Genomic DNA, 55,160 nt, shown 5'->3' with positions numbered 1-55,160 from the left:
ACCTCAATAAGGCCGACTTTTCGTTGCTATGGCGGGGCAAACCCCGGATATAAGACCCACCATTTGTCTATTAACCCCAAAAGGGGCTGTGGACGGGGCTGCGGACCGTCTATTAGCCCTTTTAATATCCTCCGTGAATTCAGGGGTTTCGACGGTTAACAGCGAAACTATCGAGAGGATCTCCCGTAATAAGCGCCGCGGCATCCTTAACCATTTCTTCAATCTGATCAAGGCAGCGCGTCTGCGTGCCGTATTCCTTTCCGTTAAGGGTAAATTCGGCGACCCACCAATTTCCGTCACGGGTGACCGTGGTATCTAGTGTTGTCACTTCTTGCTCCTTTCGAGAATCTTACGAGCGAGCCTTTCGGAAATTTCACGATGGCGGGGACGGTCGGTGTCAAGTAGTTGTTAAAAATATGGCTATTATAACATGTAGAGATATAATGGTCAACTTTTCGTCGCTATGACAGGGCAAACCCCAGATATAAGACCCACTTTTGTCTATTACCCGAATTCCCCGTTACGAAAGCCGCGGCTTCCTTGACCATTCCTTCGACCGGACCATGTTGGCGAACCTGGGTCCTGTATACCCTCCCGTTAAGAAGGTGGGTTCTGGTAGAATTTCTGCAACAAGCGCCCGGGAAAGGGGTGATAGTGGTGCTCCACTACTTCAAAGTGGCCAATTGGGGTTGCTTCCGTGACGAAGTGGTTTTGGATATGCAAGCCACGAATGAACGCGGGCATAAAGAAACACTCACTCATTACCGTAAAAATAACTGGCTTCCGCTCGCACTCATCTTTGGCGCCAACGGCTCGGGTAAAACAACCCTCGTGCGCGCTTTCGATGCGCTGAAAACGCTCGTTGCCTACCCGGAAAAACGGGTGCGCCATACGCCCCATGAATATGCGGATACTTCTGGGGCTGCAAGCCTCTTTGAGGTGGAATTTTCCACTCCGGTAGGCGGGGTGATGAAGACTTTCCGCTATTACCTTGAGTGGGACGGTTCGGTGATTGTGGCCGAGCAGCTCGATCTCATCTTGACTAACGGAGAAGAAAGATCGCAATTCGTGCGGTCGCCCCAGTCAGGGGTGGCTATTCACGTTCATGCAAATGACAAGATTGTGCTGGCGCACTCCACCGTTATCGCCGATGGGAAGGCCTTGCTTGGTGAATTGGGTGGCGATAAGCGCGCGCCGGAAGTTTTTCGAGCCGCGTATGCGTGGTTCGCGCAGTCATTGCAGATCATCACTCCCGAGACGTGGTACGTCCCGCTCCTAGAACATATCGATACCGATGAGCTGCTCCGTGAAGCTATGTCTGCGCAGCTTGCAACCGCAGATACGGGCATTGAGGAGCTTTACCTAGAAGAAGTTTCACCCGAGCGCCTTCCCTTCTCTGAAATAGATCTTGTTGAGGTTGAAGATAAGGTGCGGGATGGTGAGCGCATCCTTGCCATGTCGGATCGCGACCGTTACCTCTTCACCTGGGAAGATGGACGTATGGTTGGCAAACGCCTGTGTGCTCAACACGGTGGCGGCGTGACATTCTCTATTGCCGACGAATCTGATGGCACCCGGCGTTTCCTTGAGCTTCTTCCCATGCTCTTCGATCTTAGTACTCGCGATGAGTCGCGGGTTTATGTTGTGGACGAAGTGGAACACTCCATGCATCCCTCTCTCACGAAGGCGATTATTCGGGCCTATCTGGAAGAGCGACCGCAGGATTCCCGGAGCCAACTCATCGCCACCACCCATGAGACAGAACTTCTCGACGAGCGGCTAGTGAGACGCGACGAACTATGGTTCACCGAGAAAAAGGATCCACAGGGGCGTGAGTCGGAACTGGTGAGCTTCTCGGAGTTCGCCCCCAAAGACCTGCGCAAAGGTAAATCTCTGCGCAAGGTGTACCTGGATGGCCGGCTGGGAGGCATCCCGTGCGTCGGGTAGGTCAACACTCCCGCCGCCCCGTAAAGAAGCGGGTTTTGGTCGCGTGTGAAGGGAAGACGGAGTTCGACTATATCGAGAAAGTTCTCGCGAAAGCCCAAGACGAATATACGTTTACCAGGATTTCGGTTCGCAATCAAAGCGCGCTGCCAAACCTTATCGAGGACGCAAAAAGGGAAGAGAAATACGAGTCGCTTCTGACAGGGGACATTGTTGTCATCGTGACCGACCGGGATTCGAATAAGGAGGCCGACCTGGAGGCGCTCGCCGCCTGGGCGGCGCAAACACGCGGAAAGCACAAGCGCATTATCGCGTTTTCCAATCCTTGTTTCGAATTCTGGCTATGCCTCCATTTCGCTGATAATCCGCCTCACTCTTCCCCGAAGCACTGCATAAAAGAACTGGAAAGACACGTCGGCAGATACAAGAAAGGGAATATACAGGCCAAGTACTTTGACCCGGAGATAGCCGTGAAAAGAGCCAGGTTTCATGCCATCGACCATAGCGGGCTACAAAAATGGTTTGATCAGTCGGGAACAACATCAATGGGCGAGTTCGTCAAGCTAATCTTGGGCTTGCAAGAACCGTAGTTTCCGGGCGTCCTTCACTGGGCCGGGTGTTTTTCCGGGGTGTGCTGCGGATGTCGTACATGCGAAGTACAGCTCCGACAACACATGCCCCCTCGCCAGGTGCTGGTGTGACTGTTGAGGTTCGCGATGGCCGATAGCTGCGCCGTCGTACCAAACCGTAAGGAAACGGGCCCGGAAGGCACGCGAACGCGGGCGGCCGGAACCCTGGACAGGGCCCAGCCACCCGCGTTCGCGTTAAATCTAAGTATGAAACGTGGAGACTAGTGGGCGCGGCGCTGCAAGCGACCAATCTCCAGGAGCAGCACGGCGCGACCTTCGAGCCGAATCCACCCGCGGGAAACAAAATCAGCCAGAGACTTATTGACCGTTTCACGCGAAGCGCCCACGAGGTGCGCGAGCTCTTCCTGCGTGAGGTCGTGCGCCACGTACACGCCTTCGGGGGTGCGCTCGCCGAAACGATTGGCCAGGTCGAGCAGCGCCTTCGCCACGCGGCCGGGAACGTCCGAGAACACCAGGTCAGCAAGATTCTCATTGGTATTGCGCAGGCGACGTGCCATTTCACGGAGCATCGACATGGCCAGCGCGGGGTGCTCCTCGATGAAATTCTTCATATCGCGATGCGCGAGGGAAAGTAGATGCGTCGGCGCAATGGCAGTGACGGTGGAGGAGCGAGCCCCCAGGTCAAAGAGCGAAAGTTCGCCGATGATTTCCCCGGGTCCGAGAACGGCGAGCAGATTTTCGCGCCCGTCGTCGGACGTGTGACTGAGCTTCACCTTGCCGTCGGTGACGATGTAAAGGCGATCACCCTGGTCGCCTTCGTGGAAAAGCGATTCGCCCCGCTTGAGGGACGTATCGCTCATCATCGCGCCGAGAGCGGCGAGACTTTCCTCATCCATGTCCTTGAAAAGGGGCACGGTTCGTAAAACGCTGGTATCCATCTCTAGCCTTCCTCCGATGTACTCAGAATATTCCTGAAGTAGTCTCATGTCACATTTTGCCATTATTCACGGAAAATGTCTCATACCCGGGCCGAGCGCTCGAGTTGAGAAAGGAAATCCAGCACGATATTAGTGAATTCGCGCGGAGATTCTTCCGGGATGAAATGCCCGGCGCCCGGCACGGCAATGAGCCGGTAGGAGCCGGTAGCGAAAGAACGATCATCAGCCCAGGCCCGCTCATTAATCATGCGATCGGCCAGGCCGCGCACCGCCCACACCGGCACATCCACGGGAGTGGAGAGGATATCGCGCCAGGCTTTTCCGGAGGGGCGGCGCCTCCATGTTGCGGTCCAGCGCAGTTGTTCGACGGCGCTCGCCGCCGCTTCCGGGAGGCGCATGGCAGCGGCGTACTGTTCGGCTTCGTCCGCGGCGCCGTGGCTGTGCGGGGCAGACCATTCCAGGAGCAGCCGGCGCATATTCCGGGCGTCCCCGAGCGCGCGCGGGGAACGATTCCCCAGCCGCGAGGTGAGTAAACCGAGCAGGCCGCGCGGGCGAATACCGCGTCCGAAATGCCGTAGCCCGAGCGGATGCGGGCTGGCTACCGTCACGAGCCCGGTAATAATATCGGGGGCCATGGCCGCCGCCGCCCACCCGAGCGCCGCATTGGAGCCGGCCGCCACAATCACCGCGGAGCTCGCCCCCAGGGATTCGGTGAGCGAAATAAGGTCCTGGGCCAGTTCGGGCCCCGATTGCACCGACGGCGTTTTATCGCTGCCTCCCACGCCCCGCAGATCCACGGCCGCAACTTCGTACCCGGCCTGCGCCACCGGCTCGATTTGGTGGCGCCAGGCGTACCAGTACTCCGGGTAGCTGTGCACGAATAGCACCAGTGGCGTGCGGGTCGAGTGGCTCCCGGCATAGGCCAGGTGGAATTGCGCACCGTTGGCCGTCACGAGGCGATGTTCCCACGGACCGGGGATCCATACGCAGGAATTATCGGCGGGAAGTGAGCTCATACGGTACCTTGTTACGCTCGGGCTGGGTAGGCTTTGGGTTCTCTAAGCGCGGGTTTTCTGCGCGCGGGTTTTTGCGCGGACTTTTCGTCGCCCCGGCTTTTTACGCTTCGTCTTCGGAGAGGCGGTATTCGCGCACCGTGAAAGCGCGGGCGCGCCGCGAACCGCGAGAGCGCGCCCAGTGCGCCGCGACTCCGATGGCCACCAGCACCGCGCCCAGTAGCATAAACCCACCGAACGCAAGGTCGTAGGCGAAGTGGTGCACGATATTATCCGTGATCGGCTTGAATCCTCCGATAAGCGAATCAAGCCAGTGCACCCCGCGCAGCGCATAACCGGGAAGCACAAGCCCCGCGAGACCGGCAACAGCCAAGATTGATCCCCACAGCAGCGCGCCTAGGGAGGACAGCTGCGCGAGCAGCGCAATAACCACGAGCAGCGCGATGCCGCCGACCATTTCGATGAGCGCCGCCACATTAACCGGGGCGGTTTCCAGGGCGATGGGACGAGCCAGGTGCAGGCGCGCCACCGCGTCCGAGATGAGATACCAGGTCAGCGGGAGCAGCAGCAGCGTCACCGCCGCGACCCAGATATGGGTCCACACCCGGCCCTTGGGGGCATCTGGAATCGGCTCCACTTCGGCGATATCCGCCCAGGTGCGCTGGTCTTCCAAGCTTTCCTCGCGCACGGCCGGGAAGACCGGGGCATCGAAGCCCACGGCGTGGGCGGCGGTGGAGGCTGCCGGTTCTGCGCCGGGTTCGCCGAACTCACCGGCCGGCGGGTAGAGCGCGGTTGCGGTCGCTTCCCCGGAGGCGTACGGGTCCGTGTTTGCGGTGGCGTACGGAGCTGAGCCTGCGGGGGCGTAGGGATCGGCGGTCGCGGGGTTCGCGGTGGCACCGGTTTCCGAGCCGGCGGACGCTGCGGGAACGGTTGCGGTCACCCCGGCTGCCTGCGCGAGGTTCGCGTATTCGCGGTCCGGGGCGGCGCTTTCCGCCTGGTAGCCATCATCGAAAGCTCCGGCTGCCAGTGATTCAGATACGGAACGACGCCGCGGCGCGGCTGGCTCCGGGGTTGATCCCTCCGGTGCGAGTGCTGCTGGCGTGGTGGGTTCGGCGGGGGTGGCTTCAGCAGGAAGTGTCGCTTCGGTGGGCTCTTCGCTGGTTGCCTGCGCGGCCTCGGCTTCTTCCGGAGTGAGCTGAGCCGAGGCGGCCTGCTCTGTTTCGGTGGTGGCGCCCTCGGGCTGGCTCGCGGTTTCGGGTTGGCCCGCGGTTTCGCCTTCGGGTTCCTTCATAGCGGCGCTCACGGGCGCGGAATCATTCAAAGAGGAGGGCTCGCTGGTGGCTTCCGCAGCGGGGTGAGCTGGCGGGAACGGAGCGGCGTCGTCGTTCGAAAAAACGGGGGCGGGAGCAGGAGGTTGAGTGGTGGGGAGGTAGGCGGTTTCTTGATCTGCGAGATGGTCCTCGGCAATGGGCTCGAGAATATCGTCATCATCCAGTGGCCGGCGCGACGCGGTAGTGTACGGGTCATTTGGCGTAGACATGGGTCCTCCCTTGATAGTTCTTTCTCAAAGATATGCCAGAAATCACGCGGATGTGGAGAATTTCGGCGGTGTGCCATAAAGCGGGCGGTGTGACGTGAGCCGGGCGTGCGTATCCACAGAACCGTTCGTGTAGGGGGTTATCCACAGCGGCGCACAACCAGGCTGCGGAGGTGTGCTGGGCACGGCAAGCTCGGGGTATGACTTCTTCTCGTGTTTTATCTCCTGGTGTTTCGGCTGCTGGTGCTATCTCCGGTGCCGCTGCCGGAAAGTCGTCCGGTGCCGCTGCCGGAAAGTCGTCCGGTGCCGCTGCTTCGGGCGGTGCTTCGCTCGCGCCCCTTATCTCCGCGGTCCCGCGTGAGCTCGTCTCCCTCGTCTGCGAGCATGAGGAGGTTTTGCGGGAGGTGGAGGCGGTCACGGAACTGGCCGGAATACAGGTGGCGCGCGGCTCACCGGAGGTAGCTGCCCCGCCGGCCGTGCTCGAATTGGAGGAACTCCCGACGGCCCTGCCCACGGTCCGCGCGCGCTTCCACCCGGTGCTGGCCAGCTATTTTCCGCGCGGATCGGTGGTGCTGGAACTCCCGCGCCAAGCCGAAGATCTCCTCGAACTTGTGCTGGCGGCCGGGCAAACTCGGCGCGGGCGCATTATCGGGCTTGCCGGGGTGCGCGGCGGACTCGGGGTATCGATGATCACGGCCTGGCTCGCCTCGCTGAGTATCACGCGTACCGCCGTGGTGGATGCGGATCCGCTTTCGGCCGGGCTCGAAATCCTCATGGGATTCCGGGACAAACGCGGGGTGCGCTGGGCTGATATTGCCCAAGCCGAAGGCACGCTGATCCCGCAGCGGCTTCGGGCGGCCCTGCCCTCGCGCGGGCAGCTGAGCCTGCTGAGCGCGGACGTTCGCGGCGGAGCGCCACCGAACGGCGAGGCGGTGCCGCACGCCATTGACGCGCTCTCCCAAGCGAACGACACCACCTATGTGGATCTCCCGCGCAGCTCCTTGCTGCCGGGCACCGGGCCGGCCAGCTGGCGGGCCTGGTGCGATGCGGTGGTCCTCGTGACCGGGGTAACCGACCGCGATGCCCAAGCCATACCTAGAATTCTGCGGGACCTGGGGGAGAACACGCCCGTGGTCATCGCGGCGCGATGCTCCCACAAAGTGGAGGCGCAGGCCTTCGGTCTGGATATTGGTCAGGAGGTGCTTCCGGTGCGGTGTCTGCGCGGAATGGATGAAGACCTCTCCCACGGAGTTGCGGTAGGTGAACAGCGCCGCTCTGTTGCGGCGCGTGATATCACGCAGCTCGCCGCACATCTCGATGCGGTACTGGTAGGCGGATAAGGGGTGAAAAGATGGGTAGCCTGCGCGAACTACGCGAACTAGGTGTGGTTTCGGCCCGCTCGGAGTTAGCCGGTGCCCGCGGAAAGCTGGCCGGTGCCCGCGCGGATGAGATCCGCAACCACGGGGGTGTGGGCGGTGCTCGCGGTGATCTGGCCCGTACCCGCCGGGAATTAGCCCGCGGCATCAGCGTGCCCAAGGTGCTCTCCGCGGTGGCACCCCACGCGATAGAAATCAAACATGTGCTGGGAGCGGCCCGCGATATTAACGCGGTGGCCCGCGGCTGGGGCCCGCACCTGCGGCGCGTGATTGAAGACCCCACAGTCACCGATATTTTAATCAACGGCGGCACCGGGGTATGGCTGGATCGCGGAACCGGACTGGAACGCGACGAACCCTTGAGCGCCCTGCTGTCCGACGCGGGGGAGGTGCGCGCACTCGCGGTGCGTTTAGCTGCCAGCGCCGGCCAACGTTTGGACGACGCCGCTCCTATCGCCGACGGCACCTTCTCCAATGGAACGCGCCTGCACGCGGTCCTCGCCCCACTGGCCGCAGAAGGCGCCGCTATCTCACTGCGTACCCAACGGGCCCGCACCTTCACGCTCGCCGAACTCGAGGCTGCCGGCACGTTTCCTGCTGCCCTCACCCCGGTATTGACAGCCCTGGTGGAGCGACGCGCCAACGTTATGGTGGCGGGCGCTACCGGCTCGGGGAAAACCACATTATTGGCCTCCCTGCTCAGCTGTGTGCCAGCCACCGAACGGCTCATCATTATCGAGGAAGCCGCGGAATTACGCCCCGCGCACCCGCATGTGCTGCACCTGCAAATCCGGCGCCCCAATGTGGAAGGCCACGGCGAAATCACCATGACCCAATTGGTGCGGGCCGCTTTGCGGATGCGCCCGGATCGGATTGTGGTGGGGGAATGCCGCGGTGAAGAAGTGCGCGAGGTCCTCACCGCACTTAATACCGGGCATGAAGGAGGATGGGCCACTATTCACGCCAATTCGGCACGCGATGTTCCCGCCCGGCTCGTGGCCCTCGGTGCGTTGGCCGGAATGTCCGCAGCGGTGGTTGCCGCCCAAGCGGTCGCGGCCCTCGACGCCATTATTTCCATTGAGCGCCACGGGCCAACCCGGCGCATTACCCACGTGGCGACCCTCCGCAGCCACCACGGCGATCTTGAGGCTCCGGATGCTTTGACTATCGGCGCTGACGGCACCATCCGTGCCGGCCCCGGGTGGGCCACCCTGGGCCCGCGTTTAGGGCTGGAGGGAACATGGTAATTCTGGTTATTTTCGGAATCCTGCTGAGCGTATACGCGTATGCGGGCCGGTCGGGGAACCGAACCCATGCGGGCCGGTCGCGGGGTCAAGCACATGCGGGTCCGCCCGGGCGCCGAGCTCATGCAAGCCGGCCACGGAGTCATGCCCACGGTACGCCACGCCGCTCAATGCGCTTGCCGGGCAGCACACCACTCGGCCGCGGGGTGCTCCGCAGAAAAACGCGCGCTTCCCCGCCTAGTTTCGACGCCGGTCTGCTCGCGGTGGAAGTAGCGGCCCGCATTGATTCCGGCGCCGATCACCGCCGCGCCTGGCTCGCCGCCCTCTCCCGTTTCCAGCCGCATAGAGAAATCGCGGCAGTCGAGCGCGCGGGCGGAGGCGCCGTCGTCGGCGTGAGTGATCCTAGGAACGGACCCGAGCGCGATCCCCGCGGCGACCCCGCTGGCCAGATCGACGACGTGGGAGTCCCCGTACTCCTGCGAGAACTATGGGAGCGGGCCCCCCGCAATCCGCGCCGCGCCCGAGGCCTCCTCGGTATCCCCGCACTCATCGCGGTATGCCGCCTGACCCACCACACCGGCGCCTCGGCCGCCCGCATCCTCGAGAGCTGCGCGGCAGCGCTCTCCGAATCCAGCGATGCGCTCGGCGAGCGCCGCATCGCCCTAGCCGGACCGCGTTCGGCCGTGAAAATGCTGGCCGCCATGCCGCTATTCGGCATGCTCCTCGGCTCATTTTTCGGAGGTAATCCCGTGACATTCCTATTCGGAACCCTCATCGGGCGGTGCTGCCTCGCCCTCGCGCTCATCTGCGAAGTGGCCGGGATCCTCTGGATGCGCCGCCTCGTACGGAAAGCTGAACAATGGGGCTAGCCCTGTGCCTCCTGGTTCTTCTGCTCGCCTGGGCATGGAGGCCCGCCACCGGGCGAAGTACACGCCGGCAGTCGGGCCCTTATCCGCTGGGCGCAGCGCATCGAGCAGAGCGACGCCTACCTCCCTCCGACCCGGCGTTCCTCGCCGACCTCGCCCGGGTGGCGCTCTCCTCCGGGGCTTCCCTGCCCGCCGCACTGGAAGCGGTATCTTTCGCCGTCGCCGAAGAACATGCCCACCTCGATATAGGTACGACGGCGCAGCTCCTCCTGCTGGGCGCGCCTTGGGCCGAAGCATGGGAGGGAATACATCCACGCGCCCACCTGCTGCGCGAAGCCCTCCAGCCAGCCTGGGAAAACGGGGTAGCCCCGCTAACCCTGCTTGGCACAGCTGCCCGCAGCTACCGGCGTCGTCGTTCCAGAGAAGCACGCCGGGCGGCGGCCGAGCTCGGCAATAGCCTCGTTGTGCCTTTAGGGGTGTGCTTCCTACCGGCATTTATCCTCGTGGGAATTGTTCCGACGGTAGCTGGCGCCGCCACCGGTCTTTTCCACTAAATCCGGGCCGTTCTGGCGCATCCCGCCGCACTCTGCGTTATCCACTTTTATCCCCAGGAAAGCGGAACGGGATGGTTATCCACAGATACCGAGGGGCCGGATGCGTGAGGGTGCGCGGCGCGGGAGACTGACCGAGCCGGACCGAGCACGTTCCGAGCAGCTCGCAACCCAGACCCTGGGCGGCGGGTAGCGAGGTCCGGCACCACCCACCAATAACCACAACACAGTTTGTTACAGATAAGAAAGGAAGCATCATGACCACAGCACTCAGCCCCGTTCGATCCGCTCTTCCCGCCCACCCGGGCGGCACTTTCCTCGGGGGCCAATGCCACCCGGAAGCGGGGATGACCACCACCGAATACGCCGTCGGAACCCTCGGTGCCTGCGCTATTGCCGGAATCCTCTACTGGCTCTCCCAGCAGGACTGGATGCGTGAACTCATCGCCGGGATTTTCCGGCGCGGACTCAATATCGCCTAAACCACAGTCCCGGGTGCCCCACCGGTGCCGGTGGGGTGCTCGCGGCTCCCTAGAAAGAGAAAGATCCGTCATGATACCCAAACAATCCCCTGAGCAATGCCAGGATGTCCCTCCGCTGCCGCGGGGCACGGCGGGCGAGGGAGCCCTGCTCGCCGGCCCACTCGCCCAGCCGGCCCGCAGGTCCCGGGAACGCCGGCGCCTCTGCGCACAATGCCACGAGGTAATTGAGGCCCGCGGGCATATCGCAATTCCCTGTGCCTGCCGCCGCCGGGAGATCCGCTCGCGCAAACTTTCCCGTATTTTGCGTCGGCCTTACGGAGTGGAGAACCGGGAAGCGGGCATGGTCACCGTGGAAGTGGCCCTCGGGATTGTCAGCGTGCTCATTATCGTGCTGCTCGCGCTCGGGGCGCTGAGCGCCGGCGCCCAATACATCTCCTTACGCGGCGCGTCCCACGATATTGCGGTTCTTGCCGCACGCGGGGAAAGCGAGGAGGCCTTGCGCGCCCGCGAACTCCCACCCCGGGCCAAGCTGCACCTGCAACGCGCGGAAGACCACGTGAACGTGGTGGTGCGAGCCCAGGCAACCGGCCCGCTGCGGGCCCTAGGTATCACCATGGAAGCCAGTACCTCGGTAGATCTAGAACCCGGAGTGCTCGGAACATGAGGGCCTCAGCGAGGAGCCGAGGCGCGCCCGCGCTTGGGCAGGGGACTGTGCTCTGGCAGCGGGCTGCACCAGGGCAGCAGCGTATCTCCTGGCGGGATAGCTGGCGCGAATGGCACCGGCTCTATCTGCTGTGCCGGAGGGAAAGCCGCGCCCAGCCCCGGGATTCACTCCGGACCCGGCACCAGGATTCGACTCGTGCTCGGCACTGGAAGCCGCGCCCCGTCCGGCCCCGGGATCCACTTCAAGCCTGCGAGCGGGGAGCGGGAACGGTGCTTGCGATTGGGGTGATTGGCCTGGTGCTTGTCCTGACCGGGGCGGTGCTCACCGCGGTCACCGTGGTGATCGCGCGAATGGAGGCCCGTGCCACGGCTGATGTCATCGCCGTGCAAACCGCGGAGCGGGTGATCAACCAGGGTTGGTCGCTAGCCGAAGCCTGCACCAAGAGCGAACGCAGCGCGCAGCGCAGCGGCGCCGTCGTCGAAGAATGCAGCGAAGTTGAAGAAATATTTTCGATTCGGGTACGTACCCGCGCTCGCGCGGTGCCGGTAACAGTCCGGGTGACCTCGCGGGCCGGGCCCGTTGATCGGGGTCACGGTTCCGGCGGCGCGGACTCCAACTCATCAAGCGCGCAGCTCAAAGCGCTGAGCACCAGCACCGCACCCTCTTTCCACAGCGGGTCATTGTTATTACCGCACTTCGGGGACTGGACACAGCGCGGGCACCCGCTCTGGCACGGGCAGCCGGCCACGGCATCGCGGGTGGCACGGATCCACTCCCGGCCGGCCCGATACCCCCGTTCGGCACAGCCCGAACCACCGGCAGCAGCATCGTGGACAATCACGGTAGCCGCCCCGGTATCCAGGTGGTATGCGGTAGACAGCCCTCCCACATCCCACCGGTCGCAGATCGCGAAGAGGGGAAGCATCCCGATGGCGGCATGCTCGGCGGCATGCAGGGCTCCGGGAACATCCGCGGCAGGGATGCCGAGCGCCTCCAAATCCTGCGATGACATCGTCCACCAGGTCCCGCACGTCTCCATGCTGCGCTCCCGCGGAGTAATGGGGTGAAACCCGAGGTACATGCCATCGCGGGCCCGGCGCAGGTGGTATCCGATAACCCGGTTGAATACCTCCACATCGCCCCAGGCCCAGGTCCCGAATCGGGTTGCGGTACTGGCGCGCGTACGGAGGATCTTCACGGTTGTCTCTTCCGAGGCAAAAGTCCGCAGATCATCTTTCAGCCGATGCCGCACGAGCGCCTCCTCGCCATCACACGTCAGTACATCGAAAGGAACACCCTGATGCACGTAGATAGCCCCCGGGTACACGGTGGTATCCGCCCGCGCGGCATCTACCGTCCCCAAGATTGTCCCGTCTTCCTCATCAACAATGGACACGGTGCTTGCTTCACCGTGCAGGTTCACCAGCTCGTGGGCGCTAATCCCCGCATATCCCCAGAACCACCCGCCGGGGCGGCGGCGCAAGAGCCCCTGCTCGCTCAACTCGTCGAAAAGCGAGGTGTCAGGGAGCCCGAAAACTGCGGCATCTGCCGCGGTGAGAGGATGTTCGGCCGCGGCCGCACACAGCTGCCCGGTCAGAACATTCGGATTGAGCGGATCGAAAACGCTCGCTTCCGCACCCGCGCTCAGGATCGTATCCGGATGGGCCAGAAGATACTGATCCAGCGGATTCGAGGTCCCAATAAAAACGGCCAAACCGGAACTACCCGCCCGCCCGGCACGTCCCGCCTGCTGGTTAAAAGAGGCGGTGGTGCCCGGCCATCCGGTGAGAATAACCGCGTCCAGCCCGGAAATATCAATCCCCAATTCCAGGGCATTCGTTGTTGCCACGGCGCGCAGATCCCCCGAGCGCAGCCGCTGCTCCAGATCGCGGCGTTCCTCGGGAAGATACCCGCCGCGATAAGCCGCTACCGCCTCGGCCAGCGGATTGTGATCCTCGCGCAAAAACGCCTGGGTCAGCTCGGCAACCCGTTCGGTTCCGGCCCGCGAACGCACAAAGGTGAGGACGCGCGCGCCTTCGGCCACGAAACGAGCGGTCAGATCAGCCGCCTCCACCATGGCCGAGCGGCGCGCGGTATCCTCCGCGGCTCCCGGTTCTTCCCCGGGAGGAACGTGGCCGGTCGCGTCGTCGTCGACAGGAGAACACTGCCACAAGGCAACGGTACGTTCGCCGCGCGGCGAGGCATCATCCGTGACCGCTTCGACGGGCCCGAAAGCTGTTCCGATAAATCTGGTGGCGGTTTCCTGCGGCGCGCCGGCGGTTGCCGACAGGAAAACAACGGTGGGGTGGGCGCCGTACAGCGCCGCGATACGCAAAATCCGGCGCACCACATGGCCCACATGCGCCCCGAACAGGCCCTTATACGAATGAAATTCGTCGACGACGATCATCCGCAGCCCGCGCCAGATCCGCTGCCACCGGTCTTTCTGGGGCAGCATCGCGTGATGCACGAAATCAGGGTTGGTCAACACAATATCGGCGTGGTCGCGCGCGAAAGTTTTCTCCTCCGGGTCAGCATCCCCGTCCGCGGTAGCCACCGTGATACGGGAGTCCGCATCCCGAGCCAAGGCTCGCAGCGAAGTGTATTGGTCCGCCGCCAAAGCTTTAGTCGGGGAAAGATACAGCACGGTTGGCGGGGCGCTCACCCGCGCCAAACTACCCGAGCTGCGCGGGCTCAGCATCTCGGTGAGCGCGGGCACCCACGCCGCCAAAGATTTACCCGAACCGGTCCCGGTGGCCACCACCGTGTGGGTACCCGCGTGAATGAGGTTCGCGGCGCGGACTTGGTGCTCCCACAGGTGCGGGACGCCGTGGCTAGCGCAGGCGTCCTTGACCTGCGGGCTGACCCACGCGGGCCACCCGGCCACCCGCGCGGGGCGGGCGTCTTGTTTGCGCAGCGCTACCAACTGTCCCGCGGTGGTGGATTCTTCAAGAACGGAAAGGAGGCGCATATGTGTAGTGTGCCCGATGGAGTGCTGAAGGCCAAAGAGCTCAAGGACGAAGCTTTGCGGGTCAAAGCAATGCGGTCTCAAGCGTTGCAGTCCAAAGCACCGAAGGCCATAGCGCCGAAAACTAAAGACCAGCGCGCCAGCCCCACATCCAGCTCCCGCTTCTTCACCCGGGGCTTTCCTCAACACGGCCGGGCAGTTTACTGTTATGGCATGGAGCTCTTTGTCCCGGGCGCCTCCGAGCGCCTCGCCACCACGCTACGTCAAGATCTCACAGGTTATACCACCGCACATATATCCACCCTGCTCGGCCCGGAAGCCACCGCCGCCATGCGCCGCGAGCAGCGCATCCCCGCGCTTCTCGCATGCGAAAAAGTGCGCCACCAGGCCACCGCCCCGCATACCGAAGCGGAAATCCTAGCCTGCCAGGTTCGTCTCCTTATTCTCGGAGACACGTTGAGCGCCGAGGAACTGGAAGGCGCTTTTCCCGCTACTTTCGGTGACCGGGTCACGCGCGACGCGCTGCTCGTTATCGGCAACGCGGGATACCGGGCCCGCTTCCAAGTGGTCCCCGTTCCGCTCGACATTACCCGCAAGGGCACCCGCCGGATCACCCGCACCGAGGTGCTAATCGCCTCCGATTTCGGGGAACTGGCCGGCCGGGTACCCGGAGCCCACCACGTTATGCCGGTGGGTGGGGCCACCCGCACCCTCGCGAATATCGTCACCTACACCGGGGGACGAGTTCTGGATGTGGGAACCGGCTGCGGGATCCATGCCATTAGCGCCGCTCTGCACGGCTGCGAGGTGGTCGCCACCGATATTTCAGCGCGAGCTTTGCAATTCGCCTCCCTCAATATCGCGCTCGCGGCCGTGCGAGTGGAGCTGCTCCAAGGCTCCCTTTTCGATCCGGTGGAAGGGCGTTTCGACACCATCGTGTCCAATCCGCCCTTCGTTATCACCCCCGCAAGCGTCCGGCAAAAAGTCGATTTCGAGTACCGCGACGGTGGTTTCGGCGGGGATACTCTCCTCTCCGAACTCATCTCCGCGCTCCCCAACCACCTCACGGATTCCGGCACCGCCTATATTTTGGGGAATTGGGAAGTGGAAGACGGCTGCTCCTGGGATACCCACCCGCAGGTGTGGGCCCGGGTGGCGGGCCTCGATGCCTGGTTTATTGCGCGTGATGAAGTAGACCCAGCCCACTACGTGGAAATGTGGCTCCGCGATGGCGGCCTGCGCCCGCGCGATGCCGGATACGAGGATGCCTACCGTACCTGGCTCGATGATTTTGCCGCGCGCGGGATACGCGCCATCAGCCTGGGATACGGGATTCTCTCCCGCCCGGCTGCCGCTCGCGAACCCATGATCCGCACCGAGGAAATACCGGGCCGCCCCCAGGGTGATATCCGCCAGCATATTCAGCGGGTGTGGAATAACCGGCACCTGGTGGCCGCCCCCGATGAGGATGTAGCGCAGCGCCACCTCACCCGCACCGAAGTAATCGAGCATCGTTTTTATGACCCGGGGGCGGCCGATCCGCTGCGCATTGTTCTCGCGCACACAGGCGGATTCCAGCAGACCCTCCCGGCCGATTCCCAAGTCGCGGCTTTCGTGGGTGCCTGCGATGGCGAGTTAAGCGTGGGAGCCCTCTGCCAGGCGATTGCGCAGATTTACGGAGAAGATAGCAGTGCGGTTCAGGCCCGCCTGCTCGAGACGGTGCGCGAGCTCATCGCCACCGGGCTCTTGACCGAAGGAACAGGAATGGGAACAGGAATGGGAACAGGAACCGGGAGCTAGGCGATAAACAATAGAGCGCCCGTAACGAGCCACCCGTCACGAGTACCTGTAAGGAGTACCCGTCACGAGCGCCGGTTTTCGGCGCGGGCGTGCTACCGTGTGACAACAGGGCACAAAATATGTGTTGGAGGCGTGACCTTGTCACGCCGTGAGTAGTGAGGGATGCAGTTGTGACGAAGCTGGTTATCGTGGAGTCTCCCGCCAAGGCGCGCACGATCGGCAGGTACCTAGGCGAAGATTTCGAGGTGCTGGCGTCCGTGGGGCACATTCGAGACCTGCCCCAGCCCTCGGAGCTCCCCGACAGTATGAAGAAGGGCCCCTACGGGCGCTTTGCTGTTGATGTGGACGGTGATTTCGCGCCCTACTACGTTATTTCTTCCGGCAAGAACAAAACTGTTGCCGAGCTGAAAAAAGCTTTGAAGAACGCCGACGAACTCTTCCTGGCAACCGATGAGGACCGCGAGGGGGAAGCAATCGCCTGGCATCTTTACGAGGTGCTCAAGCCGAAAGTTCCCACGTCGCGGATGGTCTTCCACGAAATCACTCCCGAGGCGATCTCCCGCGCCCTAGAAACACCCCGCGCCCTCGATACCCAGCTGGTGGACGCCCAGGAATCACGCCGTATCCTCGACCGCCTGGTTGGCTACGAAGTCTCGCCCTTGCTATGGCGCAAGGTCGCCGCGGGACTCTCCGCCGGCCGTGTTCAATCCGCCACCACGCGCCTGGTTGTGCAACGTGAACGCGAACGCATGGCTTTCGTTTCCGCCTCGTATTGGGACGTGACCGCTACTTTCGGCGCGTCCGAACAATTCGAAGCAGCCCTCCATTCTCTTGACGGCGCGAGGATTGCTTCCGGTAAAGATTTTGGCGACGACGGCGCCCTCTCCGCCAAGGCCACTAAAGAAGGCGTACGTGCTCTGAACGCCGAGCTGGCCGGTGAGCTGGCGGAAACACTCGAAGGCGCGAGGGGCACAGTACGCACCCGGGAAGAAAAGCCGTATCGCCGTCGCCCTGCCGCACCCTTCACCACCTCAACCTTGCAGCAGGAAGCCGGGCGTAAACTCCGCCTCTCCTCGCGGCAAACAATGCGGATCGCCCAGTCGCTGTACGAATCGGGCTATATCACCTATATGCGTACCGATTCCACGAACCTATCCGCGCAGGCCATCAGCGCGGCCCGCAGCCAAATCAAGGAATTGTACGGGCAGGCCAGCCTGCCGGAAAAGCCGCGTTTCTACGGTAAGAAAGCGAAAGGCGCGCAGGAAGCTCACGAAGCTATCCGCCCGGCCGGTGATCATTTCCGCACCCCGCAGATGGTGGCCGGGGAACTGTCCGGCGCGGATTTCCGCCTCTACGAACTCATTTGGAAGCGCACGGTTGCTTCCCAGATGGAAGATGCGCGCGGGCAAACGGTTTCGCTAAAAATTGATGTGCCGGTGAGCGGCGCGGCCGGTGCCCAAACCGCCACCTTCTCCGCATCCGGAACGGTGATTACCTTCCCCGGGTTCCTGGCCGCGTACGAAGAAGGCCGGGATGCCAATCGCTACGAAGCTACCGATGCCGCCCGGCTCCCGGACGTGAAAGAAGGAGAAGCGCTGCCGGTCAGCGCCCCGCAGGCCACCGGCCACGAAACTCTTCCCCCGCCGCGCTACACCGAAGCATCGCTGGTGAAGAAAATGGAAGAACTGGGTATCGGGCGCCCCTCGACCTACGCTTCCACGATTTCCACCATTACCGACCGCGGATACGTGGAGCACCGCGGCCAGGCACTCGTTCCTACCTGGACGGCGTTCTCCGTGGTACGCCTCCTGGAAGAAAACCTCCCCGACCTGGTGGATTACGATTTCACCGCCCAGATGGAAACCGACCTCGACCGTATCGCGGAGGGCAGCGGGGACCGGGTCACCTACCTGTCGAAATTCTGGCGGGGAGATGGCGATAAGCCGGGCCTGGAAGGCCGGGTGGAATCCCTCGGGGATATTGATGCACGCGCGATTAATTCCACCCCGATCGGGGAGGGAATCACCCTGCGCAACGGCAAATACGGTCCGTACCTTGAAGTAGAGGGCTCGGATAAACGCGCTTCGGTGCCGGCCGGGATGGCCCCCGATGAAATGACGGTGGAGGCCGCCCGCGACATCCTGGAGAAGGCATCCTCCGATGGGCGTGAGCTGGGCGAAGACCCCGAAACCGGGCGGCGCGTCGTCGTGAAATCCGGGCGTTTCGGGCCGTACGTGACCGAAATTATTCGCGAGGGTGAAGTCGCGCTCACTCCCACCGGGAAAGTGTCCAAAAAAGCACCGAAGCCGCGCACGGCCTCGCTACTCAAATCCATGCAACCGGAAACTGTCACGCTGGAGGATGCGCTGCGTTTGCTGCATCTGCCCCGCGTGATCGGGCAGGGTGAGGACGGGGTGGATATCACCGCGACGAACGGGCGTTACGGCCCGTATATCACCCACGGGAAAGATACGCGCTCGCTGGAAACCGAGGAGCAGATTTTCACAATCACCTTGGAGGAGGCACAGGCCTTGCTGGCCCAGCCCAAGCGGCGCCGCGGGCAGGCCGCTGCCAAGCCCCCGCTCAAGGAGCTGGGAACCGACCCGGTGACCGAAGCGCCGGTGGTACTCAAAGAGGGCCGTTTCGGGCCGTACGTCACCGACGGGAAAACGAATGCGTCGCTGCGCAAGGGCGATACCGTGGAGGATATTACCCCCGAGCGCGCTTACGAACTGCTCGCGGATCGGCGCGCGAAAGGCCCGGTGAAACGGCGTACCACAGCGAAGAAAACCGCGTCCGCAAGCTCAAGCGCGAAGAAAACGACGGCGAAAAAGACCACCGCGAAAACTTCGACGGCCAAGAAGCCGGCGGCGAATAAGACCACCGCGAAGAAGCCAGCAGCGAAAAAGTCCGCTACCGAATCGACCACCGAGAAGGCATAAATGCGCGGGGTGTTCATTACCTTTGAAGGTGGGGATGGAGCTGGGAAAACAACCCAGTTGCAGCTGCTCGCCGCGGCGCTTTCCGAGCGCGGGTACACGGTTGTGCAAACCCGGGAGCCCGGGGGGACCACGCTCGGCACCCAGATTCGGGAGCTGCTTTTGCACGGGGGAGCGGTCAGCCCGCGCGCCGAGGCGCTTCTTTACGCCGCGGACCGCGCCCAGCACGTCGCTTCCGTTATTCGCCCGGGCCTGGAGGCCGGGGCAGTCGTGCTATCGGATCGCTATATTGATTCGTCCCTGGCCTACCAGGGCGGGGCGCGTGAGCTCGGCGCGGGAATCCGCGCGATATCCGAGTGGGCCACCGAAGAACTCTGGCCGGACCTCACCGTGCTCCTCGACATCCCGGAAACCGAAGGCTTAGCGCGCGCGGATGACGGCCACTACGACCGCATCGAGGCGGAAGGCCGGGAGTTCCACCGGGCGGTGCGCGAGAATTTCCTCGCGCTCGCGGCGGATAATCCGCAGCGCTACCTGGTGCTCAACGCACGCGAGACTGTTGCCGAGCTGGCCGCCCAGATTAGTGCGCGGGTGGACACTCTGCTGGCAGGCATGGAAAATCTGGCAGGCGTGGAAAGCGTGGAAGGCCAGGCGGATCGCAGTGCATCCGAGCCGGGTGCGGGAGAAGCATCATGAGTGTTTTCGACGCGCTTATTGGCCAGCAGCCGGTTGCCGAGCTTTTGCAGCGGGCCGCCTGGGCCTCGCGTATCGGCGACCCGGAGCTGCCCGGCCCGTCTGTGGTTGCGTCCGATATGAACGCGGGGGGCGCCACCGATTCAAACGCCGCAGCGCCCGTCGAAACGGCGCCAGATTCTAGTACGACGACGGATATTAGCAGCGCGGCAATGGCCCAAGCATGGTTGGTCACCGGGCCGCCCGGTTCGGGACGTTCGGTTGCCGCGCTCGCTTTCGCGGCTGCCGTGCAATGCACCGGAGCTGTGCCCGGCTGTGGACACTGCCATGCCTGCACCACCACGCTGGGCGGCACCCATCCCGATGTGATTCGGATGGATCCGCGCTCGGTCACGATCTCGGTGGAAGAAACCCGTTCGCTGGTGGCATCTTCCTATACGTTCCCCTCGGTGGGTCGGCGCCGCATCATCATTATCGAAGACGCGGACCGCATGCTGGAACGCACCACGAATGTTCTCCTCAAAGCAATTGAGGAACCCCCGCGCGATACCGTGTGGATTCTGATTACCGCTTCGCCGGAGGATATGCTCCCCACGATTCGGTCTCGGTGCCGTCACGTGGCTCTCCAGGTTCCGAGCGTGGAGGCGGTTGCCCAGCTCCTGGCCGGCGAATTCGACGTGGATGAGCGCACGGCCCGCGCGACTGCCCGTATTGCCCAATGCCATATTGGCCGGGCGCGCGCCTTACTTCGTGATCCGCAGGTCGCGGCGGAACGCGCAGCCCTGCTGCGGGAAACTCTTGATGTGAGCGGAACCGCCGATGCGGTGCTCGCCGCCCAACATCTCCTCGATCACTACCCGGCGAGCGCCGGTGCGGCGGCGAAAAGCACGGGCTCGGGCGGGTCCTCCGCAGGTGCGGGTTCCGGTGCGGCGTCGAAAAATACGGCATCGACATCCGCGCGCTCCGGCACCGGAGCGAAAAAGGGCGCGAAAGCGGCAGCTGATCCAGAAACCGATACTGAGCTCGCGGAATTCCGGGCCAGTATTGGGCTGGGGGAGCGGGAGAGCGGTTCGGCTTCGCAGCGTGCCCAGATCCGCGCTTTTGAGGAACAGCGAAAAAAGCGGGCGGTGCGGGAGGACCGTGACTACCTGGATCGGGCCATGCTTGATGTGCTGGCACTCTATCGTGACGTGCTAGCGGTGCAGGTCGATGCCGGCGTCGACCTTATTAACGCCGATTTTGAAACACAGATTATCGCGGCCGCGGCGGCTTCCACCCCGGAGCTCTCGGTGGCGCGCATGGACGCGGTGGCGCAGGCGCGGCGCCGGCTGGCCGCGAATGTTGCTCCGCAGCTCGCCCTCGAAGCGATGTTTATCGACCTCGCTTCGCCGGCTCCCGCGCCTGCGTCCGCTCGCTAGTTCGCGCTAGCGTCCGCTCGTTAGCTCGCTAACTCCTTACACCATCGAGCTACTTCATCGAAACAAGGATCTTCACTTCGCCCGGGTTGCCCTGCAGGCGCTTGTAGCCATCCTCGACAATGCGATCCGCGGTGATCTTCGAGGTGATGAGCGGCTCCAGATTGACCTTGCCTTCCTGCACCAGCTTGATGGACGGTTCGTGATCATTGCAGTAGCCAATGCACGCGCTGATGGAGCGTTCGGGCATCATAATGGCGCCCATGAGATCCAGCTCGAAGGGATGGACGTGGAGCGCCACAACTTCGAGGTGCCCGCCGGTGGTGAGTACGCTGAGAAGCTGATCGGCCACCGCGGAAATTCCGGCGCAATCGAAAGCGAAGTCCGCGAGCACGCCGTCGGTAAATTCCTTCACTTTCTCTAGCAGATCCTCTTCCGCGGGATTGACGATCAGATCGGCAACCCCCACTTCCTCGAGCTTGTTACGGCGAATTTCGGAAGGTTCGGACACGATGGTCTTCACGCCGTAAGCCTTGAGGACCGCGGTGGTGAGCAGCCCAATCGGACCGGCCCCGCCCACCACGGCGACCTTGCCTTCAGCCTTGCCGAAAGCCGCGCCGGCATGCGCGACCGCGTGATGGCCAACGGAGAGCGGCTCGATAAGAGCGGCTTGATCGAGCGGAATATCGCCAACGTTATGAACCCAGCGTTCCTCCACCACGATCTTTTCGGCCAGGCCACCCCCGCGCCCGGAGATTCCAATGAATCCCATCTTTTCGCAGAGGTTGTACATGCCCTTCTTACAGGCCGGGCATTCCCCGCACACCATAAAGGGTTCCACGGCAACGCGGTCACCGGCCTTGACCTTGGTGACGCCTTCGCCAACTTCATCTACAGTTCCGGAAAATTCGTGGCCGAAAACCACCGGAAGAGTTTCTCCGGAAATGGGGTGGGGTTCTTCGGCCGAGGGAGCCGGTGGCATGACTCCGTGGAAATATAGGTGCAGATCAGAGCCGCAAATACCGTTGTACGCCAGGGAAATCTTCACGGTTCCCGGCCGGAGTTCAGGTTCAGGAATATCCTCAAGCCGGACGTCTTCCTTGCCGTAGTAGCGAATAGCCTTCATTCTTCCTCCTTTACGTGGGCACGCAGGTTGGGGCGTGGACGCAATGTTCTCAGCACATGTAGTGAGCGTCACATTTAGTCTGTCAGAGGGTGAGTGCCCGCGCAATGCCCGAGACGCGAAAATGTAGTAATTGCACGGCTAGCGAAATTGTGGCGGCCTCCTGCCTATTACCAGCTTGCTCCCGTACGCTAGACACGTGAAAAGAACTCTTGCTGCTCTCGGCGCCGTGCTGCTTTTAGTCTCCGGGTGTGCCAATAATGCCCTGGTGCGTGGCGGCACCGGCGATACCTCCACCGGCGGGTTGCCCGAATATCCGGCGCAGCTCGCCCGGTTCTATGAGCAGCGGGTGGAATGGACTTCTTGCGGCAAAGATCAATGCGCTCGCGTCCAGGTTCCCATGAATTATGAGGACCCGGAAGGGGCGACCATCGAATTATCGATGCGCAAACAAGAGGCGAGCGGTAGCGCCGTCGGCTCTATTTTTATTAATCCTGGTGGCCCGGGTGGTTCGGGTCTTGAGTTGCTCCCCACGGCCTCGATTTCTCTGGGCAAGGATGTTGTCGAAAAATATAATGTCATCGGTTTTGACCCGCGCGGCGTGGGCGAATCCACCCCGATAACTTGTTTCACGGATGCGGAGTTGCAGCAGCTCGTGGATACCACCTACCCGGATTCTGATCCGGAGGCGGGCGCGAAGGAGGCTGCGGATGCGCAGCGGGTGGCCGAACGCTGCAAGGAGAAAAACGGCGAGTATCTCAAGTACGTGGATACCCGTTCGGCGGCGCGGGATCTCGATGTGCTGCGCCACCTGGTCGGGGATCGCTCGCTCAACTACCTGGGCTATTCGTACGGCACGTTCCTGGGTGCGCAGTACGCGGATCTTTTCCCTGCTCAGGTGGGCCGTATGGTGCTCGACGGCGCCGTCGACACCACCCTGGGTACGGCCCGCCTCGCCACCGATCAAACGCGTGGTTTCGAAGAATCCGCGCGCCGTTTCGTGGAATGGTGTCAGCAGGAACAGGGTTCGCGCTGCCCCTTGAAGGGGAGCGTGGATGAGGGCATCGCGCATATGCGCGGTATTATCGACGCCGCCACCGCCACTCCCATCCCCACCGGGAATCCGAGCATGCCGCTTACCGGCGCGCAGGCGCTATCGGCTTTCACTATTCCGTTCTACAGCAAGATGCTGTGGCCGGTGCTCATGGAGGGGATCTCGGAGGTCGATAAGCAAAATAAGGGAACGGTTCTCCAGCTCATCGCCCTGACCGGGCAGAGTCGTGATCCGAGCGACGGGCATTTCCTGGATAATTCCACGGAAGCGAATTGGGCTATTAATTGCGCGGATTACCGGCCCGCCACAGATGCGGAACTGGAGGAAGCCTCGCGGGCAACCAAGGGCGGCCCGCTGCTCGGGGATGCTTACGCGGGTTCGGATCTGTGCCAGGTGTGGCCCACCCAGGCGAAGGAGAATCCGGGGCCTTTCCGCGCGGCCGGCGCGGCGCCCATTATCGTGATCGGCACCAAGTACGACCCGGCCACCCCGCAGGCCTGGGCGAAGTCCCTCGCCGAGGATTTGGAATCCGGCGTGCTGGTCACCTGGGAAGGCGACGGGCACACCGCTTTCGGGACCGCGGGCCGGTGCATCGATGATCCGATTCGCCAGTTTTACCTCACCGGAGCTGTTCCGGAGAACCTCAATTGCCCGGCGCGCTAGCTGCGGTGGACAGGCCTGGGCGAACGGCCGGGGTGCGCTTAATATCGGCCTATCGTCCCAGGCCAGCATGGAATTGCTGCAAATTTCACGAAGTTACGGTCCCGTAGTGAAGTTGTACACATAAATAGGGAACGCAATTCTTTGCTCCCTTAGCGCCGGGGCGTTATGCTTGTATGTGCTGACGCGGCCATTCTTGAATGGGCTTTCAAGCAGGGCTGATTGTCAAAAAACTTTATAGACCTGAGCCGCCGGTTGTGGTGGTCGGTGTGCTCATCTGGGGATGTTGTAATCCCCATGTTGCTCCCCGAGGCGAGTTCATGTGACTCTCGCCCCGGGGAGCAACACTTTTCTTTCCTTTCTTTTTACGACGACGCCGCGCCTGCCGCCCGGTCGCCCTGCCCCGCTCTCAACGTTCGCTAGCTCACGGCGCCGGGGTTTGCGTGCCCGCGCACCGGCCGGGTAGTATGCATCTGTTGCCTTGTGAACTGGCCGCATACGCGGCTAGCCGCAGGCAGCGTGCCACCTTAGCTCAGTCGGCAGAGCGATTCACTCGTAATGAATAGGTCGAGAGTTCGATTCTCTCAGGTGGCTCCACTTAGACGTCGGATTTGATAAGTAGGCGTTTGCGTTAGCGAGTATGCCCCAAGGGGGTGTAAAATATCGACTACGTTAGCGGGTTGGGATTTTGCGTTAGCGCGTATCGTGTTTCCCCTTGTAAAATGCGTATCCAGGGTTGAACGCGCTAACGGAGCGTGAAAATAACGCTGCTTCACAAGGAGGTGCGCGGTGAGATCATATGAATCTGGCAGCCAGCTGCAGGTAGAGATCGCTAAACGCGGCAGTCTATTTCTCGGCGAGTTCGCGGACGTGCCCGATGATGGCTGGGATCGGCTGGTTGATGGTGTTGACCGCACGCCCCGGCAGATGATTGCCTACCAGGTGGGCTGGATGGAATTACTGCTTAGCTGGGAACGTGACGAACAAGCCGGTCTTGACGTGGTGACTCCGGCTCCTGGCTATAAGTGGAATCAGTTGGGTGGCTTGTATGAATCGTTCTATCAACGTTGGGAACACGAACCTGCTGAAGATTTGATTGACCAGTTCGGGACCTTGCTCGGAGAAGTGGTCAAGATGGTTGGTGGCCTCACTGAAGCGGAATTGTTCGAGCCGGGTCAGCGGGCGTGGGCGTCTTCCACGCCGTCGGCGTGGCCGGTGTGGAAGTGGGTGCATATCAACACGGTCGCCCCGTTTACAACGTTTCGCACCAAGATCAGGAAATGGAAGAAACTGGACGCCTGCTAGCCGGTAGGCACAGTGATTTCAGTGCCGGCCCTGAAGGTGAACTGGTGCAAAGCTATAGGAGAGCCAATGGAAAAAGTTGTGGACTGTCATGGCCTGAGTAAAACCTACCGGACAGGAACGGTGGCGCTTGATGGCCTCGATTTCACTGTAGAAAAGGGTGCCATTCATGGGCTGGTGGGTAGGAATGGGGCCGGTAAAACTACGTTGATGAAGTGCCTATTTAATCTGATTCGACCCACATCCGGCATCGTTAATGTATTCGGCCATCCTGCCGGGCAGATGGCCCACAAGGTGGGTGGACTGATTGAAATGCCCGCCTTCTATAAACACCTTAATGGAAGGCAAAATTTGGCTCTATTTGCCGGATATTTTGGTGTGGACAGTGCTGAATGTGAGCGTGTCCTCGAACTTGTTGGATTGGCCAATCGCGCTGAAGATAAGGCCTCAGGATACTCTCTCGGCATGAAGCAGCGGCTCGGAATAGCCATTGCCCTTCTGGGCAAGCCCGAGTTGCTGATTCTTGATGAGCCGGTCAATGGCCTGGACCCGCAGGCGATTGCGGAAACCAGAGATTTGATGAGGATCCTTCGGGATTCTGGAACCACAATCTTGCTTTCCAGCCATCTGCTAGGAGAGATTGAGCAAGTTTGCGACACCGTCACCGTCCTGGACTCGGGCAAACTTGTGGCTAACGGTACGCCAGAGCAGCTTCGCCAACAGTTCAACGGTAAGGCTCCATTAGAGCTGCAGGTGGGGGATCCGGCTAAGGCTTCACAGCTTTTGGAGGGTATGGGTGTCAAGGTGAAGGTCGAGGGGTCAATCCTCCTTGCCTATCTGCCGGAGGATGTGACTGCATCCGATCTGGTCAAGGTCCTAGTTAAGGAGGATATCGAGGTCGGGTCCGTCAAAAGACGAGACTCCCTGGAAGCCGCCTATCTGTCGATGACTCAGAAGGAGCAGTGAAATGAGTTCTGTTAGTGTCCAGAAAAGCTCATCAACAGATTTGTGGCAGATCGTTCGCACAGATGTGAAGGCGGCGACCCTTAGGCCGGCGATTCGGATAGCTGTGCTCATCTGGGTTCTCCAAATCGTGATTTTTGCTTATGTAATTCCGTACATCGTCTACCGCACTGCGACCGACGCAATCGGACCCGAAGCTGCTGAAGCTCTACGCGCAGGCTTCGAATTGTCGGTGTTGGGTGAATACGTGACAGCTTCTGTCCCTCTTTACGGCATCCCCGTTGGCGTGGCCGTGGGAGCCATCCTGGTCTGCAGTGACTACGAGTCAAGGACCTTGGGTGTCCTTTTGGCAAGAATCCCCAAGCGCTGGTGGCTTGGAATCAGCCGATTGGTCACCATGGCGGTCGTCTCCTTGGTTATGGCCTTGTGTTCTTTTATTGCAGCGGCTATGTGCTCCACTATTTTCACTGCTATTCGAGGCGTGGGATTCGGCTTTGATTTCGGCGGAACGATGTTGGGTCTTGGCGCCACGGCTCTCGGGCTCTTCTCATATGCAATCTTGGGGTCTTTGTTCGGGTATTTGACCAGGTCGATATTGGGTGCTGTGATGCTCGGCCTTGGCTGGACCTTCGGCATTGAAACGCTTGGCATTGGAATGTTGTCCGGATCTTCGGGCTTCTTCAAAGTCTTGCACGGGTTCACTTTGACTGGGAATATTGGTTCACTTCCGGCAGCGTTGGACAGAACTGAAGTGCTTAGCGTTCTATCTTCGCCCGGGGTTAACACGCTGCATTCAGGCTTAGTAGCTTTGATTTTCATAATTTGCTGGCTGGTGGTTTGCGCTTCTCTGGGCATCTTTCTTCTGTGCAGAAGGGACGTAGCCTAGCGAATAACTCCTACTCCCGAGCTGGCGCCGAGAGAGTGTCTAATGGTTTGTGTGTGAGTAGTGTTTATGAATCAGCCGCCCGCAGGTGACTACTGCGAGAGGCACCGCGAAAAGCAGAAAGAGCCCAAAAGATATTGGCGGCATCTTATGTGCGTGTGGAAACAACGCACCACCGGCGGTTGGGAAATACAACAACAAGCCCAGAGTGATGCTGGAAAGCGTAGCGAAGAGGGATAGTCCGTGCTTACGCATAAGTACTCCAATGAAGGCGAGAGATATGAGCGTGAGTAACATGCAAGCTACTACCAGAGCAGTGATGACGTCGTTCCTGAGGAAGAAGCTGGCCAATATAGTCAGGAAGCTCATTTCTAACACTGACGCAAAAGAGGAGGTAGCCGCACTCGTTTCCACCACGCAGTAAAACAAGCCGACGGCAACAAGCTGAGAACAACCTATGAGCGCTAAACGCTTGACGAGGGGCGTGATTCTCGGGGGGGGGATGGCGATGGAAACCCGAAATTACGCTCGTTCACATCTCACCTCCGTATTGCTGTGAATTCTATCGTTGCGTCTCGTCGGCGAAAGTAAGGGCCTGTTAAGGCTTAAGCGCTGCCAAGGGCGCGACCAGCACGCCGTCGTCACGCCGATAAGCCACTTGGGTTCCGGTGACGACAAGCAAGAATGCGGGTTCACCCTCGTGGGAGGTATTGATGCGTTGTGCGAGTTTTTTGAGGTGGTCGGCGGCTTCGTCGATTGATTGTTCCCCAAGTTTCACCTCAACCAAGGCCCAGCGTCCATCATCTAAGACCAGGACGGCGTCGGCTTCTAGGCCTGTTTTATCGCGATAGTGGTAGACCTGACCGCCCAACGCGTCAACATAAACACGCAGATCATGCACGCACAGCGATTCAAAAAGAAGCCCGAAAGTTTCCCAATCGGTCAAAAGCCTCTTCGGGGTGGCGTTGAGCATAACGGCGGCTAGCGACGGATCACAGAAATGGCGCGTAGGGCTGGTGCGAACTGCTGTCTTTGAACGTAAGCGCGGATTCCACGCGGGTAAATCTTCGAATACAAAGGCTCTGTTCAAAGCGTCCACGTAATCAGAAACGGTATTGCGCGCGGGCGGTTCTCCCTGCATATCCTGCGCGATGGTAGCCAGCGTCGCCTGAGAAGAAATATTGCGGGCGTAGGAACGCAAAATTGCCTGCGCCCAGGTGCGGTTTCTGTTAACTCCGTCGATCTGCGCAATATCGATATCTAAGAGAAGTTGGATATACTCTTTCGCCATATCAAGAGCGGTGCCCTCATCCTTTTCGGTGACGGCTTCGGGCCAGCCACCCCGGCAAATTGTGAAAGCAATTCGTTCGATATCAAAATCAACTAAAGCACCGATATCGTGCTGGCCATCAAAAAGCTCGGTAAGAGAAACCACGCCACTTGATTCCCGCGTTTCCCACAGGGACATGGTGCGCATAGTGATCCGCGCGAATCTTCCAATACCCGAGTGGCTTGGCATCTCAGATTGGCGCGGCGTCGACGAACCCGTCAAAATAAATCTGCCGCGGCCATGCTCCCTATCAATGGCGTAGCGCACTGCATCCCAGAGCTGCGGAGCCATCTGCCATTCATCAATCAGACGCGGGCTTTTCCCTTCCAGAAGGAGAGAGGGTTTTGAGAAAGCGAGCTGAAGATAATCAGCGGAACGATCAGGGTCTTGCAAGTAGATAGCGCTCGCTGCTGCCTGTTGTGCGGTGGCGGTTTTGCCGCACCACTTCGGACCTTGAATATGTACAGCTCCAGCCGCTTTGAGTTTTCGCGCCAGCAGGCTGTCGGTTACCCGAGGTAAATAGGCTGGATGGGCTGAAGAATCCCCCATATGGATACCTTCCTTTCACTCTCGTATCACATGTTAACACGCCAGTTGTGCAAGTTGGACCGTTTTTATTGTGCAAGTTGGACGTTTTCTGTTGTGCGGATTGGACAGGTTCTGTTGTGCAAGTTGGATCATCGCTTACGTCACTTATGCCGCTTAGATGGCCTCCGAAGGCTGCCGCATGCGGCGCACTCCGAGGTAGTCATCAGGCTTCTTAATGAAGCTTCCTGCCGTACTTACAGTGTTCATTCAGTTTCATAGGGCCGCATTCTTCTTGGGCGCTCATCGCCGGTGGTAAATTCGTCACAGCGAAATATTTGCCGCTTTTTACTATTTGGCAGCCAAATTGCGGGGCTTGCTAGCGGTATTGGTGGATGGGTGTATTTGCCCAGGCGGGAGTGTGTTCTAAGCTAGCTGCAATGCTATAGTGGCGCGCGGAATGGTCAAGAGATGGGGTAAGAATCAAATATAAACATATTGGAAATATATCGCCCTTATATCACTATATTTAGTCCCAAAACTAAGTATGTTTGCGTGTTAACATGTAAAACGATTTAGGTGTTGCGCCCGTGTCGTCCCTGCTCGTTGGATATGTGGAACTGTGCGAATTCCACACTGCCACCTACTGCGAGGCGCGGAACAACACTGGAGATATGAATGAACCATTATTTGTCCTGGAATTGGGGTGAATGAATGAAGGATCTCTTGCTCCGATCAATCGCGGGAGTTGCTATCGCTTTCCTCTCTTTGGGTATGGCCACCCCAGTGGCCCTTGGTGTGGGGAGTAATGAGAATGCGGAATACGGCAGGGGGAGCATTCAGAAATTCTCACGAATCAGCATTAATACGGGTTGTGATAAGGGCGAAACCAGGCTTAGTGTGACGGAAACGAAACGGAAGTACCGCCTCAAACTCTCCATGAAGGTCGTTCTCGCGGGTGGGCATGGCAAGCCTAGCTTCGCGGCGCCCTTTCTGAAGCTACGCATCAATGATACCTATAACTGCAAGTGGCAACCCGCGAATCCAATTCAATCCGCGCTCATCGTCAGAGATGAGGAGGGCAATCCCAAAGTTACTCTGGGCATACCACATTACTTTAATTGTGACGGTGAACTTGACCTAACGAGCGATGCCCAAGCTGCCAAGCCGGTAACGATAACGTACCTTGCGCGCGAGACGCGCTGGGGCGAATGGAAAAATATTGGAGTTACCACTCCAGCCGTAGAAAACCGCGTCCCTACGTATCGGCTTAAGATTGGCGATAGCTACTTCGGCGAATCGACAACCTTTGAGAATCTCGACCTCAACGTCCCAAGCGATAACTTGGTTGCGGGAACTAAATTATCGCTAATTGCGCGAACTCAGGATACGGAAGACGTAGTCGCCTCGAAGGTGCTGAGTGCCAATGAATTGTGCCCGCCGGAACCTATTGACAAACCTGAGCCTTCCGAACCCAAGGATGAGGAAGAAGAGGAACCCGCTCCCGACCCGACCCCAACGTCAGGTGTGAACACTCCGCCGCCGGCCCTACTCACTCCGTTACCGAGCTCTACTCCAACACCGAGTCTCACGCCAACACCAACCACGATTCCGTCGCTAACAGCTACTCCACCAGCACGAACAGAACCACCAACCTCGCCCACCCCGAACCACCCGCGTAATACAGGCGGCACTGGCACGAGCTTGGCCCATACCGGCGCAGTTACCCTGCCTTTGGCCGTTCTCGCTGGCGTCCTCATCAGCGTGGGAAGCATAAGCCTACGGAGGCTACGCGACTAATTGCGTGGCGATAGTCGTGCCCAGTCGCAGCTGCTGCACTTTCACATAGAATCTGAGAGGAGCATCGGCACATCGGGGGAACCTAGGCGCGGAACGCAGCCGCGTCTAGGTAAACCCCTGATAGAACCCACGGAAAGGCACTGGTGGCATGGCGCGAGGCAAAGCGATTGAGCTGTTCTTGGTGGATGGCACGCCCGGCGGGATCATGACGGCAAGCATCGCCGACTGGACGGGCGTCGTCGTATCTGCACGCCGCGACCAGTTATCGGAACTGCTGCGCCGCGAAGACGCCCACGGCAACGGCGTCTACCTCCTCCTCGGCGCGGACCCGGACGCCATCGATAACACCTGGTGCTACATCGGTAAAACCGAAAATTTCAGCGAGCGCCTGCGCACCCACGACCAGCGCAAACCGCAATGGAACCGGGTCGTCATTATCGGCAGCATGCAAAAATCTTTCAACGAAGGGCATTGGGGTTACCTGGAGTCGCGCCTCGTGGATATTGCCCAGGCCGCCGAGCGCTGTTCCATGCCCGATAACAAGCAGGTCCCGCGGCTGCGCAAGCTTTCGGAGGGGCAGCAGGCCTCGGCGGAATCTTTCCTGGATAACGTCAAGGTCATTCTTCCGATTCTCGGCGTGAATGTGCTGCGTTCGCGTTCCACGATTCCCGCTGCTCCCGCTCCCGAAACGCCCGCGCCCACGTCCGCGCTATTCCACTTGCGCCAGGCCAATAAAGGGGTGGATGCCACGATGCAGCTGGTGGATGGCGAGTACTTCGTTCTCAAAGGTTCGCGCGTCGTCGCCGAATGGCAGCTGCGCGGCGCCTCCGAATCGACGCTCCGCTCCTACACCAGCTACGCCGCGCTGCATCACAAGCTCGTCGACGATGGTTCCATAAAAATTTCCGGCGGCACTGCGGTTCTCACCCGCGATATTGCCTTCGGCTCGCCTTCCACCGCGGCCGCGGTGATCCTGGGGCGCTCCTCGAACGGCCGGCGCGAATGGCTCGCGGATGACGGCCGCACGTTCGGCGAATGGGAAGCGGATAACGCCTAGGAACGCGCGCAGGTGCGCGCTATGTTAGTACGACGACGCCGCGCCTGCCGGGCCGCGCGCCCGCCTGGCTATCACCGCAAGCCGCGCCGCGCCAGAAACCGCCCGGGGCCGCAAACCGCGCGCCGCGCCCTACAGGTTTTCTGACGGGTCGTACACCGATAGGAATTTCACGATGCGCTCGTTCGTGGATGTGAAGAAATCTTCCGGGGCGCCCTCGTACTGGATATGGCCCGCGTCCAAGAAAACCACCTGGTCGGCCACGCGCCTGGTGAAATTCATATCGTGACTCACCACGATCAAGCCTTGCCCCTGGCTGGCTAGTTCGGAAAGAACCTTGGACACCTCGGCGGCGAGCTCCGGATCCAGCGCTGAGGTTGGTTCGTCGCATAAAAGATACTTCGGGCGCATGGCTAGTGCCCGGGCGATTGCCGCCCGCTGGGCCTGGCCGCCAGAAAGCTCGGCAGGATACGCATCTGTTTTCGCGCTGAGGCCAACTCGCTCAAGTAATAATTCGCTGTCGGCCCGCGCGGCTTTCTGGTTTTTTCCGTGCAGTCGTGGCGCAAGTTCAACGTTCTCGCGCACGGTCAGGTGCGGGAATAGGTGAAAACCCTGGAAAACCATCGCGGAATGCGAACGGATTTTTTCTTTATCTGCCCGCGTGACCTGGGCGGGGAAGCTAAGCGAGAAATCCTCAACCCGAATGCTCCCGGAATTGGGGATCTCCAGCAGGTTCAGCGTGCGCAGCAGCGTGGATTTACCGGAACCGGATGGGCCCACGATCACGGTCGTCTTGCCGGGCGAAAAGCTCGCGGTGACGCCCCCTAAGGCGTGGATATCAGTGCCGAAGGTTTTAGCTAGGTCTTTAATCTCAATCATTTTTCACCACGTGCTTGGAGGTTTTCTTTTCTAGGTATGCCTGCAGCCAGGTCAGCAGGGTGCAGATAGCGAGGTAAATCGCGGCAACTTCAACGTACAGCACCAGCGGCTCATAGACGCGCGCGGTGATTTGCTGGCCGATCTGGAAAACATCGGAAATAGTAATAACGGATGCCAGCGACGTTGATTTCACCAGGTTCACGAACTCGTTACTGATCGAGGGCAGGGCGATTCGCCAGATCTGCGGGCCAATAACGTGCCGCAGTGTTTGCCAATGCGTGAGCCGCAAGGTGGATGCGGCCTCCCACTGGCCGGAGGGGATGGAGAGTTGCGCCCCGCGGATTCCCTCGGAGATATACGCGCCGGTGTTGAGGGAAAAAGTGATGATCGCGGCGAGCCAGGCCGATAGCGTGATACCAACCTTGGGTAGCCCGAAAAAGACAATGAATAGCTGCACGAGGAGCGGGGTGCCGCGGAAAATCCACACGTAGAACCACGCTATGGCTCGAGCTATCCGACTCTTCGATAGCCTCAACTGGGCGGTGATGATGCCCAACACGAGCGCAATCGCGAAAGAGATGAGCGAAAGCGGAATCGTAACTTTTAACGTGGCTTCTAAGAGTTGCGGAAAAGACTCGAGCCATAGCGTGATCGTATTCATGACGTACCTTTTATATGGGCTTAGTTAGGCGAAATATCTTCGCCGATGTACTTTTCGAAAATCTGTGCGTACGAGCCGTTGCTGAGGCCCTTGGCAATAGATTCGTTGAGTTTGTCCTTGAGGGGATCGGAGCCCTTGGCTAGCATGACCGAAATCTGGACCGGCTCGCCGCCGGGAACTTTGATGCCGTCCAGATCGGTTGCGGTGGTCTTCTTCAGGAAGTCAGAAACCGTCACCACGTCGTTGACCGTGCAGTCTGCCTGGCCGTTAATGACCAGCTGGGTTGATTCCGAAAAACCTTGGGTGGGTACAATCTCGGCTCCGGCCGCGGCGGCAGTCTGACCGTAGTCAGAAGACGGAGTCTGGGCGCACTTCTTGCCTTTCAGATCCTCCAGCTTGGTAATACCGGCGCCCTTTTTCACCAGAATCTCGGAACGAGAAATGGCGTAAGGGTTGGTGAAATCGTATTTCTGCCGGCGTTCTTCGGTCGGGTTAATGTTATTGATGACGATGTCATATTTGCCCGTATCAAGGCCGGCAATGAGCGAATCCCATTTTGTCTCAACGAATTCGGGTTCAACGCCGAGGTCTTGGGCGATGAGCTTGGCGATTTCCACCTCAAAGCCCACCAGTTTGCCCGACTCGTCGTGGTAGCCGTAGGGCACGAAGGTTCCTTCGATACCCACTTTGAGTTTTCCGGATTCTTCTACCTGGGCGAGCGCGTCTTTCTTGGCGCCGCAACCGCTCAGTACGGTCGCAGCGGCAAGGCCGGCAGCCAGCACCTTAATTATTTTCTTCATTGTGGTTCCCTTAATTGATGGTTGGGGTGATTAATAGTTTGGGTACCTGATGGTTCCCTTAGTTGATAGCGGACAGGGCATTTTCTAGGTCGGCCTTGAGATCGTGAGCATCCTCAATGCCAACGGATAAGCGCAGCAGGCGATCAGAGATGCCCGCCTTTTCGCGTTCTTCCGGGGTGAGATTTTCGTGGATCATGCTTGCCGGGTGGCAGATGAGAGTTTCCACGGAGCCCAGGGAAACCGCGAAGCGCATAAGCTTCAAATTCTTCGCGAAGGTGTGGAAGTCGATACCTTCAGCGAGCTCAAAGGCGAAGAGCGCGCCGTCGCCCTTCGACTGACGGGCGTGAATCTCCTTTTCTTTGGGGGAATACCAGCCCGGAGCCAATACTCGCGAAACTGCCGGGTGATTTTCAAGGTAGTCCCGCAGGATTGCGGCGTTTTCTTGCTGCCGGTCGAGCCTGATAACAAGCGTTTTCAACCCGCGCAGAATCGAATAAGAATCGAAAGGGGAGAGGGGATTACCCAGCGCCTTGGAGGCTATTTTCAGGCTGGCATACCAGGCGTCGTCGTTCGTTAAAATGAAGCCCGCTAAAACGTCCGAGTGCCCACCGAAATACTTCGTTCCCGAATAAACCACGGCGTCTGCGCCCAGTTCCAGGGGCTTTTGCAAGTAGGCGGTTGAGAACGTATTATCAACAACAACCTTGGCATTAACTTTTTTCGCCAAAGTCACAACATGAGAAATATCGGTCACCCGCAGGGTGGGATTCGTAGGCGATTCCAGAAATACCAGCGCGGTATCCTCGGGAATCTCGGTCAGCTCGTTGAAATCGTCGACGAACTCGGCGGTTATCCCGCGGCGTGCGAAAAATTCATCAACAAAGAGGAACGTGCCTCCGTACACCGAGGAGGTAAGTAAAACCCGGTCGCCTGTGGTCAGGGAGGAAAATACCGTTGCGGTTGCAGCCATTCCGGTGGCGAAAGCCAGGGCGTGCTCGGCGCCTTCCACGTACGCGACCGCGGATTCGACGGAGCCGCGGGTCGGGTTGGAGCTGCGCTGATACCCGTACGGTCCGGCCGAGCCGTCGGTGGGCTGCTCGAACGTGGAGGCCAAATAAATAGGCGGGATCACCGCGCGGTACTGGTCATCCGGGCGCGATGCGGAGTAATCGTTAACGACTCGGGTGGCAAAAGATAGAGTTTTAGGCATAGTTAATCCATTTTTGGGTGCGTGAAACTACGGATATTGCTATCCGAAAAATAAGGGAATTGTGCCCACTACGGGCGATGCGGCGATGAAAATGCGCTAACTGAATTTAGCGGCACATGCACATTCGCATGCACATACACATGCAGGTACCCAGAGCCATGGAGGCGGATACGAATGCAGCGGTGTTGAAAGCCATGGTTGAAAGAGTAATGGCAAAATCCGCGCGACGCAAACTGAGTGGGAAAATCGTTTGCGGTTTTTGCCTCCTTGACCTGCGGTAGTAACGACGACGCCGCGCCTGCCGCCCCGCGTGCCCGTGTGGCTATCACCGCAACCCGCCCGGTGCACTTAGTTTTCGCTACGGCTCCCACGCTCCTTGCGCTCCCTGTACTGGCCGCTATACACTCGGTGACTAGTAGAACTAGTTACTGAGTGAATAGTTGGTATCGGGATGGAAGTTCAGTACGCATTCCTCGGTTTGCTTACCCGCGAACCGAATTACGGCTACGAGCTGAAAAAGCTCTACGACCGCTACTTCGCGGGCGATAAGCCGATTTTGGCCGGCCAGGTGTATGCCACCCTGGCGCGGCTGGCCCGCGATGCCAAGGTGGCGCAGGTCGATGTTCATGAAAGTTCGGGTGGCCCGAGCCGCACGCGCTACGCTCTCACCACTACCGGGGAAAACGCGCTGCGTGAATGGTTGGCCACCCCGGAAGTCCCGGCGCTCGCCCTCCAAGAAGACCTCTATTTCAAAACGATTCTCTCGCTCCTCGTCACCGGAGATGCCTCTAGCTATCTCAAAGCGCAGCGTGCCACCCATCAGCAGCGCATGCGTGAACTCACCACTCGCAAACAGAATGCCCCGCTGGCCGAAAAACTTCTTCTCGACAGCGCCATTTTCCATATCGAGGCCGATCTGCGGTGGATCCAATTGACCTCCTCGCGCCTCGACCAGCTCAAGGAGGAGCTATGAGCAATCCCACTGTGACCGGCGCGGATATGAGCCCGGCGGCTACGCGCACAACAGCCGCAACAGCCGCGAGCGATATCATCCTTTCCGCCCGCGACCTCGCGAAAAGCTACGGCAAAACCGCTGCCTTGCGCGGCGTCAGCGTGGATATTCGCCGCGGGGAAGTCCTGGCGATTATGGGGCCCTCCGGCTCGGGTAAATCGACCCTGCTCCATGCCCTGGCCGGTATCGAACTTCCCGATAGCGGCACGGTCACGTACTTCGGCCCAACCCCAGCGGACCGGCACAGCGCACCGGCGGACTCGCGCCGCGCCCCGGATTCTTCGCCCGCACGCCAGCTCGCGAGCCAGCCCAGCGCCCCGGATGCCGCGGCCGCGTCCTACCCCCGCGAGCTCACCGCGCTCTCCGATAACGACCGCACTCGGCTGCGCCGCGAGGATTTCGGCTTCGTTTTCCAATTCAGCCAGCTCGTCCCGGAGCTCACCGCCCTGGATAATATCGCGGTGCCGCTCCTCCTGGGCGGCACCAAGAAACGCGCCGCCTATGCCACCGCGTACCGCTGGCTCGAACGTGTCGGCCTGGCGGACCACGCGAAGGCCCTGCCTGGCGAAATGTCCGGCGGGGAAGCCCAGCGCATCGCCATCGCCCGCGCGCTGAGCCCGCACCCCAGCATCCTTTTCGCCGACGAACCCACCGGCTCCCTCGATTCCCTCAACTCCGAATACGTCATGAGCGGCCTGGTCCAACTGGCCCGCGAACACGCCATGACCGTGGTGCTCGTCACCCACGAACCAACCATCGCCGCCTACGCGGACCGCGAGATCATCGTCCGCGACGGAATCCTGGAGGCATAACCATGCATATGGCCTGGATCGTGGTACGCCAATCCCTCAGCCGCACCAAAGGCCGCCTCGCCCTCATCACCGGCGCGGTCGCTTTCGGAACCGTCCTCCTGCTTGCCTTCGCGGCTTTCACCCACGCCACCCTGGATCGCACCGCCGAATCCTGGGAGGACACCCTGCACGATGCACCTTTTGTTTCGGATTTGCCCGCAGCTGCGGCGTCGTCGCACATAAAAATGTATCGCCCCGGTATCGATGACCTTGCGGTGATCGGTGGAGCGCAGGTCGAGGTGGTGTATGTGGACGCGGCGGGGGTGAGCAATCCGGCGCAACTGCACGGCATTACCTGGCCGGGCCGCGGCGAATACCTGCTCTCGCGCGGGACTCGTACCCTGCTGGAAACCAGCGCAAATCCCGCGGTCGCCAACCGCTTCGGGCGCGTGGACCGGGGCACGCTGCCGCAGGAGCTCACCAACGGCCCGGACGACCTCCTCGCTGTGGTGGGCACCGATCTGAGCGAAGTGGAGGATGCCCGCAGTCTCGCGTCCTTCGAGCCGGCCGGCTCCAGCGGAAGCGACCCGAATTTCATTCTGCTTCTCATCGGCCTGGTGGTGCTGCTGTTCCCGGTGCTCTTCCTTATTTCCATTTCGGCGGCGCTCGGCAGTGCCCAGCGCGAACAGCGCTACGCCACTTTGCGCCTGGTGGGGGCTACCCGGCAGCAGGTGCGCGGGATTCTTATTCTTGAGGCCCTGGTGGGAGCGGCGGCCGGGTACGTGCTGGGCGCGGCGCTTTTCACGGCGGCGCGGCCGCTTCTCGCGGAGATTCCGCTGGCGCGCGGGCGCTATTGGGCCGAGTCCCTCGCGGTTACGCCGCTGGCCTACGTGCTCACCGCGCTCGCGATTATTGCGATGGTGGTGGGAGCGAATCTGTGGGGGCTGCGGCGCATCGATGCCACGCCCCTGGGGGTGGTACGACGACGCCGCACCCTCACCCGCCCCTCTCCGCTCAGTTTCGCCGGTATTGCGCTGGCCTGCGCGATCTTTGGCTACCTGTATGTCACCAGCGAGCCGGATCACGCCACCGGCACCGAACAAAATCTTTTCCTGATTGCGCTGGTTATCATGATGCTCGGCCTGGTGGTGGCGGCGCGCTGGTTGATCTACGCGCTGGCTGGTCTGAGTGCGCGCTGGGCGCGGCGGGCGCCCATGATTATTGGCCAAAAATACGTGCGGGCACATTCGGGGCGGATTGCCCGCTCGGTTTCCGGGGTGATCCTCGCGCTTTTCGCAGGTACCTTCTTTATTACGACTGTTTCCGAGGTGGATTTCCTGGGCGCGCAGGTGCCGACCGTGGCTGAGAAGATGCCGGCTACCACCGCGGTGCTCGCGAACCTCAGCCCGGAGCAGGCCGAGGCCGCGGCCCGGGCGATTCCCGCGAATGTTCCGGGGGCGAGGGCCCTCACGGTGCCTTATCTCGCGCGATCCTGGGTGGTGCTTCCCTGCGATACCGCCGCTCGCGCTGTGGGGCTCACGTGCCAGGGCAGTGGCGTGATCGGCGTGAATTTCTGGGATCTGGCGGATGCGCCGGGCGCCGTCGTCGAAGCTCCTGATGCCACGCAGTTAGCCGAAACCGTGCAGGGAAGTTACAACGCGTATATTTCCGGGGAGGCGCGCGCGGTGCTGCTGGACCTGCGCGAGCCGGGCGATATTGAGGCCGTGCGCACGGTCCTCATGAATGCGCAGCTTACAGAGCCGGGCGGCGTGTATGTGTTTGCCGGTGGGCGCGGCCTCGCGGTGGCGGTGGATAAGACCGTGGAGACGATGACCTACCTGGTCTACGCCGGAATTGCGCTGACCTTTGCGGTGGCGATTGTGTCGCTGCTGGTCTCAACGTACGCGGGGTTATTGGAACGACGCCGCTCTTTGCTGACCCTGCGCCTGAGCGGCATGCAGGTGCGCCAGCTGGCCGCCATGCTCGTGGTGGAGTCGGTGCTGCCGCTGGCGGTCATCGCCACAATCACAACGGCGGCCGGTTTCGGTGCGGGCTGGCTGCTCATGGAGATGCGCTCGGTTTCCCTGGATGCCTCTTTCTCTCCCGTGCTGCTGGTGGCTTTGCTGGCCGCGCTGGTGCTTTCTCTGCTCGCTGTCCTGGCGCTCGTGCCCGCGCTGCGCCGGGTGAGCGAGCCGGCCAATAACGCCCAGGAGTAGCGATCAGGAGTAGCCCGCCGCGTTTGTATTCGGTGTATGCCGCTTAAACCTTGATTTCTGGCCGGAAAACAAAGGTGCTTGACAGGGGGGCAACGCGCAATGATTCGTTTATGCCGCTAACTAACCCGCTATGAAAGAGGCACTATGACCGACAAAGAAGTTGGATTCAACGAGGAACTTGGATTCAGTGACGAGCCTTCCCCCAATGATCACCTTGGGATGGGGTCGTATATCGAAGGCTTCTCGACATACATCACCCATTGTCCAACGCCGATGACAGCAGCGATTCAAGGAGATTGGGGTTCCGGGAAAACCACCGCACTATGGGCGATAAAAAAGGAACTTCAAAAACCTTCTAAGGATGACTACTGGGTCATCGACTTCAATACCTGGCAGTATTCGCAGTTCGATTTAGGTGAACAGCTGGTCTTTTCCCTTATTAAGGAGATCATTGATCGGATCACTGAACGGGTTCAAGCGCTTGAAACCGCGAACGATTCCAGGCTTGAGACCAAAGTCGAAAAAATTAAAGCAAAGGGGAGGAGAGTTCTTCGTTTTCTAGCTCCCTTAGCTCGTAAGACTGCGAATATTGCTGGTGCTGGGCTGGTGGTCGACATTGCCGATGCAGTGAAGGAGGGGCTTGATAGCACCAAGTCCAGTCAGGCTCCGCAAGAAGCTCCTGATGTCACTCGGTCTATTTCAAAGCTCCGTACCGAGCTCGAGGAACTTGTAGACACCATTGTGACGGCGGGAGAGGGCGAGAAACCGCTTGCAAAACGGTTGTTTGTGTTTATTGATGATTTGGATCGCCTGGAGCCCGCTCGAGCCGTTGAAGTCATGGAAGCTCTCAAAGTCTTCCTCAATATCAAGGGCTGTGTATTCGTGCTGGCTATTGACTTCTCTGTGGTTGCCAGCGGAGTTAAAACCAAGTATGGGAACGATTTCGAAGAATCCAAGGCACGCGCTTTCTTCGATAAAATCATCCAAATTCCGTTCAATCTTCCTGTTGGTTCATATTCCATTGAAGGACTGCTCGGGGAAGGTCTCAAGGCTATCGGAATTGAGATCGACAAAGAAGGACCTGAGTTTGAAGGCTTTAGAAATCTCGTTCTTTTCTCCGTCGGTACCAATCCGCGCTCAATCAAGCGTCTCATCAACACCTTTGGCCTCCTGACGACAATCCAAGGTGTTGAAAGCGCTAAAGGTAAAAGCGTCGTAGATAACGGAAACGCGCAACCTTCGCCGCTCGATCTCTTTGCCGCTCTCGCTTTCCAGACCGCGTTCCCGCAAATTTTTGAGAATCTGATGCGGGAAATGATATTCGACAAGGACCCCGTTGACTTTTTCGATGAAGTTATAGAACAACTCACAGGCATTCGGGCGGGTGAAATTGAGAGTGACCAACTTGAGGAATGGGGTTTAGACCGCTCGCGGGTCGGCGCTGCAACAAAGTTCTTTAAAGAAGTCATGAACCATTTCTTTGTACCTGGTGATAAAAAGAAGGGCGCCGAAGATGATCGCGAACAAGCTGCGCAGCGCATCGCAGCGGCACTTGGCGTCGCTGCTGTCACAGCTGTTGGGGCGGGTGACATCGCTGACTCTGCTTTGCGGCGAAGTGGTGCCTCGGTTTTGGTGGATCTTGACACGCGACTTAGGGGAATACCCGCCGAATATAAACAGGCAAAAAATCTCCTGAAAGCTTTCGATGACGAGATTAATCGTGAATTTGGGGGAGATGCCATTTCTGCTGGTAAAACGAGAGCATACTGGAGCTACGAGTCACTTAAGCCGGAGTTGATGATTGATCGGGTGCAAAGTCGCCGTTTCTGCGAGGTGTCCTATGCGCGAAGTCGAATGCATGTTGCGTTTGGAAACTATTTGGAGCCTGATGTATTTGAAAAGTGTCAGCAGGAAGCAGAGAGTTTGGGTTTGAATATCAGTCACAGCCCGAAGTCCTCACCGCCTCTGAAAATTAAAGACATCGCAACGGAGGGCGGCGCCAAGAAAGCCGCAAGCTTCATTGCGAAGCTGTATCGGCGCCCGCAGGAGTGATCGCATTCTCATAGAGATGTGGTAGCGAGTATGTTTGCGAAAGCCCCGGCCCTGGTAACCGTTTTGTGGTTGCCAGGGCCGGGGTCAGTTCGTGGGCGACGTGGTGTTGCAGCGCTACCAGGTGCAGCCCGATTGTCACGCTAAGACGGCTTCGCGAATCAGTTCGGAGCGTGTCACATTGAGCTCCCGAGCGCGGGCGTCAATGGCTTTGATTTCCTCTGGCGTGAAACGGACGGCAACCACCTGGCTGGGAACAGCGCCTCGCCCGGGGCGTCCCCGCCCCCGTTTGGTAAGAGCGTCGACATCGTAGCCCGCTTCCGCTTCGGCCGTCCATGTCTGTATTTGTTCTTCGGTAACCGGTATTCCCTTGATCGTTTCAGCCATGCAATTATCGTAATACGGAAATGGCATCCCGCCAACGGCATGAGCGGAGCTCCGCGAAGCTCCACTCCGCCCGCCTAAGCACGCCTTGCCCGGCTAGCGCCGTCGTGAAAAAAATAACTTTGCGGGAGGCGAAGAAGGGGACATCAGTCCCGCGAAGTTGTCTGACTTTTACTTTTCGCGTCGCGCCGCGCGCGCGAGCCGCGATTTTCTGAGGAATTTTCAGGGCTTTTCAGTGCGTTTTCCACGCGTAAAACCGCAGGTAACAGGCAGAAAGTCCCGACTTTCCCCGCGCTCATCCCGCGGCGCGCCCGGTGCGAGCTGCGCTACAACGCAAGCATCTTTCATTCGCTAAGGTAAAGGCGCGAGCGACGATGGAGCCGGCAACCGGCATCACGGCTCGCACGGAAACGCGCGTGGTTCGTCAAGAGCCGGCGTTCTCCCGCACGGCGGGCCTCCCGCAGCGCGGGGCAACGCTATATGCCGAAGGTGACACAGGCGCGGATCCATCGGGAGAAAGCGAACTATGGCTACCACTCAGCAAATTGGTGACCGCACCGACGTTGGTGACATGATCGATCGCTTGGCATCGCAGGCAATATCCGCCCTCGAAGAATTCGATGCCTTCGATCAAGAAAAGATTAATGCGATTGTGCACGCGATGGCCCTTGCCGGGGTTGATCAGCACATGGTGCTCGCCAAGGCCGCCATTGAAGAAACTGGCCGCGGCCTCTACGAAGATAAGTGCATCAAGAATCTTTTCGCCACGGAATACATCTGGAACTCCATCAAGTATGACCGCACCGTGGGAATTATTCGCCAGGACAAGCAAAAGGGCATTATCGAAATTGCCGAACCCGTGGGCGTGATCGCCGGGGTGACACCGGTGACCAACCCGACGTCCACCACGATGTTCAAGTGCATCATCTCGATTATGACCCGCAACCCGATTATTTTTGCGTTCCATCCCAGTGCGCAAAAGTCCTCGGCGCTGGCCGCGCAGGTCATGCTGGACGCCGCGATTGCCGCCGGCGCCCCCGAACACTGCATCCAGTGGATCGAAACTCCCTCCCTGGAAGCCACGAAGACCCTGCTCAACCACGATTCCATCTCCCTGGCCCTCGCCACCGGGGGAGCGGGCATGGTGGCCTCCGCCTACTCCACCGGCAAGCCGGCCCTGGGCGTGGGCCCGGGCAACGCCCCGGTGTACGTGCACAAGACCGCCAAGATCAAGCGCACCGTTAACGACCTCATCCTCTCGAAGACCTTCGATAACGGCATGATCTGCGCTTCCGAACAGTCCCTCGTTATCGATGCTTCGATCCGCGAAGAACTGCTCGCCGAATTCGAGCGCATGGGCTGCCATATCGTCACCCCGGAGGAAAAGAAGAAGCTCGCGAAGTTCATGGTCAAGGCGGATGGCACGATCAGTGCGGACGTTGTGGGTATGAACGCGGATCGCATTGCCGAAGGTGCGGGCATTGACGTTCCCACCGGCACGAAGATCCTCCTTGTTGAGCTGGAGGGCCTGGGCCCCGAAGAACCCTTCTCGCGTGAGAAGCTGTGCCCGGTGCTCGGCTACACCACCGTGGAAAGCGACGCCGAAGGCTTCGACGTGGCCGAAAAGCTGCTGCGTTTCGGCGGCCTGGGCCACACCGCGGTGATCCACACGGAAGATAAGGACGTGGCGCGCGAATACGGCCTGCGTATGAAGGCCTGCCGCATTATCGTCAACGCTCCTTCCGCGCTGGGTGGCATCGGCGACGTTTACAACGGCCTCATCCCGTCCATGACGCTCGGGTGCGGCTCCTACGGGCGGAATTCCGTCTCGCATAACGTCAGCGCCGTCGACCTTATTAATATCAAGCGAATTGCGGAAAGGCGTAACAATATGCAGTGGTTCAAGGTTCCGCCGAAGACGTACTTCGAGCGGTACTCCACGCAGTACCTGCAGAAGATGCCCGCGATCTCGCGTGTCTTCATCGTCACCGACCCGGGCATGGTCATGAACGGCTACGTGGACGTTATTATCGATCACCTCAAGGCCCGCCGGGACGACGTCGCCTGGAACATCTTCCAGGACGTGGAACCCAACCCCTCCTCGACCACGGTGTTCCGCGGTGCGAAACTCATGGAAGAATTCCAGCCCGATTGCATTATCGCCCTGGGCGGCGGTTCTCCCATGGACGCCGCGAAGGCCATGTGGCTCTTCTACGAACACCCCGAATCCTCGTACTTCGGCATGAAGCAGAAGTTCATGGATATTCGCAAGCGCACCTACCGCTTCCCGAAGCTGGGGCGCAAGGCGCAGTTCGTGGCCATCCCGACCACCTCGGGTACCGGTTCGGAATGTACGCCTTTCGCGGTGATTACCGACGCCGAAACCCACGTCAAGTATCCCTTCGCCGATTACGCGATTACCCCGAATGTGGCGATTGTGGACGCGCAGTACGTGGATTCGGTGCCCGCGCGCACCGCCGCCGATTCCGGCATGGACGCGCTCACGCACGCGATTGAATCGTACGTGTCCACGATGGCCAGCGATTACACCCGCGGCCTGTCCATCCGCGCCGCCCAGCTCATCTTCGCGAACCTGCGCAAGTCCGTGCTGGATGGCGATATGGAAGCGAAGGAAAAGGTCCACAACGCCTCGGCTATGGCCGGTATGGCCTTCGCGAACGCGTTCCTGGGCATTGTCCACTCGCTCTCGCATAAGGTTGGCGGTGAATTCGATATTGCGCACGGTCGCACCAACGCGATCTTCCTGCCGCATGTTATTCGCTACAACGCCACCAAGCCCTACAAGCACTCCATCTTCCCGGCCTACGAGCACTACCGCGCCGATGAAGACCTCGCGGAATTCGCGCGGTACATGGGCTTCCCGGCCTCGACCACCGAAGAGGGCGTGCAGTCCCTCATTGACGAGGTCACCAAGCTCGCCGAGGATCTCGGTATCGAGATGAGCCTCAAGGCCAACGGGGTGACCTGGGAAGCGCTCGAGCCCAAGCTCGACTGGCTGGCCGACCGTGCCCTGGAAGACCAGTGCACCCCGGCCAACCCGAAGGCCCCGCTCGTCTCCGAGCTGCGCACTCTCATCGTGGATGCCTTCGAAGGCGAAGTGGGCTACACCGCCTCGCGCGGCGTGGATGTGCTCGCTGACCTCGGCACCGGTGAGGCGGCCCGCCGCCGCGCGGCGAAGGCACGCAAGGGTGACTCCTCGCGGCCTTCGGCCTCGCAATCGGCCACGAACGCCCAGGTAGAGATCTACGATCACAAGGCCAAGGCCAGCCTCGAGCACGCCGAAGCCGATCAGGATGATCCGGCCGCCGAAGAGCTCGTCGATACCCAGCTCGAGGGCGCCTCGCCCGCTTCCGCAAAGGCTTCCGGGAAGGGCGCCAAGGCGGAAAAGAAGAACGACGGCGCAGCTGAAGGCGCGGCGAACTAAGCCGGCAGAGCCAGCCTGGCAGGTGGCGGGCGCCGGGGACACGCAGTCCGGCGCTCGCCGCGCTAGGCCTCAAGGCTCGCCCGCGGCGAGCTTCCATCGGTAGAGTGGGTAAGGTGAAGAAGAAACTACTGACTGTGGCGGGCGCACTGCTGTGCTCCCTGGCCCTGGCCTCGTGTTCCTCGTCCCCTTCGGATAACCCCAGTTCCGACCCGAGCTCCTCGGGCCCCGGATCGTGCTCGGTGGAATCGAACGCGCCGGGCTGCTAAGCCGCTGGTGGCCCAGCCCCGCGCACGCGGCCGGCAGTGATGCCGGGCGCGTGCGTACGGCGTCGTCGTTCCCCTTTAAGTTCTAGGCAAAGGGCGTGGTAACCCGCGCCGCGACATGAAAGAATAACAATATGACCTACACACTGGTATTGCTCCGCCACGGTGAGAGCGATTGGAACGCAAAGAACCTGTTCACCGGTTGGGTTGATGTGCCGCTCTCGGAAAAGGGGCGCGCGGAAGCCGCTCACGGCGGCAAGCTCCTTAAGGAGAACAACATCCTCCCCGACCTCCTCTTTACTTCGCTGCTCCGGCGCGCGATCACCACGGCGAATATTGCCCTGGATGAATGTGATCGCCACTGGATTCCGGTGCAGCGTTCCTGGCACCTCAACGAACGCCACTACGGCGCGCTGCAGGGCAAGAACAAGAAGGAAATCCGCGACGAATACGGCGAAGAGCAGTTCATGCAGTGGCGCCGCTCCTACGATGTTCCGCCGCCGGCCATTGAGCTCGGTTCGGAATGGTCGCAGGATCAGGATCCCCGCTACGCCGGTGAGCCGATCCCGCGCTCAGAATGCCTCAAGGATGTGCTGGCGCGCGCGCTGCCCTACTGGGAATCCGATATCGTCCCCGCTATCAAGACCGGCAAAACCGTCATGATCGCGGCGCACGGCAATTCGCTGCGCGGCATCGTCAAGTACCTTGATGACATCTCCGATGATGACATCGTGGGTGTGAACATCCCCACCGGCATTCCGCTGGTCTACGAGCTTGATGAGGAAACCCTCAAGCCCGTGAAGAAGGGTGGCACCTACCTCGATCCCGAAGCGCAGAAGAAGATCGCGGAAGTTGCCAACCAGGGCAAGTAATTCGCGTCATGCGCACGTAATTCGCAGCTGCTAGCGCTGAGCTAGCGAGCTGAGCATGCAGGGCTCCGGTCAGACCGGGGCCCTGTTGCTGTTAACTCAGTCACGGCAGTGCGGCCGGGACTTGTCCATCCCCGCCCCACCCCCTACCATTGAGCTGGTAATGATAACGGTTATCGTTACGGCTTGTGAGCGGCTCGGCCGCTGCCTGGGAAGCGCCCGGCCTGAAAGCCGAGCGCAGCGCCGCCGCCCGGCGGCCTGGATTCACGTATCCGGAGGTGTGTGTCCGAGCATGATGAAGCTGCTACCCGCCATCGCGTCCATCTTCGCGATGGTCTGCCCTGCCGGTATCCCTTCCGGTGGGAGCCAGGAAGCGCTGGCGGGTAGTGTTTCGGCCGCGGGAGTGAGGACCCGCGCCGAAACTGGCGATCGGAATTCCGATGCGCCACGGGTTGTCGCCTCCACTCCGATACTCGCGGACCTCGCCCAGAATGTTCTGGGCGAGCGGGGTGAGGTGACTTCCCTCGTGCCGCCCGGGGCAGACCCGCATTCTTTTGAACCGTCACTGCGGTCCTTGCGGGAACTGGCCCGGGCGGACATCGTCTTCTCCAACCAATTGCTGCTGGAGGACCAAGCGCTGCTCGCCACCATGGATGCTACCAGGCGCCCCGGCGTAAAAAACGTCGGTTTGGGTGAGGCGGCCGTCGCGTACGGCGCACGCCACATCGCACTCGTTGAAGACGCAGCGCTCAGTACCGTGTGGCTCGGCTTCCGTGCCGGGGCACCCGTTGCCGCACAATCACGGGAGGTGAACGACGCCGCCGCCCCTTCCGCCCCCACCACTTCGGCTCCCATTGTTTCGCTGCGGGCGGTCTCGATCACCGGCCCGGGCACCCTCGCCGCTTTCACCACCGGAACGTTCGGGCAACCCAAGGTCTATATTGATTCCTCGCGCGAGGACCTCGGCCACGTGGATCTTCCCGCTCAGGCCCATACCCATATGTCCTGGGCTTTTTCCGCCCCCGGCATCTACGAATTGCGCATGCGCGCCGAAGTGCAGGAGAACGGGGAGAGCCGCAGCCTAGGGGAGGGCACGGTGGTCTTTGCCGTTGGAGTAGATCCGGCCACCACCGGGCGCAGCCGGGTGATTGACGCCGGCCACGTGGATATCACCATGGCCGATAGCGGTGCCATTACCCTGCGCGGGGAAATCGAATCGGCCCGCACCACCGAAGTTTCCCCGGATAGCGCGGTTGTGGCGGTGCCCCATACCGTGGCCACCCAGATTCCCGGCGATCCCGCCTGGCGTTTCTTAGGGAAGGCCGGGGATACCAGCTGGGTGCTGGCCCAGGCGGTGCTCGGCGAACACGTGCACGGCGATGTGGATCCGCACCTGTGGCTCGATGCCTCGAATGCCATCGCCTATGTGGAAACCATCGCGGCCGAGCTCAGCGCCCTGGATCCGCAAGGCGCACCCACCTACGCGGCCAATGCGCAGGCGTATATCGCCAGATTGCGGGGCGTGGACGAGTGGCTACGCGGCGTCGTCGCCTCTATTCCGGCGCGGCAACGCAAGCTCGTAACCGCGCATGACGGCTTCGGCTATCTGGCGCGTGCCTACGGCCTGGACACGGTCGGTTTCGTCACCCCGAATCCGGCGCTGGAGCCTTCCGCGCGCCAGCTCGCCAATCTCACCCATACGCTCCTGGACCTGCGCGTTCCCGCGGTTTTCGGGGAACCAACCACGGCCTCGCACGCCGGGGAGCTGCGGGCCGTGGCGGGCGCGGCGGGGGTGGTGGTCTGCCAGCTCTACTCTGATTCTTTCGACGGCGCCGCCACCACCTACGAAGCCATGATGATCGCCAATGGCCGCGCCCTGAAAAGCTGCCTCGATTCGGGCGCGCTGCCGGCCTGGCCTCCCGATTACCAGGTGCCGCGGCTGCCCCTACCTACCGCGCCCGATGCGCACGCAGACCCGGGCGCTGCGCCGCAACCTGATTCGCAAGCCGTGCCGCCCGTCGCTCAGCTTCCCGCTACCGAACCCACGAAGGACAACTCATGACTCGATTCTCTACCGCGCACCTGAGCGCACGTTCCGGCGCCGTCCGCTCTGTTAGCGCCCGCCTGCTCGCCGCGCTGGTCCTTGCTGCGCTCAGCTGCGCTCTGGTGCTGGCCATGCCCGCGCGGGCCTTCGCCCATCCGGACCCGGCGCCCGCGCAGCCCTCAGCCGCGCCGGGCTCCACTAGCGGGAGCGGCTCCAGCACCGCCGTCGATCCGGCCCTCACCCAAACGGTGAGCGGGGACGAGCAACTTGCCCCGACCGGCACCCCGGTGGAGATCAGCTCTGGGCACGTGGATATGGGCCCGCGGCTGACCGATGCCGGCTGGGATTTCCTGGTGCGCGATGACTCGGGCGCCGCGCCGGTGTGGCGCTCCGTGGACGACGTGGTCTTCCGAGTGGGGGAGGCCGCTCGCATGGAGGTGCCCGCTACCGATTCCTATTCCTTTATTCACGCCTCCGGCCCGGCCTACGTGATCCCGCAGCAGCAGCTCGCCGATGTGGTGTGGCTCGGCTGGAATACCCAGGACCCGGGCGTGGTCAGCCGCGTCAATGGCGATGTGGCCCTCACCTACGGCGGGCACGCGGGGGAAGGCCAGTTCACCGCCTTCGTCGATTCGGGTAATTTCTCCGGGCCTACCCTGCTGTGGAATTCCGAAGTCGCCACTTCGCAGCCGGTGCACGTCTCTCTCAATACCCACACCCACGCGAATTGGGTCTTCACCCAGCCCGGCGTGCACCTGGTGCGCCTCACGGTATCCGCCCAGCTCACCGACGGTACCCAGGTGGAGAAAACCGTAACCTTACGTTTCGCGGTGGGCGCGAATACTTCTGCCGACGACGCCCGCGCGGCCCAGTGGCCGGCCGGGAGCGAAGGCGCAGCTGCCAGCGGCTCGGCCGCGGATAACGCGCAGGCCGGGCAATCCGCCGCGGGGCAGTCCGGTTCGGCACAATCCGGCGCGCAGGGCTCCCAGAACTCGGCCGCCGGCGAAGCGGAAATCCCGCTGCGCTGGGTGGTTATCGGCTGCGCCGGCGCGGTGATCCTCATTGCCGCCGGATTTATCGGGGCGCGCGCCTCGCGCCGCCGCCACCAGGAGGCCGCGCTCGCGGCCCGCACCCAGGCCCGTGATGGCGAGGCAGAGGAGGAATCGTGCCAGCGCTAACGGTCCGTGACCTCGCGGTTGTGCTCGGCGGAGTGCGGGTGCTGCGCGATGTGAATCTCGAGGTGGCCGCCGGCGAGCTCGTTGGCCTCATCGGCCCGAATGGCGCCGGGAAAACCACCCTTATGCGCAGCATTATGGGCCTGCTCACCCCGGCAGCCGGCACGGTCGAGGTGCGCGGGGAGCGGGTCCGGCCCGGCCGCCCGCACCGCGCCATCGGCTACGTGCCCCAGTCCCGCGCCACCCAATGGGGCTACCCCATGAGCGTGGAGGAACTGGTGGCCACCGGACTGGAACGCCGCGGGTTGCTCGCCCGGGCGCGCCTCGGGCGAAGCGCGTGGGAAAAAGTCTATGCGGCGCTCGACAGGGTCGATTTATTCGAGATGCGCCGTCGTCCCATCGGGCAGCTATCCGGCGGGCAGCAACAGCGCATCCTCATCGCGCGCGCCCTCGTGCGCGACCCGGCCATCCTCCTCCTGGACGAACCCTTCACCGGGCTCGACCACCCCACCCAGGATTCCCTGGCCGATCTTTTCCTTTCGCTGCGCGCCGGCGGGGCCGGAATTATTATGTCCACCCACGACCTCACCCAGGCCGTCGATATTTCCACCCGCGTGGCCCTCCTCAACCGCACAATTATCGCGGCCGGCCCGCCCGCCGATATCCTCCGCGCCGACCTGTGGATGGAAACCTTCCAGGTGCGGGCCTCTTCGCCGCTGCTGCGCGTCCTCGGAATGGTGAAAGCATGAGTTTCTTTGATTTCCTGGCCGACCTGTCCAATCCGGTACTCGGCTTTCTCCCGCGCGCGCTGCTGGTTGCCATGCTCTCCGCGGTGGTGTGCGGAGCGGTGGGCGTACACGTGGTGCTGCGCGGCATGTCCTTCCTGGGAGATGCCCTCGCCCACGCCGTTTTCCCCGGCATCGTTATCGCTTTCGCGCTCCAGGGGTCCATTCTGGTGGGCGGAGCGGTCGCGGGCGGCGTCGTCGCCCTTCTGATCGCGCTCGCCTCACAAAACCGCAACCTGCGCGAAGACTCCATTATCGGCATCTTTATGGCCGCGGCTTTCGCCTTCGGCGTGGCGCTCATCGCGCGCATCCCCGGCTACACCGGTTCCCTCGAATCCTTCCTCTTCGGGTCGCTCACCGGCGTGGATAGTTCCGACGTGCTCACCTCCGCGGTAGTGGCCGCGGCCGTGCTGCTGTTCCTGGCCGTGCTCCATCCGGCGCTGCTCTCCGTGAGCGTGGACCGCGATTTCGCGCGCGCCACCGGCACCCGGGTGCTGCTCGTCGACGTGTGCCTCTACCTCACCGTGGCGCTCGCGGTGGTCATTTCCGTGCAATCCATCGGCAATATTTTGGTGCTGGCGCTGCTCGTCACCCCGGCCGCCACCGCGCGCCTCCTCACCGACCGCGTGGGCACGATGATGCTCCTCGCCCCGCTTCTCGGGTGCGCGAGCGCTTTCGTGGGGGTGTGGCTGTCCTGGGCGGCGGATATTCCCGCGGGCGCGGCCATTGTTTTAGTGACGACGGCGCTCTTCGCCCTCGTGTGGTTGAGTGTTCCGGTGCGCGGGAAACTAGTGCGGGCCCGCACCGCACGCGTCAGCGACCGCGTGTAGTACAGGCCCGAACGACGGCGCCGCGGCCGGCCGGCCGCGGGAGCCTAGCTGGCTAGTGAGCTGAGCTGGCTCGCGAACCTGGCCGGAGCGGCGAGGCGGCGATTAGTCTTCCATGTCCCCGGCGGAGAAACCTTCGGGGAAGTCGCCGCCGAGCATTTCCTCTTCGGTGCCGGGGGTGGACTCCACATCCACGCGCAGGCCGGTCACCAGGAAGTGCATGCGGCGCGCCACGGTCACCCCGTGATCCCCGTAGCGTTCCAGGAAGCGACCCAGCAGCACCACGTCCACGATTTCCTGGTGGCTCATGCCGTTATCTTCGTCGAGCACCAGCTGGAAGGACTGGCGGTGCAGATCGTCAAGAACCTCATCGCGTTCATCGATTTCATCAGCGATGGCGAGGTCCTGCTTGCGCACCAGCTCTTCCACCTGGCGGCCCACCCGCACGGCCTCATCAGCCATGCGCACCAGCAGGTCATAGCCGGGGCCACCCACCACGCGCTCGGGGAAACGCCCGCGCGCGATATAAGCAACGTGGCGGGCCAGATCACCCATGCGCTCCAGGGTGATGGCGATGCGCATGGCGGTCACCACGGTCCGCAAATCCGAGGCAACCGGCGCCTGGCGCGCCAGCAGCGAAATAGCCATATCCTCAATCTGACGCTGCAACTCATCAATATTCGCATCGGCATCGATAACCGATTCCGCCAGGGCCAGGTTGGCGTTCCGCAGCGAATCTGCGGCGTGTTCCATCGCCCGAGCGGCGCTGCGAGCCTGCTTGGCAAGCGTTTCCTCGAGCGTCTTCATTTCGTTGCGGAATTCTTGACGCATTAAAGCTCCTCATGTCTGTGCGCCCGCGGGCGCGTTCGTAGCGCACGGCGGCGCACCACAGGTTTCATTTCAGCAGTACGGGGTTAACACTAGCGGCATATTGCGTAAACAGTAGGTAAATAGCGGGGTTTCGGGGCTGTGGGGCGTGCCAGGCTCCGCTCGGACAGGCTAGTCTGGAACCATGGTAGAAGGAATCGCTGTTCTTGCTGCGGTGTGCGGAGGCATCGCCGTGGGCATTATCGCCTCCCTGGCTTTCGCCTATTCGCAGCGTTCCCTGCGCCCGCTGCGGGTGACCACCACGGTGGAGCCGGTGGAGGATGCCGTGAAAGTCCTCGAGGCGATTCCGCAATTCTTTGTGCTGGTGTCCGCCCTCGATGTGGTGGAACGCGCTTCCACCCAGGCCTATAGTTTCGGGCTGGTGCGTGATGATCGCCTGGTGCGCCCGGAATTCATCCAGCTGGTGGCGCGGGTGCGCGATACCGGGGAGGTTCTCTCCCGCCCGCTTTCCATTAAGCGCTCCACGCTGAAAAATCAGAGCGATACCCGTTTGATGGTCTACGCGGCGCCGCTATCCGGCGGGCGGGTGCTCGTGCTTTTCGAGGACAATACCGAGAAGCTCAAACTGGAGGAAACCCGGCGGGATTTCGTGGCCAATGTGTCCCACGAGCTAAAAACCCCGGTGGGGGCGATTTCTTTGCTGGTGGAAACCCTGGAAAGCGCGGCGGATGACCCGCAGGCGGTGCGGCATTTCACCGCCCAGCTGGATACCGAAGTGGTGCGCCTGCGCGGCCTGGTTCAGGACATTATCGAGCTTTCGCGCCTCCAAGAGGGTAATGCGCTGACCACCACGGAGCTCGTGGATGTTGATGCGGTGGTGGCCGAATCGGTTGCGCGGATGGATGTGGAAGCCGCCAATCGCGGGGTGAAAATTGTGAGCGGCGGGCAGCCGGGGCTCACGGTGTATGGCGATAGGCGCATGCTCGCCACCGCGATCCGCAATCTTCTGGATAATGCGGTGCGCTACACCCGGCCGCACGGGCGGGTCTCGGTAGCAACGTCGCTGGCGGATGGGCAGGTGCTTATTTCCGTCGTCGACCAAGGTGAAGGAATTGAGGCGGCGCAACGCGAGCGTATTTTTGAACGGTTCTACCGCGGGGATGCCGCCAGGGACCGCAATTCCGGGGGATCCGGGATTGGCCTTGCTATCGTCAAGCACGTGGTCCAGGACCACGGCGGGCGCATCAAATTGTGGAGCAAGGTAGGCCAGGGCTCCACCTTCACCATCTGCCTACCCGAGCCCTATATTCCTGATACTGCTGCTGGTTCTGAGTTGGCGGGTAGTTCTGTGCCGGCCGATAACTCTGAACTGGCTCCTAGTCTTGAAACCGATCTGCTCGAGCATTCGGAGAGGAAGTAACGAAACACCATGACCACGATTCTTGTTGTTGATGACGAACCGACCTACCGCGATACCCTCGCATTCAACCTGGGCCGGGACGGTTACGAGGTGGTCACCGCCGCGGACGGCACCGCGGCCCTCGAACAATTCCGGGTGGCGCGCCCCGATGTGGTGCTTCTTGACCTCATGCTTCCGGGGATGTCCGGGGAGGAAATATGCCGCCGGATTCGGGCTACCTCCGATGTGCCCATCATTATGCTCACCGCCAAGGATTCTGAAATCGATAAGGTGGTCGGCTTGGAAGTCGGCGCGGATGATTACGTGACCAAACCGTATTCCTACCGGGAACTGGTGGCGCGGGTGCGGGCGGTGCTGCGCCGAGCCAGCACCGGGGCCGCCGACGACGTGGACGAAGATGTGCTGCGGGTGGGCCGGGTCGAAATGGATACCGACAAGCACGAAGTCTACGTGGGCGGGGAACTCATCAGCATGCCGCTGCGGGAATTCGAACTCCTCGAACTCTTCTTGCGTAACCCGGATCGCGTGCTTACCCGCCCCCAGATCCTCGACCGCATCTGGGGCCTCGACTATATGGGTGATACCAAGACTCTGGATGTGCACGTCAAGCGGATTCGCTCGAAGATCGAAGTGGATCCCTCCGCGCCCACCGCGCTGGTGACGGTGCGCGGGCTCGGCTACAAGCTGGTTTCTGAGTAGTTGCGGCCGGGGCGCGAGTGCGGGCGGCTGCCTGCGTTCCCGCATGCGGAGTGAGCGTGCGGCCGGTCTTCCCGCGAACTACGGCCGGCCCGCCTGCCTGCGAACTTGTGGCCCGCATCTCGGCGCTTTGTGGCTTGCAGCGCAAAAAAGATCAGAGACTACACCGTCAATGGTAAAATGTCTATCGGATATGCGCATATTGCGCGAACGCGCAGCGGAGAAAGGGTTCTGATTCAATGCCGTTCAAGGTCGGAGAAACCGTTATTTACCCGCATCACGGGGCAGCGGAAATTACTGATATTTCGGACAAGATTATCAGGGGTGAAAAGCGCACCTACCTCACGCTTAACGTCATGCAGGGCGATATGGTCATTCAGGTTCCGGCCGAATCCATTGAGGAAGTTGGGGTCCGTGATGTCTCCAACGAAGATCAGCTTGAAGTGGTGTTCCGGGTCCTGCGCGAACAGGATGTGGAAGAACCCTCCAATTGGAGCCGGCGTTTCAAGGCGAATACCGAAAAGCTCACCTCGGGGGATGTCAATAAGGTAGCCGAAGTGGTGCGTGACCTGACCCGCCGGGATACCGACCGCCACCTTTCGGCGGGGGAGAAGCGGATGCTCCAGCGCGCCCGCCAGATCCTCTGCTCGGAAATTGCCCTGGCCCGTGAATTGAGCGAAGAAGAAGCCGGTGAACTCCTCGATGAGATCCTCGCCGAAGGCAACGAAGGCCGGGAAAGCAGCTCAGAAGAAGGTGCCGCGGCTTCCGCCTAGTTCGCCTGAGGTGCGGGGTGTCTTCGTTTCACGGCGGACGCTCGTTTTGAAGCACAGGGACGTTTTGAGATCCGTGTGAATGAAGCGGTCCGGGAATTCTCCCGGGCCGCTTCACGCATGAAGGTTCGACGACGCTGCCAGCTGGCCCGGGGCGCCTCGGGGCAGAAAAAACAAGTCGCTCATGGTGGGCTGTCCTCAGCTCGCAACAGGGTGCAAATCCACGCACCATTTTGGCCCGATTTGGGGCTGCGGACTGTTTATTGGACATTATCGCTTAAAACCGCTTGACGATGTTCCACAATCGTTAAACCATCGAACT

General features: G+C 61.1%; 45 protein-coding genes and 1 tRNA gene. 33 read left to right on the top strand and 13 right to left on the bottom strand.

From position 1 onward, the window contains the following. Positions 1-139: 139 nt before the first annotated feature. Entirely contained in the window at positions 140-328 is a 189-nt protein-coding gene (locus ACRQFC_RS07315; protein ID WP_284896919.1) for a transcriptional regulator, read from the bottom strand. Positions 329-654: 326 nt separating this feature from the next. On the opposite strand from ACRQFC_RS07315, the gene ACRQFC_RS07310 reads away from it, so the two are divergent. After that, positions 655-1,947 (top strand): AAA family ATPase, encoded by a 1,293-nt coding sequence (locus ACRQFC_RS07310; protein ID WP_284896920.1) that lies wholly within the window; start codon positions 655-657, stop codon positions 1,945-1,947. A gap of 35 nt (positions 1,948-1,982) precedes the next feature. Further along, positions 1,983-2,534 (top strand): RloB family protein, encoded by a 552-nt coding sequence (locus ACRQFC_RS07305; RefSeq protein ID WP_284896921.1) that lies wholly within the window; start codon positions 1,983-1,985, stop codon positions 2,532-2,534. Between the two features lie 260 nt (positions 2,535-2,794). Here the strand turns inward: ACRQFC_RS07305 and ACRQFC_RS07300 are convergent, their stop codons facing one another. The 3 genes from ACRQFC_RS07300 to ACRQFC_RS07290 all read right to left on the bottom strand — a co-directional run bounded on the left by ACRQFC_RS07300 (position 2,795) and on the right by ACRQFC_RS07290 (position 6,025). After that, positions 2,795-3,472: a Crp/Fnr family transcriptional regulator gene (locus tag ACRQFC_RS07300; RefSeq protein ID WP_026429058.1), complete on the bottom strand. Its 678-nt coding sequence runs from the start codon at positions 3,470-3,472 to the stop codon at positions 2,795-2,797. A gap of 80 nt (positions 3,473-3,552) precedes the next feature. Beyond that, positions 3,553-4,488: an alpha/beta fold hydrolase gene (locus ACRQFC_RS07295; protein ID WP_284890347.1), complete on the bottom strand. Its 936-nt coding sequence runs from the start codon at positions 4,486-4,488 to the stop codon at positions 3,553-3,555. Between the two features lie 100 nt (positions 4,489-4,588). Continuing rightward, entirely contained in the window at positions 4,589-6,025 is a 1,437-nt protein-coding gene (locus tag ACRQFC_RS07290) for a hypothetical protein (RefSeq protein WP_284890348.1), read from the bottom strand. A 197-nt stretch (positions 6,026-6,222) separates the two neighbouring features. Here ACRQFC_RS07290 and ACRQFC_RS07285 point away from each other — a divergent pair, with 197 nt between their 5' ends. From ACRQFC_RS07285 to ACRQFC_RS07260, 6 genes are all read left to right on the top strand, one after another. Next, on the top strand, positions 6,223-7,362 hold the full coding sequence (locus ACRQFC_RS07285; protein ID WP_284890349.1) for a CpaE-like family protein: 1,140 nt from the start codon (positions 6,223-6,225) through the stop codon (positions 7,360-7,362). Between the two features lie 11 nt (positions 7,363-7,373). Continuing rightward, entirely contained in the window at positions 7,374-8,645 is a 1,272-nt protein-coding gene (locus ACRQFC_RS07280; RefSeq protein WP_284890350.1) for a TadA family conjugal transfer-associated ATPase, read from the top strand. Between the two features lie 173 nt (positions 8,646-8,818). Next, positions 8,819-9,511, top strand: coding sequence for a type II secretion system F family protein (locus tag ACRQFC_RS07275; protein WP_284890351.1), 693 nt, complete (start codon positions 8,819-8,821; stop codon positions 9,509-9,511). After that, the gene (locus ACRQFC_RS07270; protein ID WP_284890352.1) at positions 9,502-10,062 is read left to right on the top strand and encodes a type II secretion system F family protein; all 561 of its coding nucleotides are present in this window, start codon (positions 9,502-9,504) and stop codon (positions 10,060-10,062) included. Before ACRQFC_RS07275 ends, ACRQFC_RS07270 begins: the two co-directional genes overlap by 10 nt. Before the next feature lie 254 nt (positions 10,063-10,316). Beyond that, entirely contained in the window at positions 10,317-10,541 is a 225-nt protein-coding gene (locus tag ACRQFC_RS07265; RefSeq protein WP_284890353.1) for a DUF4244 domain-containing protein, read from the top strand. Positions 10,542-10,611: 70 nt separating this feature from the next. Next, positions 10,612-11,205 carry a TadE family type IV pilus minor pilin gene (locus ACRQFC_RS07260; RefSeq protein WP_284890354.1) on the top strand — a complete coding sequence of 198 codons (594 nt, stop codon included), beginning with the start codon at positions 10,612-10,614 and terminating at the stop codon, positions 11,203-11,205. Between the two features lie 589 nt (positions 11,206-11,794). Here ACRQFC_RS07260 and ACRQFC_RS07255 read toward each other — a convergent pair. After that, on the bottom strand, positions 11,795-14,176 hold the full coding sequence (locus tag ACRQFC_RS07255) for a DEAD/DEAH box helicase (RefSeq protein WP_284890355.1): 2,382 nt from the start codon (positions 14,174-14,176) through the stop codon (positions 11,795-11,797). Between the two features lie 210 nt (positions 14,177-14,386). Between ACRQFC_RS07255 and ACRQFC_RS07250 the strand changes: the two genes are divergently transcribed. The 4 genes from ACRQFC_RS07250 (at position 14,387) to ACRQFC_RS07235 (ending at position 21,023) form a co-directional block, all read left to right on the top strand. Then, entirely contained in the window at positions 14,387-15,973 is a 1,587-nt protein-coding gene (locus ACRQFC_RS07250; protein WP_284890356.1) for a methyltransferase, read from the top strand. 170 nt (positions 15,974-16,143) lie between these two features. Beyond that, a complete protein-coding gene (topA, locus tag ACRQFC_RS07245) occupies positions 16,144-18,915 on the top strand; it encodes a type I DNA topoisomerase (protein ID WP_284890357.1) in 2,772 nt (923 codons plus the stop codon). Further along, the gene (gene tmk / locus ACRQFC_RS07240; RefSeq protein ID WP_284890358.1) at positions 18,916-19,608 is read left to right on the top strand and encodes a dTMP kinase; all 693 of its coding nucleotides are present in this window, start codon (positions 18,916-18,918) and stop codon (positions 19,606-19,608) included. It abuts the gene before it with no gap. Continuing rightward, positions 19,605-21,023, top strand: coding sequence for a DNA polymerase III subunit delta' (locus tag ACRQFC_RS07235; RefSeq protein ID WP_284890359.1), 1,419 nt, complete (start codon positions 19,605-19,607; stop codon positions 21,021-21,023). The genes tmk and ACRQFC_RS07235 overlap by 4 nt, the downstream gene beginning before the upstream one ends. 49 nt (positions 21,024-21,072) lie before the next feature. On the opposite strand, the gene ACRQFC_RS07230 is transcribed toward ACRQFC_RS07235, so the two are convergent. Beyond that, entirely contained in the window at positions 21,073-22,146 is a 1,074-nt protein-coding gene (locus tag ACRQFC_RS07230; protein WP_284890360.1) for a 2,3-butanediol dehydrogenase, read from the bottom strand. 196 nt (positions 22,147-22,342) lie between these two features. Here ACRQFC_RS07230 and ACRQFC_RS07225 point away from each other — a divergent pair, with 196 nt between their 5' ends. The 5 genes from ACRQFC_RS07225 to ACRQFC_RS07205 all read left to right on the top strand — a co-directional run bounded on the left by ACRQFC_RS07225 (position 22,343) and on the right by ACRQFC_RS07205 (position 27,008). Further along, positions 22,343-23,860, top strand: coding sequence for an alpha/beta hydrolase (locus ACRQFC_RS07225; RefSeq protein WP_284890361.1), 1,518 nt, complete (start codon positions 22,343-22,345; stop codon positions 23,858-23,860). 518 nt (positions 23,861-24,378) lie between these two features. Then, positions 24,379-24,454 (top strand) — tRNA-Thr (locus tag ACRQFC_RS07220). Between the two features lie 192 nt (positions 24,455-24,646). Further along, positions 24,647-25,162 carry a ClbS/DfsB family four-helix bundle protein gene (locus tag ACRQFC_RS07215; protein WP_284896972.1) on the top strand — a complete coding sequence of 172 codons (516 nt, stop codon included), beginning with the start codon at positions 24,647-24,649 and terminating at the stop codon, positions 25,160-25,162. Between the two features lie 66 nt (positions 25,163-25,228). Continuing rightward, a complete protein-coding gene (locus ACRQFC_RS07210; protein ID WP_284883479.1) occupies positions 25,229-26,125 on the top strand; it encodes an ABC transporter ATP-binding protein in 897 nt (298 codons plus the stop codon). A gap of 1 nt (position 26,126) precedes the next feature. Continuing rightward, positions 26,127-27,008 carry a hypothetical protein gene (locus tag ACRQFC_RS07205; RefSeq protein WP_284883480.1) on the top strand — a complete coding sequence of 294 codons (882 nt, stop codon included), beginning with the start codon at positions 26,127-26,129 and terminating at the stop codon, positions 27,006-27,008. Between the two features lie 595 nt (positions 27,009-27,603). Here the strand turns inward: ACRQFC_RS07205 and ACRQFC_RS07200 are convergent. Further along, complete coding sequence (locus tag ACRQFC_RS07200) at positions 27,604-28,884, bottom strand: ATP-binding protein (RefSeq protein WP_284883481.1); 1,281 nt, start codon at positions 28,882-28,884, stop codon at positions 27,604-27,606. A 690-nt stretch (positions 28,885-29,574) separates the two neighbouring features. On the opposite strand from ACRQFC_RS07200, the gene ACRQFC_RS07195 reads away from it, so the two are divergent. Next, complete coding sequence (locus tag ACRQFC_RS07195) at positions 29,575-30,660, top strand: hypothetical protein (RefSeq protein WP_284883482.1); 1,086 nt, start codon at positions 29,575-29,577, stop codon at positions 30,658-30,660. Positions 30,661-30,808: 148 nt separating this feature from the next. Next, positions 30,809-31,717, top strand: a complete 909-nt coding sequence (locus ACRQFC_RS07190) for a GIY-YIG nuclease family protein (protein ID WP_284883483.1) — start codon at positions 30,809-30,811, stop codon at positions 31,715-31,717. A gap of 129 nt (positions 31,718-31,846) precedes the next feature. Here ACRQFC_RS07190 and ACRQFC_RS07185 read toward each other — a convergent pair whose 3' ends face one another. The 4 genes from ACRQFC_RS07185 to ACRQFC_RS07170 are packed head-to-tail and all read right to left on the bottom strand — an operon-like array spanning position 31,847 to position 35,264. Then, positions 31,847-32,593: an amino acid ABC transporter ATP-binding protein gene (locus tag ACRQFC_RS07185; RefSeq protein ID WP_284897595.1), complete on the bottom strand. Its 747-nt coding sequence runs from the start codon at positions 32,591-32,593 to the stop codon at positions 31,847-31,849. Then, positions 32,586-33,254, bottom strand: coding sequence for an amino acid ABC transporter permease (locus tag ACRQFC_RS07180; RefSeq protein ID WP_026429043.1), 669 nt, complete (start codon positions 33,252-33,254; stop codon positions 32,586-32,588). Before ACRQFC_RS07180 ends, ACRQFC_RS07185 begins: the two co-directional genes overlap by 8 nt. Positions 33,255-33,274: 20 nt before the next feature. Further along, entirely contained in the window at positions 33,275-34,054 is a 780-nt protein-coding gene (locus tag ACRQFC_RS07175; RefSeq protein WP_284897593.1) for a transporter substrate-binding domain-containing protein, read from the bottom strand. 58 nt (positions 34,055-34,112) lie between these two features. Continuing rightward, positions 34,113-35,264, bottom strand: a complete 1,152-nt coding sequence (locus ACRQFC_RS07170; RefSeq protein WP_284897591.1) for a trans-sulfuration enzyme family protein — start codon at positions 35,262-35,264, stop codon at positions 34,113-34,115. Between the two features lie 451 nt (positions 35,265-35,715). Between ACRQFC_RS07170 and ACRQFC_RS07165 the strand changes: the two genes are divergently transcribed. The 4 genes from ACRQFC_RS07165 to ACRQFC_RS07150 all read left to right on the top strand — a co-directional run bounded on the left by ACRQFC_RS07165 (position 35,716) and on the right by ACRQFC_RS07150 (position 41,335). Next, on the top strand, positions 35,716-36,237 hold the full coding sequence (locus ACRQFC_RS07165) for a PadR family transcriptional regulator (RefSeq protein WP_284897589.1): 522 nt from the start codon (positions 35,716-35,718) through the stop codon (positions 36,235-36,237). 26 nt (positions 36,238-36,263) lie between these two features. Beyond that, positions 36,264-37,088: an ABC transporter ATP-binding protein gene (locus ACRQFC_RS07160; protein ID WP_284897598.1), complete on the top strand. Its 825-nt coding sequence runs from the start codon at positions 36,264-36,266 to the stop codon at positions 37,086-37,088. Between the two features lie 2 nt (positions 37,089-37,090). Beyond that, positions 37,091-39,283 (top strand): FtsX-like permease family protein, encoded by a 2,193-nt coding sequence (locus tag ACRQFC_RS07155; protein WP_284897587.1) that lies wholly within the window; start codon positions 37,091-37,093, stop codon positions 39,281-39,283. A 144-nt stretch (positions 39,284-39,427) separates the two neighbouring features. Further along, positions 39,428-41,335 carry a KAP family P-loop NTPase fold protein gene (locus ACRQFC_RS07150; RefSeq protein WP_435732091.1) on the top strand — a complete coding sequence of 636 codons (1,908 nt, stop codon included), beginning with the start codon at positions 39,428-39,430 and terminating at the stop codon, positions 41,333-41,335. Positions 41,336-41,470: 135 nt separating this feature from the next. Here the strand turns inward: ACRQFC_RS07150 and ACRQFC_RS07145 are convergent, their stop codons facing one another. Then, positions 41,471-41,719 (bottom strand): ribbon-helix-helix domain-containing protein, encoded by a 249-nt coding sequence (locus ACRQFC_RS07145; RefSeq protein ID WP_284897501.1) that lies wholly within the window; start codon positions 41,717-41,719, stop codon positions 41,471-41,473. A gap of 523 nt (positions 41,720-42,242) precedes the next feature. Between ACRQFC_RS07145 and adhE the strand changes: the two genes are divergently transcribed. The 7 genes from adhE (at position 42,243) to ACRQFC_RS07110 (ending at position 51,127) form a co-directional block, all read left to right on the top strand. After that, the gene (adhE, locus tag ACRQFC_RS07140; protein WP_284897503.1) at positions 42,243-45,161 is read left to right on the top strand and encodes a bifunctional acetaldehyde-CoA/alcohol dehydrogenase; all 2,919 of its coding nucleotides are present in this window, start codon (positions 42,243-42,245) and stop codon (positions 45,159-45,161) included. A 113-nt stretch (positions 45,162-45,274) separates the two neighbouring features. After that, positions 45,275-45,427, top strand: coding sequence for a hypothetical protein (locus ACRQFC_RS07135; RefSeq protein WP_154653577.1), 153 nt, complete (start codon positions 45,275-45,277; stop codon positions 45,425-45,427). 131 nt (positions 45,428-45,558) lie between these two features. After that, complete coding sequence (locus ACRQFC_RS07130; protein WP_016443345.1) at positions 45,559-46,296, top strand: phosphoglyceromutase; 738 nt, start codon at positions 45,559-45,561, stop codon at positions 46,294-46,296. Positions 46,297-46,585: 289 nt separating this feature from the next. Further along, positions 46,586-48,355 carry an anchored repeat ABC transporter, substrate-binding protein gene (locus ACRQFC_RS07125; RefSeq protein WP_284897505.1) on the top strand — a complete coding sequence of 590 codons (1,770 nt, stop codon included), beginning with the start codon at positions 46,586-46,588 and terminating at the stop codon, positions 48,353-48,355. Continuing rightward, complete coding sequence (locus ACRQFC_RS07120) at positions 48,352-49,515, top strand: choice-of-anchor M domain-containing protein (RefSeq protein WP_284897506.1); 1,164 nt, start codon at positions 48,352-48,354, stop codon at positions 49,513-49,515. The genes ACRQFC_RS07125 and ACRQFC_RS07120 overlap by 4 nt, the downstream gene beginning before the upstream one ends. Beyond that, the gene (locus ACRQFC_RS07115; RefSeq protein WP_284897508.1) at positions 49,503-50,261 is read left to right on the top strand and encodes an anchored repeat-type ABC transporter ATP-binding subunit; all 759 of its coding nucleotides are present in this window, start codon (positions 49,503-49,505) and stop codon (positions 50,259-50,261) included. The genes ACRQFC_RS07120 and ACRQFC_RS07115 overlap by 13 nt, the downstream gene beginning before the upstream one ends. After that, on the top strand, positions 50,258-51,127 hold the full coding sequence (locus ACRQFC_RS07110; RefSeq protein ID WP_087070323.1) for an anchored repeat-type ABC transporter permease subunit: 870 nt from the start codon (positions 50,258-50,260) through the stop codon (positions 51,125-51,127). The genes ACRQFC_RS07115 and ACRQFC_RS07110 overlap by 4 nt, the downstream gene beginning before the upstream one ends. Positions 51,128-51,229: 102 nt before the next feature. On the opposite strand, the gene phoU is transcribed toward ACRQFC_RS07110, so the two are convergent. After that, positions 51,230-51,955 carry a phosphate signaling complex protein PhoU gene (gene phoU / locus ACRQFC_RS07105; RefSeq protein WP_087070324.1) on the bottom strand — a complete coding sequence of 242 codons (726 nt, stop codon included), beginning with the start codon at positions 51,953-51,955 and terminating at the stop codon, positions 51,230-51,232. A gap of 181 nt (positions 51,956-52,136) precedes the next feature. Here phoU and ACRQFC_RS07100 point away from each other — a divergent pair, with 181 nt between their 5' ends. The 3 genes from ACRQFC_RS07100 to ACRQFC_RS07090 all read left to right on the top strand — a co-directional run bounded on the left by ACRQFC_RS07100 (position 52,137) and on the right by ACRQFC_RS07090 (position 54,841). Beyond that, positions 52,137-53,372 (top strand): sensor histidine kinase, encoded by a 1,236-nt coding sequence (locus ACRQFC_RS07100; protein ID WP_284897510.1) that lies wholly within the window; start codon positions 52,137-52,139, stop codon positions 53,370-53,372. Positions 53,373-53,381: 9 nt separating this feature from the next. Then, entirely contained in the window at positions 53,382-54,071 is a 690-nt protein-coding gene (locus ACRQFC_RS07095) for a response regulator (protein WP_026429031.1), read from the top strand. Between the two features lie 236 nt (positions 54,072-54,307). Continuing rightward, positions 54,308-54,841 (top strand): CarD family transcriptional regulator, encoded by a 534-nt coding sequence (locus ACRQFC_RS07090; protein ID WP_016443353.1) that lies wholly within the window; start codon positions 54,308-54,310, stop codon positions 54,839-54,841. The last annotated feature ends 319 nt before the right edge of the window (positions 54,842-55,160 follow it).

This window comes from Actinotignum inguinis (genome assembly GCF_051265835.1).
Lineage (GTDB): Bacteria > Actinomycetota > Actinomycetes > Actinomycetales > Actinomycetaceae > Actinotignum > Actinotignum timonense.
Note: the sequence above shows the minus strand (reverse complement) of the source record. Positions and strands in the feature narration are given on the sequence as shown.

Coding starts and splice junctions, on each gene's coding strand:
- ACRQFC_RS07300 (WP_026429058.1), bottom strand. CDS start 3,472: ATGGATACCAGCGTTTTACGAACCGTGCCCCTTTTCAAGGACATGGAT.
- ACRQFC_RS07295 (WP_284890347.1), bottom strand. CDS start 4,488: ATGAGCTCACTTCCCGCCGATAATTCCTGCGTATGGATCCCCGGTCCG.
- ACRQFC_RS07290 (WP_284890348.1), bottom strand. CDS start 6,025: ATGTCTACGCCAAATGACCCGTACACTACCGCGTCGCGCCGGCCACTG.
- ACRQFC_RS07285 (WP_284890349.1), top strand. CDS start 6,223: ATGACTTCTTCTCGTGTTTTATCTCCTGGTGTTTCGGCTGCTGGTGCT.
- ACRQFC_RS07280 (WP_284890350.1), top strand. CDS start 7,374: ATGGGTAGCCTGCGCGAACTACGCGAACTAGGTGTGGTTTCGGCCCGC.
- ACRQFC_RS07270 (WP_284890352.1), top strand. CDS start 9,502: ATGGGGCTAGCCCTGTGCCTCCTGGTTCTTCTGCTCGCCTGGGCATGG.
- ACRQFC_RS07265 (WP_284890353.1), top strand. CDS start 10,317: ATGACCACAGCACTCAGCCCCGTTCGATCCGCTCTTCCCGCCCACCCG.
- ACRQFC_RS07260 (WP_284890354.1), top strand. CDS start 10,612: ATGATACCCAAACAATCCCCTGAGCAATGCCAGGATGTCCCTCCGCTG.
- ACRQFC_RS07255 (WP_284890355.1), bottom strand. CDS start 14,176: ATGCGCCTCCTTTCCGTTCTTGAAGAATCCACCACCGCGGGACAGTTG.
- ACRQFC_RS07250 (WP_284890356.1), top strand. CDS start 14,387: ATGGAGCTCTTTGTCCCGGGCGCCTCCGAGCGCCTCGCCACCACGCTA.
- tmk (WP_284890358.1), top strand. CDS start 18,916: ATGCGCGGGGTGTTCATTACCTTTGAAGGTGGGGATGGAGCTGGGAAA.
- ACRQFC_RS07235 (WP_284890359.1), top strand. CDS start 19,605: ATGAGTGTTTTCGACGCGCTTATTGGCCAGCAGCCGGTTGCCGAGCTT.
- ACRQFC_RS07230 (WP_284890360.1), bottom strand. CDS start 22,146: ATGAAGGCTATTCGCTACTACGGCAAGGAAGACGTCCGGCTTGAGGAT.
- ACRQFC_RS07210 (WP_284883479.1), top strand. CDS start 25,229: ATGGAAAAAGTTGTGGACTGTCATGGCCTGAGTAAAACCTACCGGACA.
- ACRQFC_RS07205 (WP_284883480.1), top strand. CDS start 26,127: ATGAGTTCTGTTAGTGTCCAGAAAAGCTCATCAACAGATTTGTGGCAG.
- ACRQFC_RS07200 (WP_284883481.1), bottom strand. CDS start 28,884: ATGGGGGATTCTTCAGCCCATCCAGCCTATTTACCTCGGGTAACCGAC.
- ACRQFC_RS07195 (WP_284883482.1), top strand. CDS start 29,575: ATGAAGGATCTCTTGCTCCGATCAATCGCGGGAGTTGCTATCGCTTTC.
- ACRQFC_RS07190 (WP_284883483.1), top strand. CDS start 30,809: ATGGCGCGAGGCAAAGCGATTGAGCTGTTCTTGGTGGATGGCACGCCC.
- ACRQFC_RS07185 (WP_284897595.1), bottom strand. CDS start 32,593: ATGATTGAGATTAAAGACCTAGCTAAAACCTTCGGCACTGATATCCAC.
- ACRQFC_RS07180 (WP_026429043.1), bottom strand. CDS start 33,254: ATGAATACGATCACGCTATGGCTCGAGTCTTTTCCGCAACTCTTAGAA.
- ACRQFC_RS07175 (WP_284897593.1), bottom strand. CDS start 34,054: ATGAAGAAAATAATTAAGGTGCTGGCTGCCGGCCTTGCCGCTGCGACC.
- ACRQFC_RS07170 (WP_284897591.1), bottom strand. CDS start 35,264: ATGCCTAAAACTCTATCTTTTGCCACCCGAGTCGTTAACGATTACTCC.
- ACRQFC_RS07165 (WP_284897589.1), top strand. CDS start 35,716: ATGGAAGTTCAGTACGCATTCCTCGGTTTGCTTACCCGCGAACCGAAT.
- ACRQFC_RS07160 (WP_284897598.1), top strand. CDS start 36,264: ATGAGCCCGGCGGCTACGCGCACAACAGCCGCAACAGCCGCGAGCGAT.
- ACRQFC_RS07155 (WP_284897587.1), top strand. CDS start 37,091: ATGCATATGGCCTGGATCGTGGTACGCCAATCCCTCAGCCGCACCAAA.
- ACRQFC_RS07150 (WP_435732091.1), top strand. CDS start 39,428: ATGACCGACAAAGAAGTTGGATTCAACGAGGAACTTGGATTCAGTGAC.
- ACRQFC_RS07145 (WP_284897501.1), bottom strand. CDS start 41,719: ATGGCTGAAACGATCAAGGGAATACCGGTTACCGAAGAACAAATACAG.
- adhE (WP_284897503.1), top strand. CDS start 42,243: ATGGCTACCACTCAGCAAATTGGTGACCGCACCGACGTTGGTGACATG.
- ACRQFC_RS07130 (WP_016443345.1), top strand. CDS start 45,559: ATGACCTACACACTGGTATTGCTCCGCCACGGTGAGAGCGATTGGAAC.
- ACRQFC_RS07125 (WP_284897505.1), top strand. CDS start 46,586: ATGATGAAGCTGCTACCCGCCATCGCGTCCATCTTCGCGATGGTCTGC.
- ACRQFC_RS07120 (WP_284897506.1), top strand. CDS start 48,352: ATGACTCGATTCTCTACCGCGCACCTGAGCGCACGTTCCGGCGCCGTC.
- ACRQFC_RS07110 (WP_087070323.1), top strand. CDS start 50,258: ATGAGTTTCTTTGATTTCCTGGCCGACCTGTCCAATCCGGTACTCGGC.
- phoU (WP_087070324.1), bottom strand. CDS start 51,955: ATGCGTCAAGAATTCCGCAACGAAATGAAGACGCTCGAGGAAACGCTT.
- ACRQFC_RS07100 (WP_284897510.1), top strand. CDS start 52,137: ATGGTAGAAGGAATCGCTGTTCTTGCTGCGGTGTGCGGAGGCATCGCC.
- ACRQFC_RS07095 (WP_026429031.1), top strand. CDS start 53,382: ATGACCACGATTCTTGTTGTTGATGACGAACCGACCTACCGCGATACC.
- ACRQFC_RS07090 (WP_016443353.1), top strand. CDS start 54,308: ATGCCGTTCAAGGTCGGAGAAACCGTTATTTACCCGCATCACGGGGCA.